This is a genomic window from Streptomyces sp. NPDC056527 (genome assembly GCF_042794475.1).
In the GTDB taxonomy this organism is placed as follows: Bacteria; Actinomycetota; Actinomycetes; order Streptomycetales; family Streptomycetaceae; genus Streptomyces.
The window spans coordinates 1-51,516 of sequence record NZ_JBHTTQ010000047.1; the positions used below are offsets into that span (position 1 = coordinate 1).

At 71.2% G+C, this 51,516-nt stretch carries 43 protein-coding genes, 3 tRNA genes and 1 pseudogene; 29 read left to right on the top strand and 18 right to left on the bottom strand.

Annotated features, from left to right (window positions below; genetic code table 11):
• Positions 1-161: 161 nt before the first annotated feature.
• Entirely contained in the window at positions 162-1,607 is a 1,446-nt protein-coding gene (locus ACFQ7Q_RS22145) for an MFS transporter (RefSeq protein WP_383557895.1), read from the bottom strand.
• A gap of 101 nt (positions 1,608-1,708) precedes the next feature.
• Here ACFQ7Q_RS22145 and ACFQ7Q_RS22150 point away from each other — a divergent pair, with 101 nt between their 5' ends.
• The 4 genes from ACFQ7Q_RS22150 to ACFQ7Q_RS22165 all read left to right on the top strand — a co-directional run bounded on the left by ACFQ7Q_RS22150 (position 1,709) and on the right by ACFQ7Q_RS22165 (position 8,503).
• Positions 1,709-2,611, top strand: a complete 903-nt coding sequence (locus ACFQ7Q_RS22150) for a helix-turn-helix domain-containing protein (RefSeq protein ID WP_383557898.1) — start codon at positions 1,709-1,711, stop codon at positions 2,609-2,611.
• A 30-nt stretch (positions 2,612-2,641) separates the two neighbouring features.
• The gene (gene dusB, locus ACFQ7Q_RS22155; protein WP_383557900.1) at positions 2,642-3,778 is read left to right on the top strand and encodes a tRNA dihydrouridine synthase DusB; all 1,137 of its coding nucleotides are present in this window, start codon (positions 2,642-2,644) and stop codon (positions 3,776-3,778) included.
• 409 nt (positions 3,779-4,187) lie between these two features.
• Positions 4,188-6,899 carry a pyruvate, phosphate dikinase gene (gene ppdK, locus ACFQ7Q_RS22160; protein WP_383557903.1) on the top strand — a complete coding sequence of 904 codons (2,712 nt, stop codon included), beginning with the start codon at positions 4,188-4,190 and terminating at the stop codon, positions 6,897-6,899.
• Positions 6,900-7,462: 563 nt separating this feature from the next.
• A complete protein-coding gene (locus ACFQ7Q_RS22165) occupies positions 7,463-8,503 on the top strand; it encodes an ArsR/SmtB family transcription factor (protein WP_383557905.1) in 1,041 nt (346 codons plus the stop codon).
• Here ACFQ7Q_RS22165 and ACFQ7Q_RS22170 read toward each other — a convergent pair.
• Together ACFQ7Q_RS22170 and ACFQ7Q_RS22175 are read right to left on the bottom strand one after the other, a co-directional pair.
• Positions 8,473-9,633 (bottom strand): alkaline phosphatase PhoX, encoded by a 1,161-nt coding sequence (locus tag ACFQ7Q_RS22170; protein WP_383557908.1) that lies wholly within the window; start codon positions 9,631-9,633, stop codon positions 8,473-8,475. The two genes, ACFQ7Q_RS22165 and ACFQ7Q_RS22170, sit on opposite strands and share 31 nt — an antisense overlap.
• A 185-nt stretch (positions 9,634-9,818) precedes the next feature.
• Positions 9,819-10,397: a hypothetical protein gene (locus ACFQ7Q_RS22175; protein ID WP_383557910.1), complete on the bottom strand. Its 579-nt coding sequence runs from the start codon at positions 10,395-10,397 to the stop codon at positions 9,819-9,821.
• A gap of 192 nt (positions 10,398-10,589) precedes the next feature.
• On the opposite strand from ACFQ7Q_RS22175, the gene ACFQ7Q_RS22180 reads away from it, so the two are divergent.
• Positions 10,590-11,000 carry a VOC family protein gene (locus ACFQ7Q_RS22180; RefSeq protein ID WP_383557913.1) on the top strand — a complete coding sequence of 137 codons (411 nt, stop codon included), beginning with the start codon at positions 10,590-10,592 and terminating at the stop codon, positions 10,998-11,000.
• Between the two features lie 13 nt (positions 11,001-11,013).
• Here the strand turns inward: ACFQ7Q_RS22180 and ACFQ7Q_RS22185 are convergent, their stop codons facing one another.
• The 5 genes from ACFQ7Q_RS22185 to ACFQ7Q_RS22205 all read right to left on the bottom strand — a co-directional run bounded on the left by ACFQ7Q_RS22185 (position 11,014) and on the right by ACFQ7Q_RS22205 (position 16,683).
• A complete protein-coding gene (locus ACFQ7Q_RS22185; RefSeq protein ID WP_383557916.1) occupies positions 11,014-11,775 on the bottom strand; it encodes an SDR family NAD(P)-dependent oxidoreductase in 762 nt (253 codons plus the stop codon).
• Positions 11,776-11,898: 123 nt separating this feature from the next.
• Positions 11,899-12,483, bottom strand: a complete 585-nt coding sequence (locus ACFQ7Q_RS22190) for a TetR/AcrR family transcriptional regulator (RefSeq protein ID WP_383557918.1) — start codon at positions 12,481-12,483, stop codon at positions 11,899-11,901.
• Positions 12,484-12,544: 61 nt separating this feature from the next.
• Complete coding sequence (gene nirD, locus ACFQ7Q_RS22195) at positions 12,545-12,892, bottom strand: nitrite reductase small subunit NirD (protein WP_383557920.1); 348 nt, start codon at positions 12,890-12,892, stop codon at positions 12,545-12,547.
• A gap of 4 nt (positions 12,893-12,896) precedes the next feature.
• Positions 12,897-15,437 (bottom strand): nitrite reductase large subunit NirB, encoded by a 2,541-nt coding sequence (gene nirB / locus ACFQ7Q_RS22200; protein ID WP_383557923.1) that lies wholly within the window; start codon positions 15,435-15,437, stop codon positions 12,897-12,899.
• 1 nt (position 15,438) lies between these two features.
• Entirely contained in the window at positions 15,439-16,683 is a 1,245-nt protein-coding gene (locus tag ACFQ7Q_RS22205; RefSeq protein WP_383557926.1) for an NAD(P)/FAD-dependent oxidoreductase, read from the bottom strand.
• 210 nt (positions 16,684-16,893) lie between these two features.
• Here ACFQ7Q_RS22205 and ACFQ7Q_RS22210 point away from each other — a divergent pair, with 210 nt between their 5' ends.
• From ACFQ7Q_RS22210 to ACFQ7Q_RS22220, 3 genes are read left to right on the top strand one after another with little or no spacing between them, the layout of a single operon-like run.
• Positions 16,894-18,279 (top strand): ferric reductase-like transmembrane domain-containing protein, encoded by a 1,386-nt coding sequence (locus ACFQ7Q_RS22210; RefSeq protein WP_383557929.1) that lies wholly within the window; start codon positions 16,894-16,896, stop codon positions 18,277-18,279.
• Positions 18,272-18,475, top strand: coding sequence for a hypothetical protein (locus ACFQ7Q_RS22215; protein WP_383557931.1), 204 nt, complete (start codon positions 18,272-18,274; stop codon positions 18,473-18,475). The genes ACFQ7Q_RS22210 and ACFQ7Q_RS22215 overlap by 8 nt, the downstream gene beginning before the upstream one ends.
• Positions 18,476-18,512: 37 nt before the next feature.
• Complete coding sequence (locus tag ACFQ7Q_RS22220) at positions 18,513-19,292, top strand: sulfite exporter TauE/SafE family protein (RefSeq protein WP_383557934.1); 780 nt, start codon at positions 18,513-18,515, stop codon at positions 19,290-19,292.
• A 10-nt stretch (positions 19,293-19,302) separates the two neighbouring features.
• Here ACFQ7Q_RS22220 and ACFQ7Q_RS22225 read toward each other — a convergent pair whose 3' ends face one another.
• The 3 genes from ACFQ7Q_RS22225 to ACFQ7Q_RS22235 form a co-directional block, all read right to left on the bottom strand.
• On the bottom strand, positions 19,303-19,920 hold the full coding sequence (locus ACFQ7Q_RS22225) for a class F sortase (RefSeq protein WP_383557936.1): 618 nt from the start codon (positions 19,918-19,920) through the stop codon (positions 19,303-19,305).
• Positions 19,921-20,061: 141 nt separating this feature from the next.
• Complete coding sequence (locus ACFQ7Q_RS22230) at positions 20,062-20,568, bottom strand: hypothetical protein (RefSeq protein WP_383557938.1); 507 nt, start codon at positions 20,566-20,568, stop codon at positions 20,062-20,064.
• Between the two features lie 217 nt (positions 20,569-20,785).
• Positions 20,786-21,556, bottom strand: coding sequence for an aminotransferase class IV (locus ACFQ7Q_RS22235; protein ID WP_383557940.1), 771 nt, complete (start codon positions 21,554-21,556; stop codon positions 20,786-20,788).
• A gap of 78 nt (positions 21,557-21,634) precedes the next feature.
• On the opposite strand from ACFQ7Q_RS22235, the gene ACFQ7Q_RS22240 reads away from it, so the two are divergent.
• From ACFQ7Q_RS22240 to ACFQ7Q_RS22260, 5 genes are read left to right on the top strand one after another with little or no spacing between them, the layout of a single operon-like run.
• Positions 21,635-22,264: an NADPH-dependent FMN reductase gene (locus ACFQ7Q_RS22240; RefSeq protein ID WP_383557942.1), complete on the top strand. Its 630-nt coding sequence runs from the start codon at positions 21,635-21,637 to the stop codon at positions 22,262-22,264.
• Between the two features lie 15 nt (positions 22,265-22,279).
• On the top strand, positions 22,280-24,013 hold the full coding sequence (locus ACFQ7Q_RS22245; protein WP_383557945.1) for an ABC transporter ATP-binding protein: 1,734 nt from the start codon (positions 22,280-22,282) through the stop codon (positions 24,011-24,013).
• Complete coding sequence (locus tag ACFQ7Q_RS22250) at positions 24,010-25,845, top strand: ABC transporter ATP-binding protein (protein WP_383557947.1); 1,836 nt, start codon at positions 24,010-24,012, stop codon at positions 25,843-25,845. Before ACFQ7Q_RS22245 ends, ACFQ7Q_RS22250 begins: the two co-directional genes overlap by 4 nt.
• A 13-nt stretch (positions 25,846-25,858) precedes the next feature.
• Positions 25,859-26,182: a divalent-cation tolerance protein CutA gene (gene cutA / locus ACFQ7Q_RS22255; RefSeq protein WP_383557950.1), complete on the top strand. Its 324-nt coding sequence runs from the start codon at positions 25,859-25,861 to the stop codon at positions 26,180-26,182.
• Positions 26,179-26,574, top strand: coding sequence for a gamma-glutamylcyclotransferase family protein (locus ACFQ7Q_RS22260; protein WP_383557953.1), 396 nt, complete (start codon positions 26,179-26,181; stop codon positions 26,572-26,574). Before cutA ends, ACFQ7Q_RS22260 begins: the two co-directional genes overlap by 4 nt.
• Here ACFQ7Q_RS22260 and ACFQ7Q_RS22265 read toward each other — a convergent pair.
• From ACFQ7Q_RS22265 to ACFQ7Q_RS22275, 3 genes are all read right to left on the bottom strand, one after another.
• The gene (locus ACFQ7Q_RS22265) at positions 26,525-28,768 is read right to left on the bottom strand and encodes a molybdopterin oxidoreductase family protein (protein ID WP_383557955.1); all 2,244 of its coding nucleotides are present in this window, start codon (positions 28,766-28,768) and stop codon (positions 26,525-26,527) included. The two genes, ACFQ7Q_RS22260 and ACFQ7Q_RS22265, sit on opposite strands and share 50 nt — an antisense overlap.
• A 140-nt stretch (positions 28,769-28,908) precedes the next feature.
• Positions 28,909-29,622, bottom strand: coding sequence for a vancomycin high temperature exclusion protein (locus ACFQ7Q_RS22270; RefSeq protein ID WP_383557958.1), 714 nt, complete (start codon positions 29,620-29,622; stop codon positions 28,909-28,911).
• 28 nt (positions 29,623-29,650) lie between these two features.
• Positions 29,651-30,394 (bottom strand): aquaporin, encoded by a 744-nt coding sequence (locus ACFQ7Q_RS22275; RefSeq protein ID WP_383557960.1) that lies wholly within the window; start codon positions 30,392-30,394, stop codon positions 29,651-29,653.
• A gap of 66 nt (positions 30,395-30,460) precedes the next feature.
• On the opposite strand from ACFQ7Q_RS22275, the gene ACFQ7Q_RS22280 reads away from it, so the two are divergent.
• The 6 genes and pseudogenes from ACFQ7Q_RS22280 to ACFQ7Q_RS22305 form a co-directional block, all read left to right on the top strand.
• Positions 30,461-31,165 (top strand): hypothetical protein, encoded by a 705-nt coding sequence (locus ACFQ7Q_RS22280; RefSeq protein WP_383557963.1) that lies wholly within the window; start codon positions 30,461-30,463, stop codon positions 31,163-31,165.
• Positions 31,166-31,254: 89 nt separating this feature from the next.
• Complete coding sequence (locus tag ACFQ7Q_RS22285) at positions 31,255-32,145, top strand: sirohydrochlorin chelatase (protein ID WP_383557965.1); 891 nt, start codon at positions 31,255-31,257, stop codon at positions 32,143-32,145.
• 35 nt (positions 32,146-32,180) lie between these two features.
• A complete protein-coding gene (locus ACFQ7Q_RS22290; protein ID WP_383557968.1) occupies positions 32,181-33,476 on the top strand; it encodes a deoxyguanosinetriphosphate triphosphohydrolase in 1,296 nt (431 codons plus the stop codon).
• Positions 33,477-33,598: 122 nt separating this feature from the next.
• Entirely contained in the window at positions 33,599-34,861 is a 1,263-nt protein-coding gene (locus ACFQ7Q_RS22295) for an NAD(P)/FAD-dependent oxidoreductase (RefSeq protein WP_383557971.1), read from the top strand.
• A 64-nt stretch (positions 34,862-34,925) separates the two neighbouring features.
• Entirely contained in the window at positions 34,926-36,815 is a 1,890-nt protein-coding gene (gene dnaG, locus ACFQ7Q_RS22300) for a DNA primase (protein WP_383557973.1), read from the top strand.
• Between the two features lie 91 nt (positions 36,816-36,906).
• Positions 36,907-38,040, top strand: a pseudogene (locus tag ACFQ7Q_RS22305) (RNA polymerase sigma factor); the annotation flags it as partial.
• A 6-nt stretch (positions 38,041-38,046) separates the two neighbouring features.
• Here ACFQ7Q_RS22305 and ACFQ7Q_RS22310 read toward each other — a convergent pair.
• The 4 genes from ACFQ7Q_RS22310 to ACFQ7Q_RS22325 form a co-directional block, all read right to left on the bottom strand.
• On the bottom strand, positions 38,047-39,999 hold the full coding sequence (locus tag ACFQ7Q_RS22310; RefSeq protein ID WP_383557975.1) for an ABC transporter ATP-binding protein: 1,953 nt from the start codon (positions 39,997-39,999) through the stop codon (positions 38,047-38,049).
• Positions 39,999-41,732 (bottom strand): ABC transporter ATP-binding protein, encoded by a 1,734-nt coding sequence (locus ACFQ7Q_RS22315; protein WP_383557978.1) that lies wholly within the window; start codon positions 41,730-41,732, stop codon positions 39,999-40,001. The genes ACFQ7Q_RS22310 and ACFQ7Q_RS22315 overlap by 1 nt, the downstream gene beginning before the upstream one ends.
• 90 nt (positions 41,733-41,822) lie before the next feature.
• Positions 41,823-43,262 (bottom strand): FGGY family carbohydrate kinase, encoded by a 1,440-nt coding sequence (locus ACFQ7Q_RS22320; RefSeq protein WP_383557981.1) that lies wholly within the window; start codon positions 43,260-43,262, stop codon positions 41,823-41,825.
• Positions 43,263-43,367: 105 nt separating this feature from the next.
• Positions 43,368-43,670, bottom strand: coding sequence for a YtxH domain-containing protein (locus ACFQ7Q_RS22325; RefSeq protein WP_383557984.1), 303 nt, complete (start codon positions 43,668-43,670; stop codon positions 43,368-43,370).
• Between the two features lie 168 nt (positions 43,671-43,838).
• Between ACFQ7Q_RS22325 and ACFQ7Q_RS22330 the strand changes: the two genes are divergently transcribed.
• The 10 genes from ACFQ7Q_RS22330 (at position 43,839) to ACFQ7Q_RS22375 (ending at position 51,360) form a co-directional block, all read left to right on the top strand.
• A tRNA-Asn gene (locus ACFQ7Q_RS22330) sits at positions 43,839-43,911 on the top strand.
• A 5-nt stretch (positions 43,912-43,916) separates the two neighbouring features.
• Positions 43,917-43,989: transfer RNA gene (locus tag ACFQ7Q_RS22335), tRNA-Asn, on the top strand.
• 175 nt (positions 43,990-44,164) lie between these two features.
• Positions 44,165-44,238 (top strand) — tRNA-Ile (locus ACFQ7Q_RS22340).
• A gap of 828 nt (positions 44,239-45,066) precedes the next feature.
• On the top strand, positions 45,067-45,483 hold the full coding sequence (locus ACFQ7Q_RS22345) for a hypothetical protein (protein WP_383557986.1): 417 nt from the start codon (positions 45,067-45,069) through the stop codon (positions 45,481-45,483).
• Between the two features lie 76 nt (positions 45,484-45,559).
• Complete coding sequence (locus ACFQ7Q_RS22350) at positions 45,560-46,462, top strand: hypothetical protein (RefSeq protein ID WP_383557989.1); 903 nt, start codon at positions 45,560-45,562, stop codon at positions 46,460-46,462.
• Positions 46,463-47,986 (top strand): peptidoglycan-binding protein, encoded by a 1,524-nt coding sequence (locus ACFQ7Q_RS22355; protein WP_383557991.1) that lies wholly within the window; start codon positions 46,463-46,465, stop codon positions 47,984-47,986.
• Positions 47,983-48,696: an ABC transporter ATP-binding protein gene (locus tag ACFQ7Q_RS22360; RefSeq protein ID WP_383557994.1), complete on the top strand. Its 714-nt coding sequence runs from the start codon at positions 47,983-47,985 to the stop codon at positions 48,694-48,696. Before ACFQ7Q_RS22355 ends, ACFQ7Q_RS22360 begins: the two co-directional genes overlap by 4 nt.
• Complete coding sequence (locus ACFQ7Q_RS22365) at positions 48,690-49,952, top strand: ABC transporter permease (protein ID WP_383557997.1); 1,263 nt, start codon at positions 48,690-48,692, stop codon at positions 49,950-49,952. The genes ACFQ7Q_RS22360 and ACFQ7Q_RS22365 overlap by 7 nt, the downstream gene beginning before the upstream one ends.
• A 301-nt stretch (positions 49,953-50,253) precedes the next feature.
• A complete protein-coding gene (locus ACFQ7Q_RS22370; protein ID WP_383558000.1) occupies positions 50,254-50,868 on the top strand; it encodes a hypothetical protein in 615 nt (204 codons plus the stop codon).
• 216 nt (positions 50,869-51,084) lie between these two features.
• Complete coding sequence (locus tag ACFQ7Q_RS22375) at positions 51,085-51,360, top strand: SH3 domain-containing protein (protein ID WP_383558002.1); 276 nt, start codon at positions 51,085-51,087, stop codon at positions 51,358-51,360.
• The last annotated feature ends 156 nt before the right edge of the window (positions 51,361-51,516 follow it).

Sequence of the window (51,516 nt, forward strand, 5' to 3'; positions counted from 1 at the left end):
GCGACCCGGGCCCACGTGCGTCCGTCCGGCGCACGGCAGTGCGTCGCCGGTCCGGTGGCCCTCGTCCGGCGTCCGCCGGCCCCGCACCCGCTGGCCCCGCACCCGCTGGCCCCGCACCCGCCGGTCCCGCGCACCCGCCGGTCCCGCACCCGCCGTCCGCCTCAGCGCACGTCGCGTGGCAGGCGCAGGCTCAGCAGGATCGTCAGGGCCACCGCCGCCAGCTGGACCAGGAGGGTCACGGTCAGCGCGGTGCGCATCGAGCCGGAGGCCGCGAGCGACAGGAACAGCGAGCCGAGCGTGGCCACGCCCAGGGCCAGGGCCGACTGCTGGGCGGTCACCATGACGCCGCTGCCGACGCCGGCCCGGTCCGCCGGGACCTCGGAGAGGACGACCCGGAACAGGACCGGAAGCTGGAGGCCCTGTCCGAAGCCCGCGACGGCCATGCCGGGCAGAAGGCTCCAGGCCGACAGGTCCGGCCAGGAGCGCCAGGCCGTCAGGGCGAGCAGGCCGACCCCGAGGGCCTGCAGGAGGCCGCCCGCGGTGACGATCCGGGTGCCCCAGCGGCGTACCAGGCGCGGTCCCGCGAGCGAGGCCCCGAAGAAGGCCACCGCCATCGGGACCAGCGCCAGGCCGGAGACCACCGCGCCCATGCCGAGGCCCTGCTGGAGCGCGACCGCGATCACGAACATGAAGCCGCCGAAGCCGATCGAGAACGGAACGACCAGAGCCAGGCCCCGGCGCAGCGAGACGAGCCCCAGCAGGCTCGGCGGCACCAGCGGCGTACGACCCCGCCGGTCGGCCCGCAGCTCCACCCACCAGAACGTCCCCGCGGCGAACGGGAAGATCCCGAGCGCGACCCAGGTCCACAGCGGCCAGCCGGACGCCCTCCCCTCGGTGAGAGGGGCCAGGAGCGTGAGCAGCGCGAGAGCGAGGAGCAGGGTTCCCGGGACGTCCACCGGTGCCGGGCGCTCCGAGCGGGTCTCCGGGACGGTACGGACGGCGAGGAGCAGACCGGCCACCGCCACGGGCACGTTGACCAGGAAGATCGCCCGCCAGCCGCTGCCCGCGAGGTCGGCCGCGACGAGGATCCCGCCCAGGATCTGGCCGGCGACCATCGCGAGCCCGGCGGTCGCTCCGTAGAGGCTCAGAGCCTTCGCGCGCCGGGCACCTGTCGTCGAGGAGTGAATGGTCGCGAGGACCTGAGGGAGCATGAGCGCGGCCGAGGCACCCTGTGCCACCCGCGCGCCGACCAGGGTCCAGGCGTCCGGCGCGAGCCCACAGGCAAGCGAGGTCAGCCCGAAGGCCGCCATGCCCACGAGGAAGAGCCTGCGGCGGCCGAACAGGTCCCCGAGCCGCCCGCCGAGGACGAGCAGCACGGCGTAACTGAGCCCGTACCCGGCCACGACCAGCTCCAGCATGGCCGGACCCGCCGCCAGGTCGTGGTCGATGGTCGGCAGGGCGACGTTGACGATGAAGAAGTCGATCAGCGGCAGCGCGGCGCCGAGGAGCACGGTGAACAGGCCGAGGGAGCCGAGGGCGGGCGCCGCGTGGTCGACGACGGCGCCGGCCCCGCGGGCGGGGGCGGTGGTGGAGGCTGTAGTACTCACGACATCGAAGATCCGCCTCTGCTCAGCCTGGTACCAGAGTCTCTTTATCCTGGTACAAGCAGTACCTGGCAACGGGCTGAGCGCCCCGGCACCCTGGGAGCATGACGACCATGGCTGTGGAGACGGCGACGAGCGGAACGACCACGGACGTCCGGCGGCACGAGCTCGCCGCGTTCCTGCGCAGCCGCCGCGAGCGCATCACCCCCGAGCAGGTCGGTCTGCCGCGCGGCCGCCGGCGCCGTACCCCCGGGCTGCGCCGCGAGGAGGTCGCGCACCTCTCCGCCGTCGGCGTCACCTGGTACACGTGGCTGGAGCAGGCGCGGGACATCCATGTCTCGCCGCAGGTCCTCGACGCCCTCGCCCGGGCCCTGCTGCTGGACCCGACCGAGCGCACCCATCTCTTCGCCCTCGGCGGCGAGGCCGACCCGAACCCCGAGGCGCCCTGCCCGACCGTCACGCCGGCCCTGCGCGCGATGCTCGACCGTCTTGAGCCGCTGCCCGCCTGCATCCAGAACAGCCGGTACGACATCCTCGCGTACAACCGCACCTACGGCAGGCTGCTCTGCGACCTCGACGCGCTGCCGCGCGAGGACCGCAACTGCATCTGGCTCGCCTTCACCAACGACGAGTGGCGGGCCGCCGTCGCCGAGCTGCCGGACGTCACGCGCGCGATGGCGGGCAAGTTCCGTGCCTCGATGGCCGAGCACCTCGCCGAGCCCGCATGGAAGGCGATGCTGCAGCGCCTGGAGGCGGCCTCGCCGGAGTTCCGGGAGATCTGGGCGCGCCACGAGGTGGTGGCCCAGGGCGGCCGCACCAAGATCATCCGTAACGCCCATGTCGGCCTCCTGCATCTGGAGCACACCAACCTGTGGCTCGGACCGACCTCCGGGCCGCGCCTGGTGACGTACGTCCCGGTGGACGAGGAGTCCCGGGCGGGCCTCGAACGCCTGCGTGACCTGGGCGGACGATCCGGTGGCCGCACCGCGGAAAGTACGGCTGTCTAACAAACCCGCGAGGTGCGCGACAATGGCTGAATGACCGCGTTCTCCCCTCTCGCCATCGGGCCGCACATCGTGCAGCCGCCGGTGGTGCTCGCGCCGATGGCCGGCATCACCAACGCCCCGTTCCGCACCCTCTGCCGTGAGTACAGCGGCGGCAAGGGCCTGTTCGTGAGCGAAATGATCACGACGCGGGCGCTGGTCGAGCGCAACGAGAAGACCATGCAGCTCATCCGCTTCGACGAGAGCGAGAAGCCGCGGTCGATCCAGCTCTACGGCGTCGACCCCGTCACCGTCGGCAAGGCCGTGCGGATGATCGCGGACGAGGACCTGGCCGACCACATCGACCTGAACTTCGGCTGCCCGGTCCCCAAGGTCACCCGCAAGGGCGGCGGCTCGGCCCTGCCGTACAAGAGGCCGCTGCTGCGCGCGATCCTGAACGAGGCCGTGGCCAACGCGGGCGACCTGCCCGTCACGATGAAGATGCGCAAGGGCATCGACGACGACCACATCACCTTCCTGGACGCGGGCCGTATCGCGGTCGAGGAGGGCGTCACGGCGATCGCCCTGCACGGGCGGACCGCGGCGCAGCACTACGGCGGCACGGCGGACTGGGACGCCATCGCGCGCCTCAAGGAGCACGTGCCGGAGATCCCGGTGCTCGGCAACGGCGACATCTGGTCCGCGGACGACGCGCTGCGGATGATGCGCGAGACGGGCTGCGACGGCGTGGTCGTGGGGCGCGGCTGCCTGGGGCGGCCGTGGCTCTTCGCCGACCTGGTGGCCGGCTTCGAGGGCACGGGTTCGTACGCCCAGCCGGGGCTGCGCGAGGTAGCGGACGCGATGGTGAGGCACGCGCGGCTGCTCGGCGAGTGGCTCGGGGACGAGTCGCGCGGTGTCATCGACTTCCGCAAGCACGTGGCCTGGTACCTGAAGGGCTTCTCGGTCGGTTCCGAGATGCGCAAGAAACTGGCGATCACCTCGTCCCTGGACGAGCTGAGCGCTCAGTTGAGCGAGCTGGACCTGGACCAGCCGTGGCCGGTGGGCGCGGACGGCCCGCGGGGCCGTACGTCGGGCAACAACCGGGTGGTGCTGCCGGACGGCTGGCTGAAGGACCCGTACGACTGTGCGGGCATCAGCGAGGAGGCCGAGTTGGACACGTCCGGAGGGTGAAGTTCCGGCGATCCGCCACCGTCCGGAGGGTGACCGCGGACGTCCGGATCGTGGGAAAAACGACGCTCGTACGGAGTGATTCGCGCCACCCTTGATAAGGGTCGTGCTCAGATGAGCGAATTGCGAGGCGTTGCACTTCTGGAGGGGTGGCACTGGGTGCCACCCCTTCTGTGTTCAAGAGTTGAACGCAAATGCTTGGGAAGTCGCTCATGTGAGCGTGTTGACTCTGCTTTGAGTCAAGTGGGCTTCGACGTTTGAAAGCGGAAGCTACTAGTCGGTTACTTTCGATGTGCTGGCGGACGGGTGGTTAAGACCATCTGACCGGTAGGCGTACCTCCCCAGGAGCCTTCGATCTGGGTATGTTCCTCGCCGTCAGGGCAGCCACCGAGTCCTCGAGGAGTCGAGACACGTGTCGGAAAACAAAGATCAGAAGTTCGTGTACGACTTCACCGAGGGCAACAGGGACCTGAAGGACCTGCTCGGTGGCAAGGGTGCGAACCTCGCCGAGATGACCAACCTCGGCCTCCCGGTTCCCCCCGGCTTCACGATCACCACCGAGGCGTGCAAGGTCTACCTCGAGAGCGGCTCCGAGCCGGTCGAGCTCCGTGACGAGGTCAGCGCGCACCTCGACACCCTCGAGCAGCAGATGGGCAAGAAGCTCGGCCAGGCCGACGACCCGCTGCTCGTCTCCGTCCGCTCCGGTGCCAAGTTCTCCATGCCCGGCATGATGGACACGGTCCTGAACATCGGCCTCTCCGACAAGTCCGTCGAGGGCCTCACCGCCCAGGCCGGCGACGAGCGCTTCGCCTGGGACTCGTACCGCCGCCTCATCCAGATGTTCGGCAAGACCGTCCTCGGCGTCGACGGCGAGCTCTTCGAGGAGGCCCTCGACGAGGCCAAGGCCGCCAAGAAGGTCACCGTCGACACCGACCTCGACGCCGCCGACCTGAAGAAGCTGGTCAAGCACTTCAAGAAGATCGTGAAGGCCGAGGCCGGCCGCGACTTCCCGCAGGACCCGCGCGAGCAGATGGACCTCGCCATCGAGGCCGTCTTCAACTCCTGGAACACCGACCGCGCGAAGCTGTACCGCCGCCAGGAGCGCATCCCCGGCGACCTCGGCACCGCGGTCAACGTCTGCTCCATGGTCTTCGGCAACCTCGGCCCCGACTCCGGCACCGGTGTCGCCTTCACCCGCGACCCCGCCTCCGGTCACCAGGGCGTCTACGGCGACTACCTGCAGAACGCGCAGGGCGAGGACGTCGTCGCCGGTATCCGCAACACCGTGCCGCTGGCCGAGCTGGAGTCGATCGACAAGGCGTCGTACGACCAGCTGATGCAGATCATGGAGACGCTGGAGACCCACTACAAGGATCTCTGCGACATCGAGTTCACCATCGAGCGCGGCCAGCTGTGGATGCTGCAGACCCGCGTCGGCAAGCGCACCGCCGGTGCCGCCTTCCGCATCGCCACCCAGCTCGTGGACCAGGGCCTGATCGACGAGGCCGAGGCGCTGCAGCGCGTCAACGGCGCGCAGCTCGCGCAGCTGATGTTCCCCAAGTTCGACGAGGCCGCCAAGGTCGAGCAGGTCGGCCGCGGCATCGCCGCCTCCCCGGGCGCGGCCGTCGGCAAGGCCGTCTTCGACTCGTACACGGCCGTCAAGTGGTCGCGCTCCGGCGAGAAGGTCATCCTGATCCGCCGCGAGACCAACCCGGACGACCTGGACGGCATGATCGCCGCCGAGGGCATCCTGACCTCGCGCGGCGGCAAGACCTCGCACGCCGCCGTCGTCGCCCGCGGCATGGGCAAGACCTGTGTCTGCGGCGCCGAGGAGCTCGAGGTCGACACCAAGCGCCGCCGGATGACCACGGCCTCCGGCGTGGTCGTCGAGGAGGGCGACGTCGTCTCCATCGACGGCTCCACCGGCAAGGTGTACCTCGGTGAGGTACCCGTCGTACCCTCCCCGGTCGTCGAGTACTTCGAGGGCCGGATGCACGCCGGCGCCGACGACGCCGACGAGCTGGTCCAGGCCGTCCACCGGATCATGGCCTACGCGGACCGTGTCCGCCGGCTGCGCGTCCGCGCCAACGCCGACAACGCCGAGGACGCGCTCCGCGCCCGCCGCTTCGGCGCGCAGGGCATCGGCCTGTGCCGCACCGAGCACATGTTCCTCGGCGAGCGTCGCGAGATGGTCGAGAAGCTGATCCTCGCGGACACCGACGAGGAGCGCACGGAGGCCCTGGAGGTCCTGCTCCCGCAGCAGAAGCAGGACTTCGTCGAGCTCTTCGAGGCCATGGACGGTCTGCCCGTCACGGTCCGTCTGCTCGACCCGCCGCTGCACGAGTTCCTGCCCGACATCACCGAGCTGTCGGTGCGCGTCGCCCTCGCCGAGGCCCGCAAGGACCCGAACGAGAACGACCTGCGCCTGCTCCAGGCCGTGCACCGGCTGCACGAGCAGAACCCGATGCTGGGTCTGCGCGGTGTCCGGCTCGGCCTGGTCATCCCCGGTCTGTTCACGATGCAGGTCCGCGCCATCGCCGAGGCTGCGGCCCAGCGCATCGACGCCAAGGGCGACCCGCGCGCCGAGATCATGATCCCGCTCGTCGGCACTGTCCAGGAGCTGGAGATCGTCCGCGACGAGGCCGAGCAGGTCATCGCCGAGGTGCAGGCCAAGACCGGCGTCGAGCTGAAGCTCGCGCTCGGCACCATGATCGAGCTGCCGCGCGCCGCCGTGACCGCCGGTCAGATCGCCGAGGCCGCCGAGTTCTTCTCCTTCGGCACCAACGACCTCACCCAGACCGTGTGGGGCTTCTCCCGGGACGACGTGGAGGCCAGCTTCTTCACCGCGTACCTGGAGAAGGGCATCTTCGGAGTCTCGCCGTTCGAGACCATCGACAAGGACGGCGTCGGCGCGCTGGTCCGCAGCGCTGTCGAGTCCGGCCGCGCCACCCGCCCCGACATCAAGCTCGGTGTCTGCGGCGAGCACGGCGGCGACCCGGAGTCGGTGCACTTCTTCCACGAGGTCGGTCTCGACTACGTCTCCTGCTCGCCGTTCCGGATCCCGGTGGCGCGTCTGGAGGCCGGTCGCGCGGCCGCCGAGTCGAAGGGCTCGGACAGCCGCTGACCCCATCAAGGGGCGCCCACTGACCGGGCGTTCAGTAGCAAAGACCACCGGAACCGCCGCTCGTCCCCGACCCTCAAACCGATGGGCGGCGGTTCCGGTCAGCAAGAGAGACGGGCGGACACCTTGTGCGGAGGTGTCCGCCCCGTCGTATTTCGTCCGCCTCGGGCCCGCCCCGGGATGTTCGGCAAATGTGAGTTCATGTTCAATCGAGGCCGGTTGAATTATTGGCCGTTGAACTTTCCGCTTTGAACTTTCCTCGATTGGTCCCGCAAAGAACGGGACGGGCGCGGCCTCCGGATCCCCACCCGGTGACCGCGCCCATTACCCATGTCGGGCAGGTGAGCCGCAACCCTCGCCGACCGCCGCCGGACGCGTGAAGCCCCCCACGGTCTTCGCCACGCCACCTCGGTCCTGAAGGTTTCCTGCCCGACCCGCACAGCCTTTCGGTTCACCCCCGTTCGCCGCGATGCTTTTCAAGTGTGGCTGAAACACCCTGGTAACGTCCTGTGATGGCGTGCATACTCATCGACGGGGGTGGTTGCGAGTGCACAGGTGGGGGTTCAATGCTGCGGATTCATTTCACCGCAAACGACTTGGCCGGCGTCCGGATGGCCGCCCGGCCCGATGTTCTGTGGGAAACGATTCTCAGTTTTCACCGTTTAAGAGACCGGCGCGGGTCGGTCGTCTACGGGGAATGGCGCTCTGACACCCGCACACGCCTCAACGGGGAGACCCGGCTCCTCGCGGCCCTTGTTCCCAGTCGCGGTTACTTCCCCGACTTCCTGACCCCGTCCCAGGGCGTCCACGGCCTCGACGAGGGCCTCCAGGCGATCCACGCGACCCCCCAGGCCCGGCTCCGGCGCGAGCTGTCCCTGCTGGGCGTCGACCGGGCCGGCGGACGGACCGTGCCCCACTCGCTGCGCGCCCTCGCCGAGGGCGGCGCCGAACCGTTCAGCCGGCTCATCGGGGCGCTGCGCAGCTACCACCGGGCGGCGATCGCGCCGTACTGGCCCCATATCCGCGCCCGGGTCGAGGCCGACCGGGCGGTGCGCGGCCGGGCCCTGCTCGACGGCGGGGCGGACGAACTCCTCGCCTCGCTGCCGCCGATGCTCCGCTGGCGCGCGCCCGTCCTGGAGGCGGACTATCCCGTCGAGCGCGATCTGCACCTCGACGGCAGGGGCCTGCTGCTCCAGCCCTCGTACTTCTGCCGTGGCACCCCGGTCGTCCTGCGGGACTCCTCGCTGCCGCCGGTCCTCGTCTATCCGACGACCCACTGCGAGGCGCCGACCGTACGAGAGCCGGGCGGGTCCTCCCTGGCCAAGCTGGTCGGCAACACGCGCTCCGCGGTCCTGCATGCCATCGGGGACGGGGGGACCACCAGCGAACTGGCCCGCAGGGCGGGGGTGTCGCTCGCCTCGGCCAGCCAGCACGCGGGCGTGCTGCGCGAGGCCGGGCTGGTGGCCACCCTGCGGCACGGCAACGCGGTCCTGCACACGCTCACGCCTTTGGGCGCCGCCCTGCTCGGCGGCGCCCAAAGAGTCGCGGGTCCCTCACGGGCCCCCGCCGAACGTGTCTATGCGCGGAACGGACCCGTCACCTCGTAGGTGATGCCGCCCGAGGAACTGCCGCTCGTGCCGCGCTGGCTGGAGAAGTAGAGCCGGCTGCCGTCGGGGGAGAAGGCCGGTCCGGTGATCTCGGAGCTGGACTGGCCGTTGATCCGCAGGAACGGGGCGACGACGTCGTCCGGGGTGATGATGCAGATCTCCATGTTGCCGCCGTCCTCGGCGATGAACAGGTCGCCGGAGGAGGAACCGGTGACGTTGTCCACGCCGGTCAGCGGGGCGCCGCCGCCGACCACGAGCGAGTCGTCGTAGGCCAGCTCGTAGGTGTTGCTGGCCAGGTTCAGCTGCCAGAGGCGGTTGTCGCCCTTGGTGGTGAACCAGACGGTGTCGTTGGCGTAGTGGCAGCCCTCGCCGCCGTTGAACTTCTTCGAGCCGGACACCTGGCTGCGGGTGGCCGTCGGGGAGCCGTCCGGGTCCGGGACGTTCTGCCAGGTGAAGGAGCCGGAGGTGGCGGTACCGGCCACCATCACCTGGAGCGTGCCGGAGGAGAGGTTGCCCCAGGTGCTCGGGATGAAGCGGTAGAAGCAGCCGCTGGTCTCGTCCTCGGTCAGGTAGATCACCTGGCGGACGGGGTCGGCGGCGGCGGCCTCGTGCTTGAAGCGGCCCATCGCGTCACGGCGTACCGCCGCGTTCACGCCGTACGGGTCGGCCTCGTAGACGTAGCCGAGGCTGACCTCCTCACAGGAGAGCCAGGTGTTCCACGGGGTCTTGCCGCCCGCGCAGTTCTGCCGGGTGTTGGACAGGATGCGGTACGCGCCGGTGATGGCGCCGGTCGAGCTGAACTTGACCGCGCTCGCGCCGCCGCTCGGGTTGATCTCCGAGTTGGAGACGTAGATCCAGCCCGATCCGTTGGCGTAGCAGGCGCCGCCGTCGGGGGCGTTGTGCCAGGTGTACGAGGTGCCGGAGACCGTCTGTCCCGACCGGGCGATGACCCGGCTGCTGAATCCGCTCGGCAGCAGGATGCCGTTGGCGTCGGCCGCGCCGAGGGCCCCGTAGGGGCCGGCGCCGGGCTGGGCGGGCGCCGCGTAGGCGGCCCCGCGCATCAGGGTGCCGCCGAAGGCGGCGGCCGAGGTGCCGATGACCGCTCCGCGCAGGAAACTGCGTCGCTCCACGTCTCACTCCAGAGTGGGTGGTGGTGACCGCCCCGCCGCACCGGTCGGCGGCGGGGTCGCGCGCTTTGGGAACCTAGGAGTACGGAGTTGGTACGGAGTTGACGGTGCGGCAACAGCCGATGAAGGGGAAGCGTCGGTCCGTATGTTCGTGGGTCCGTTCCGGTCGTCGTCACCGCCGGGGAGCCTCAGACGATGGATCCCGGGTCCTCGAGAAGGGTCTTGAGCGCGGTGAGCCGCTCCCGCCGGAACTCCTTGTAGGCCGCCACCGCGTCCGCGTCCGGGAGCTTGGTGTGGCCGAGCCCGATCTGGGTCTTCGCATCGCCCTTCGGGGTCGGATAGACCTCGATCCGGCTCGTCCCGCCGTCCCAGTCGGCGGTGAGGGACTTGCCCGGCCGGTGGGTGCGGACCTCCAGCTCACCGTCCGGGAGCCAGCGGCGGCGCAGCGCCTCGTCGGCGAAGGCGGCCGTGCAGCGGTCGGCCGGGGCGTTCACCGTCCTGCTCGCGCTGACCTGCCAGTCGCCCGTGGAGGACTGACCGACCTCGCGCAGCCCGCGCTCCTGCTCGTAGCCGACGGTGATCGACTGGGCGTGCCAGCCGCTCACCCCCTCGGCCTCCACCAGATGCCGGGCGATCTCGGTGTGCCCGCGCTCGGTCGCGCCCCAGGCGTCGAGGAGGGCGAACCAGTCGGCCCAGCCCTTGCCGGTCGCACCGGCGAGGGCCTCGTCGGAGAGCTTCTCGGTGATCTTCCTGGCTGCGGGGCTCACGCTTCGACGCTAGCGTGGGCTGGAAGGGGGCGCCTCCGAAGCCCTGGGACGAGCATCGAAGGATCTTCGAAAAAAGATCGCCGAGTGGCGATGAGTTCCGCTCGGCCCCACCGTCTTAACTCTCGAAAGCGACGCCACGGAGCGCCGGTGCAGCGAACGGCGCGGACGAACCACAGGAGAGAGTGACCCACCATGACGCAGATGATCTTCGTGAACCTGCCCGTGAAGGACCTCGAGGCCACGAAGGCCTTCTGGACCAAGCTCGGCTACTCCTTCAACCCGCAGTTCAGCGACGAGAACACCGGGTGTCTGGTCATCAGCGACACCATCTTCGCGATGCTGCTGACCGAGCCCAAGTTCAAGGAGTTCACCGCGCCCGGCAAGGAGGTCTCCGACGCGACGAAGACGACCGAGGTGCTGATCACGCTGAGCGCCGAGAGCCGCGAGGCCGTCGACGCGCTGGCCGACGGGGCCCTCGCCGCCGGAGGGTCGGCGGCGAAGGACCCGCTGGACCACGGCTTCATGTACGGGCGCTCCTTCGCGGACCCGGACGGCCACCACTGGGAGGTCTTCTGGATGGACCCGGCGGCCGTCCAGGGCTGATGCCCCGCGGGTGTCAGGCCGAGACGCCGCCGTCGATGACCAGGTCGGTGCCGACGACCGAACCGGCGTCCTCCGAGGCGAGGTACAGCACCGCTGCCGCCACCTCGGAGGCCGCCGAGATGCGGCCGAGCGGCGACTCGTTCTTCATCCGCACCTCCCGCTCGGCCTCGGTCTCGCCGGGCCACAGCGACATGGCGGAATCCGAGGGACCCGGGCTGACGGCGTTGATCCGCACGCCGTCGGCGATGTGGTCACGGGCGGCGGCGCGGGTGAGCGCGGAGACCGCCGCCTTGGAGACCTGGTAGCCGAAGACGCCCGGGATGCGGACGTGCGGGCCGAGGTTGGACGAGATGTTGACGATGGCGCCGCCGCCGTGGGCCCGCATGTGCGCCACCTCGGCCTGGAGCGAGTGCAGGACGCCGGTGACGTTGGTGTCGAGCAGCGCCTGCCAGTCCTCCAGCGGGAAGTCGGCGGCCGAGGCGCCGCCCCGGAAGATGCCGGCGTTGTTCACCGCGACGTCGAGAGCGCCGAAGAGTTCGACCGTCCGGCGGACGAGGTGACGGACGTCGTCGGCCCGGGCCACATCGGCGGTGACGGCGGCCGCGGTACCGCCGGCGGCCTCGATCAGGGACACGGTCTCGTCGAGGGGTGCCGCGCGGCGGCCCGAGACGACGACCTTCGCGCCCTCGGCGGCGAAGGCGAGCGCGATGGCCCGGCCGAGCCCGGTGCCGGCGCCGGTGACGAGGACGGTCTTGTGCGTGAAGCGTGCGGACATGGCTGTGTGAACTCCTTGTAAGAGAAACATCGTTACCTGGTATCGATGGTTATTCTTGACCGTACGTTCCAATATCAAGGCCCAAGAAAAGGGCGCCCGATGGCGCCCTTGTCGATGGGTCCTTCAGTCCAGCAGTGACAACGCCTGCTCCGCCGCGTCGCGGACCCTGGCCGGGTCGCTCGACGCCTTGCCGACCAGCCGGATCCCCTGCATCAGGACGAGCAGCATCCTGGCCAGTGCCTGCGGATCGCGGTCCGCGGGCAGCTCGCCCTGGGCACGGGCCCGGACCAGCGAGGCGTGCAGCAGGGTCTCGATCTGTTCCCAGCTCAGCTCCACCCGACGGGCCACGGCCCCGTCGTGCGGCCCCAGCTCGGCCGCCGAGTTGGTGATGAAACAGCCGCTCAGCCGGACCTCGTCCGTTGCCGCCTCGTCGGCGAAGCGGCGGACCAGGGCACGGACGGGCGGCAGTGCGGGGCCCGGCGCGGACAACTCCTCCATCATGGAGGGGTCGTTCGCCCGGAGGTAGCGGTCCATCGCCTTCATGTACAGCTCGTGCTTGTTGCCGAAGGTGGCGTAGATGCTGGCGCGGCCGATCCCGAGGTGCTCGACGAGGTCCGACATCGTCGTCGCCTCGTAGCCGCGCCGCCAGAACAGCTCGAGCGCTGCCTGCAGCGCGGCCTCCGGATCGAACTCCTTGGTCCTGGCCACGCCTTCACCGTAGATCTATCTGGAACGCATGGTCAAGTAAAATCGACGGACCGCGTCGGGGTCAGACCGCGTGGAGCGCGCCCTCGTGGACCCGGACCGGGTACACCTCCACCGCGACCTCCTCGTCGTCCAGGCAGCGGCCCGTCTCCAGGTCGAAGCGCTGCTTCAGGAGCGGCGAGGCCACGAACGGCCGCCCGTTCGCCGACCCGAGCAGCCCGCGCGACAGCACCTGCGCCCCGGTGAACGGATCCCGGTTGTCGATCGCGTACGCGCGCCCCGACCGGTCCTTGAACAGCGCCACCTGCCGGCCGTCCGGCAGCAGCGCGGCCACGCCACGGCCCGGCGTCAGCCGGGACTCCTCGCAGACCGGCATCCAGGCGTCGGGAGACGGGGACAGTTCGAGCTTCATGGCTTCAGACCCTTTCCAGGCGGGTTCCGATGGTGAGGACGGTCAGGTCCGGCTTGATCTGGTCGCGCTCGGGCACGAACTTCACCGACGGGTCCGGCGCGTCCGGCGCGTTCACGAACGACACGAAGCGACGCAGCCGGTCCGGGTCGTCCAGCGTCTGTGCCCACTCGTCCTGGTAGTCCTCGACATGGGCCGCCATCAGCGCCTCCAGCTCGTCGCAGAGCCCGAGCGAGTCGTGCACGACCACGTCCTTGAGGTGCTCCAGGCCGCCCTCGAGGCGCTCCAGCCAGGTCGACGTGCGCTCCAGGCGGTCGGCGGTACGGATGTAGAACATCAGGAACCGGTCGATCAGCCGCACCAGTTCGGCGTCCGAGAGATCCTGGGCGAGCAGGTCCGCGTGGCGCGGGGTCGCACCGCCGTTGCCGCCCACGTACAGGTTCCAGCCGCTCGCCGTCGCGATGACGCCGAAGTCCTTCGACTGCGCCTCCGCGCACTCGCGGGCGCAACCGGAGACCGCCGACTTGAGCTTGTGCGGGGAGCGCAGGCCCCGGTAGCGCAGCTCCAGCTGGATCGCCATCTTCACCGAGTCCTGCACGCCGTAGCGGCACCAGGTCTGCCCCACGCAGGACTTCACGGTGCGCAGCGACTTCCCGTACGCGTGCCCCGACTCGAAGCCCGCGTCGACGAGACGGGTCCAGATCGCCGGCAGCTGCTCGACGCGGGCACCGAACATGTCGATCCGCTGACCACCCGTGATCTTGGTGTAGAGCCCGAAGTCCCGGGCCACCTCGCCTATCACGATCAGCTTGTCCGGGGTGATCTCACCGCCGGGGATGCGGGGTACGACCGAGTACGAGCCGTTGCGCTGCAGGTTCGCGAGGAAGTGGTCGTTGGTGTCCTGGAGGGAGGCCTGCTCGCCGTCCAGGATGTAGCCGCCCACCCCGATCGTCGGCGCGAGGCTCGCGAGGATCGAGCCGACGGTCGGCTTGCAGATCTCGCAGCCCTCGCCGCCGCGCGCCTCGGGGCGCCCGTGCGAGTCGAGCAGCGCCGCGAACGAGGTCAGCCGCAGCGTGCGGGTGATCTCGTACAGCTCGCTGCGGGTGTACGAGAAGCAGGCGCAGAGCCCCTTGTCCTTCGGCTCCGGCAGCAGCTGCCCGATGAGCTTCACACAACTGCCGCAGCCGGTACCGGCCTTGGTGCACTTCTTCACCTCGGGCAGCGTCTCGCACTGGGTGATGGCGTGCTTGGTGACGTTGTGGCACGAGCAGATGACGGCGTCGTCCGGCAGAGCGGACGGGCCCAGTGCCACCGGCGCGCCGGCGCCCGCCGGCAGGACCAGCTGCTCGGGGGAGACCGGCGGGACGGAGCCGGTGAGCGGCCGCAGCATCCCGTACGAGTCGGCGTCACCGACCAGGACACCGCCGAGCAGCCTGCCCTCTCCGTCGATGACGAGCTTCTTGTAGACCCCGGAGCGGGAGTCGGAGTAGACGACGTCGAGGCAGCCCTCGGCCGTGCCGTGCGCGTCGCCGAAGGAGGCCACGTCGACGCCCAGCAGCTTCAGCTTGGTCGACATGTCGGCTCCGGTGAAGCCGTCCACGGCCTCGTCGGCGATCGTCGCGGCGACCGTCAGCGCCATCTCGTAGCCGGGCGCGACCAGGCCGTACACCCGGCCGTCGGTGGCAAGCGCGCACTCGCCGATCGCGTACACGGCCGGGTCGGACGTCCTGCACCGCTCGTCCACCGCGATGCCGCCGCGCTCGCCGACCGTCAGCCCGCAGTCGCGCGCCAGCTGGTCGCGGGGGCGTACGCCCGCCGAGAACACCACCATGTCCGTGGCCAGCTCGGAGCCGTCCGACAGGCGCATCCCGGTGACCGCGCCGTCCTCGGTCACGACCTCCTGGGTACCGGTGCCCGTGTGGACGCTCAGCCCCATCTGCTCGATCGTGCGCAGCAGCGCCGCGCCACCGCCCTCGTCGACCTGCACCGGCATCAGCCGGGGCGCGAACTCCACGATGTGCGTGTCGAGTCCGAGGCCCTTGAGCGCGCCCGCGGCCTCCAGGCCGAGCAGTCCGCCGCCGACGACCGCACCGGTCGTCGCCGTCTTGGCGTACTCCTCGATGGCCAGCAGGTCCTCGATGGTCCGGTAGACGAAACAGCCGCGCGCGTCCTTGCCGGGGACGGGCGGCACGAAGGGGTACGAGCCGGTGGCCAGGACCAGCGTGTCGTACGGGATGACCTGCCCCGAGCGCGCGGTGACCGTACGGGCCTCGCGGTCGATCGACTCGGCCGGGTCGCCGATGTACAGCTCGATGCCGTGCTTCGCCATGAAGCCGTCCTCGACCATCGAGAGATCGTCGGGGGTGCGGCCGTTGAAGTACGACGTCAGCTGGACCCGGTCGTACGCGGGGCGCGGCTCCTCGCAGAGCACCACGACACGGGCGCGCTCGGTGACGCCACGGTCCGCCAGCGCCTCCAGGAAGCGCTGGCCGACCATGCCGTGGCCGACCAGGACGACGGTGGGGGTGTGCACGGGCGTGGTCGACATCTCAGGAGCCTCCGTCATGGGTGAGCAGGTGAAGCAGGGGAGCGGGCGGAAGGGCTTCGTCGCCCTCCCAGGCCCGGGCGAGCGCCCCGACCGCCGCGAGATCGCCGAGGAGCACGCCACCGACGAGACGGTCGCCGCGGACGACGACCTTGCGGTAGGCGCGCCGGGTGGCGTCGGTCAGCTGCACGACGTCGTCGCCGGGCAGCGGGGTGGCCTCGCCGAAGGCGGCCAGGTCGAGTGCTTCCGGACCGCCCAGCGTGAGGCGGGTCAGGGCGCGGGTGCCGGTGTAGGCGGGCCGGGGCGTCGCCTCCGGCACGGTCGTCTCCGGCGGGGTCGCCGCGGCCTGGAAGGCGGACGTCTCCGACAGGAGGAGGTCCGCCAGGGCGTCCGCCTGTTCCAGGGCCGGGCCGGCCAGGCCGTAGACCCGGCCGTCGTGTTCGGCGCAGTCGCCGATGGCGTGGATGTACGGGTCCGAGGTCCGGAGCTCGTCGTCGACGACGACGCCCCGGCGGACGTCGAGACCGGCGTCCTGGGCGAGCCCGACACGCGGCCTGACCCCGCACGCGAGGACCACGACCTGGGCATCGAGCACGAAGCCGTCGGCGAGTTCCACGGCGGTGACCGCGCCGTCCTCCTGGCGCAGGCCGCTGACCCGGCACTCGGTGTGCACCTCGACGCCGAGGGACTCCACGTGCTCCCGGAGCAGCGCCGAGGCGTGCGCGTCGAGCTGGCGTTCCATGAGCCGCTCGCCCTGCTGGGTGAGCACGACCTCGGCGCCGAGTGCCGCCAGCGCGCGGGCCGCGGAGACCCCGAGCAGCCCGCCGCCGATGACGACCGCGCGGACGCCGGGCCGGACGAGTTCCCGCAACTCCAGGCAGTCGTCGAGCGTGCGGAACGGGTGGACGCCCGACGGCAGCCGCGAGCCGCGCAGGCCGCGCAGCGGCGGCAGCACGGGGTTGGAGCCGGTCGCCAGGACCAGCCGGTCGTAGCCGACCGTCGTCCCGTCCTCGCACTCCACGGTCCTGGCGACCCGGTCGATGCGCACCGCCCGCACTCCGCGCCGCACAGGCTCCTGCGGAGCGGGCAGCGCGATCACCTCGGGCGCGTACCGCCCGGCGAGGACGTCCGCGAGCAGCACCCTGTTGTACGGTGCGTGCGGCTCTTCGCCGAGGAGGGTGACCGGCAGGCGCTGGGCGAGCCGGGCGCCCGCCGTTCCGCCTCCGACCACCACGATCCGTGTACTCATGTCTCGAAGAGTGCGGGGCGGGTGTTACCCGTCGGCACCCCGTTTGTTTCCCCTGCGGAACGCTGATCTCAGACCTGCGGGGTTCGCACTGTGAGGCGGACGGGTGTGAGGCTTAACCGGTGGTCAGAGTCTCCTCAAGGGGACCTTAAGGATCGCGGGAGAGCGGCTGACCTGGGGTTCTCGTATACGGGCGGACCCTAGTGTGCGGGTGTGACGACCGAGGTCAGCGAACCCCTCTTCGACGCGCGCCCGGCGGCGCGTCCGTTCCCGCAAGCCCCCGCGCCCGCGCCGCGCCTCGCCCCCGAGCGGCTGCGCGACGCCGTCGTCGGCGGAGCCGGGGCGGTCGCCCTGCTCTGGGGCCTCCAGGCCGAGCCCTCCGCGCGTCTCGACGCGGTCTTCGCGACCGGCGCGCATCTCACCGGGCTGCTCGCCGGCTACGGCGTCCTCGTCATGCTGTTCCTGATGGCCCGCGTCCCCGCCGTCGAGCACGGAGTCGGCGCCGACCGGCTCGCCCGCTGGCACGCCCTCGGCGGACGGTACGTCCTCGGCCTCGTCGGCGCCCACGCGGTCCTCGCCCTCTGCGGCTACGCCGTGCACACCCGTACCGACCTCGTCACCGCCTGCCTCGGGCTGCTCTCCTACCCGGCGCTCGCCGCCGCCACCGCCGGCACCGTGCTCCTCGTCGCCGTCGGTGTCACCTCCGCCCGGGCGGCCCGGCGGCGGCTGCGGCACGAGACCTGGCGCGCGGTCCATCTGTGCAGCCATCTCGCCGCCGCCCTCGGCTTCGTGCACCAGCTCGCGGGACCCGACCTCGCGGGGAGTCCGCTCGCGGTCTGGGGCTGGTCGATGGCGCATGCGACCGTCGCCGTCCTCCTCGTCTGGTACCGGATCGTCGTCCCCGTCCGGCAGGCGCTGCGCCACACCCTGCGGGTGACCGAGGTACGCGCCGAGGGCCGGGACGTCGTCTCGGTGACCATCCGCGGCACCGGCCTGGAGCGGCTGTGCGCCGAACCGGGCCAGTTCTTCCGCTGGCGGTTCCTCACCCGCAGGCTCTGGCGGACCGCGCTGCCCTTCTCCCTCTCCGCCCCCGTCCACGACGACACCCTGCGCATCACCGTCAAGGCGCTCGGCGACCACACCCGCCGGATCCGGCGCCTGCGCCCCGGCACCCGGGTTCTGGCCACCGGCCCGTTCGGCGCGCTCACCGCCCACCGCCGCACGCGCCGCAAGGTGCTGCTGCTCGCCGGGGGCGTGGGCATCACCCCGATGCGGGCGCTCTTCGAGACCCTGCCCGGCGGGCCCGGTGACGTGACGCTGCTGTACCGGGCCTCGGACGCGGAAGGGCTCGTCCTGCGCGAGGAACTGGAAGGGATCGCCCGCCGACGGCAGGCTGCCCTCCACTACCTCCTCGGCCCCTCCGACGCCTCCTTCGACCCCCTCGCGCCCCAGGCGCTGCGCAACCTCGTGCCCGACCTCGCCGCCCACGACGTCTATCTGTGCGGGCCGCCCGCGATGGCCCGCGCCGCCACCGACGCACTCGTCAGGGCCGGGGTCCCCACCCGCCGCATCCACTCCGAGGACTTCAGCCATGACTAAGCACCGCGCGCCGCGCACCCCTGTCACCGTCCACGCGACCGACCGTGCCCGGCGGCGGCTCGCCGCCGGACTCCTCACCGCCGGCGCCCTCGCCGCGACCTTCCTGACGGTCGCCGTCGACCCGGCCGCGCCGCCCGCGCCGGACCGGGCGCCGACCGGCACAACCTCAGACGTAGCTCAACTCTCCAGAGATTGATGGACGGCACACCGATCTCCTCCCTAGGCTCGCGATCATGCCTGACATATCCCTCACCACCGTCGTCCTGCTCTGCGTCGCCGCACTCGTGGCCGGCTGGATCGACGCCGTCGTCGGCGGGGGAGGGCTCCTTCTGCTGCCCGCGCTGCTGCTCGGGCTCCCGCAGGCCGGGGCCGCGCAGATCCTCGGCACCAACAAGGCCGTCGCGATCGTGGGCACGACCGGCGCCGCGGTCACCTACGTCCGCAAGGCGCCGGTGCAGGTGAAGACGGCGGTACGGATCGGGCTCGCGGCCCTCGCCGGATCCATGGCCGGCGCGTTCTTCGCGGCCGGGATCAGCAGCGAGGTGCTGCGCCCCGTGATCATGGTGGTGCTCGTCGGCGTGGCCGCGTTCGTGATGCTGCGGCCGTCCTTCGGGACCCAACAGGAGGACAAGGCGCCCGTGACCCGGGCCGGGGTCGTCACCGCGATCGTGCTCGTCGGCGGTGGCCTCGGGCTCTACGACGGGCTGTTCGGGCCGGGCACCGGCACCTTCCTGGTCCTCGCGCTCACCGCCGTGCTCCATCTCGACCTGGTGACCGCCTCCGCCACCGCCAAGATCGTCAACGTCTGCACCAACGCGGGCGCGCTCGCGATGTTCGCCTACCAGGGCAGCGTGCTGTGGCAGCTGGCCGCCGTCATGGCGGTCTTCAACCTGGCCGGCGGGATGATCGGGGCGCGGATGGCCCTGAGCAAGGGCGCGGAGTTCGTCCGCGGGGTGCTGCTGTTCGTGGTGTTCTCGCTGGTCGCGAAGCTCGCCTTCGACCAGTGGAGCTGACGGCGGCCGATCAGCGCACGCCGATGAGATGGGCGAAGGCCACCACGTTCCCCTGATAGCCCGACTTCTCGGTGAACCCGCCGCCGCAGGTGATCACCCGTAGTTCGGCCCGGTCCTTCGCCCCGTAGACCCGCTCGTCGGGGAAGTCCTTGTTCTCGTACACCTCGATGGCGTCGATCGTGAAGACGGCGGTACGGCCGTCCTGCCGGTCCACCTCGATCCTGTTGCCCTTCTTGAGCGCGCCGAGCGCGTAGAAGACGGCCGGGCCCCGCGCGTTGTCGACGTGCCCGGCGACGATCGAGGTGCCTTCGGCGCCCGGCGGGGTGCCGTCCTCGTACCAGCCGGCCAGATTGCGGTCGCTCGCCGGCGGCACGTCGAGCGCGCCGTCCGGGCTCAGCCCGAGCCCCGTCATGGGCGCGTCGACGTCGATCTCGGGGATGCGCAGCCGGACGGGGGCGGAGGGCGGCAGCGGGTCGGCCGCGGCGTCGGTGTGCGCGTTCGGCCCCGCGGCGAACGCCTCGGCGGCCGACGGGACCGGCGGGGTGACGTTCTCCGAGCCGTTCTGGACGAGCCAGATGCCGACGCACGCGGCGATGGCTATGCCCCAGCCCTTGGTCCTGCTGCTCACGGTCTGCCCTCTCGGGGTGGTGCGGGGGTGGTGCGGGAGGGGATGTGGCCCTGCCCCCGCCGGGCCTCGTTGGGCGCGCGGCGGGGGCAGGGCACGGGCGGTACGCCCAGGGAGCCCGGGCAGGAAGCCCGGGAGCAATCCCTAGTCGTCCTGCGCGCCGCTCGCCCGGCGGCGCAGGAGCCAGGTACCGCCGACGGCAGCCGCGGCCAGCACCGCCGCGCCCACCGTGATCTGGGCGGTGTCGGGGCCGATGCTGCCCCCGACACCGGTCTGGACATGACCGCTCGGGCTCTTGTGCTTGACGACGAGTTCGCCACGAGCGGTCTTGCCGTTGTCGCACGCGACGCTGATGCCGAACGTGCCGGCCTTGGCGTGGTGCGGAACCGTGAACTGACCGACCACGACCTCCTTGTGCGTGCTCGGATTCAGCTGGAACTCGCCCGCGCCGAGGGAGTTCGCGTCCCCGACGCCGTGCCCGTGCGAACCGCAGGCGAGGGTGTTGACGGTGACGGTGGTGCCGGGGGTGGCGGAGGACGGATAGACCTCCAGGGCCTCGTGGTCCCCTGCGTACGCCGCCGGTGCGGCGAAGGCGCCGATCGCGGCGACCGTCAGCGCGGTACCGGTGAGCAGACGGGCAGTGGTGCGCATGGGGTCCTCCGGGGCACGAGCGGTCTTCCGTAGGACCGACGTAAGCGCCGCCGCGCCCCCCGCGCCTGCTGATGGGGGATCAGAATTACGCCGTCCGATGCGGTGTGTCGCCTGGCGGGCGGACGTTTGTGCAGGTCGGAGCGGGTTGCGAGGCGTCAGTCAGGGCCCCGCGCCGAACGGGTGACGGGCTTTCCCGGTGAAGGCCCTCCGTGCGGGTCTACAGCTCGTCCCACGGCACCGACGCGTAGGCCGTGTACACGCGGTCCATCAGCTTCTCGTCCAGCTCGATGTCCGCGCCGTCGATCCCGCCGACCGGCGAGATCCCCCGGGAGTTCGTCACGAAGGCCGCACGGAAGCCGGGGAGGTCGTCCCGGGCCACCCGGCGTCGTACCGACTCCAGGCGGGACTCCAGCAGGGTCATCGTGATGCCGTGCAGACAGGGGGCCGACGGCCAGACCAGCGACGTGCCGTCCCAGAAGGCGATGTTGGTGACCGCTCCCTCGGCGATCTCGCCGTCCGGGGACGTCAGCAGCGCCTCGTCGAAGCCCTCGCGCCGCACCGCCTCCCCGTAGTACGTCTGGCCGAAGCCGCCCACGTGCTTGATGTGGGGCGCGGGCCGGCCGTACACGACGGACTTCAGCCGCTGCGGGGTCGGGACGTGGGTGTACGGCTCCGTCACGGTCACCACGGTCCGGGTGCCTCCGGCGAGGTCCGGGTAGACGTACACCCGCGCCGCCGCGTCCCGCCGGCCCGCGGATTCCAGGGCGCCGCGCAGCAGCGCCCGTACGCGCTCCCCGTCCACGCCCGCGTCGAACAGCTCCCGATTGGCCCGGTCGAGGCGGGCCAGATGCAGGTCGAGGCCCTGTACGCGCCCGTCGCGCACCTGGGTGGCCGTGAAGTGGCCGTAGCCGGTCAGAACGCTCGCGAGGAGAGCGGGGTCGGTGGCGGGGGCGCCGTCGATCTCGATGTGCGGGGCAGGCGTCGTCATGCCCTCACCGTATTCGGAAACGCATACGGAGAATCGAGGCTTGACCTCAACCAAACTTGAGGTACCAAGATCCTCGGCATGGACATCACGAACTCCGCGAACTCCGCCGTTTCCACCGACTCCGCCGACGTCTCGCCGCTCAGGCTCGCCGTCATCGTCGCCAGCAACCGAGAGGGCCGCTTCGGTCCCGTCGTCGCCGACTGGTTCCTCGGCCGGACCGCCGAGCGCGACGACTTCACCGTCGACGTCGTCGACCTCGCCGAGGTCGACCTGCCGACCTCCCTCTCGTACAACCCCGCCCCCGCCGTCGCCGCCGAACTCGCCAAGGTCTCCCCGGTCCTCGCCGCCGCCGACGCCTTCGTCGTCCTCACCCCCGAGTACAACCACTCCTTCCCCGCCTCCCTCAAGTCCCTCATCGACTGGCACGGCTCCGAATGGCACGCCAAGCCGGTCGGTTTCGTCTCGTACGGCGGGATGTCCGGCGGACTGCGCGCCGTCGAGCAACTGCGCCAGGTCTACGCCGAGATGCACTCCGTGACCGTCCGGGACACCGTCTCCTTCCACAACGCCCACGGCCACTTCGACGAGGACGGGCGCCACAAGGACCCCACCCGCCCCGACGCCGCGGCCAAGTCGATGCTCGACCAGATCGCCTGGTGGGCGCACGCGCTCCGCAACGCCAAGTCCGTCCGTCCGTACGCGGCTTGAGGGGGCACGGAATCCATGCTGTTCCGACTCGTCGTCGGCCGGCTGCGGCCGTACCGACGCTCCCTGGCGCTGGTCGTCCTCCTCCAACTCGTCCAGTCCCTCGCCTCCCTCACCCTGCCCACACTCAACGCCGACGTCATCGACAACGGGGTCCTCCGCGGTGACACGGCCCATGTGCTGTCCGGGGGCGGCCTGATGGCCGCCGTCACCCTCGTCCAGGCCGCCGCTGCCGCCGCAGCCGTCTACTTCGGCGCGAAGATCGCCATGGGGATCGCGCGTGACCTGCGCGCCGTCGCCTTCCGCCGCGTCCAGGACTTCTCCGCCCGCGAGATGAGCCGCTTCGGCACCGCCTCCCTCATCACCCGCACCACCAACGACGTCCAGCAGGTCCAGACGTTCGCCGTGCTCGTTCTGACGATGCTGGTGGCCGCGCCCCTGATGTGCGTCGGCGGCATCGTCATGGCCCTCGACCAGGATGTTCCCCTCGCCCTGCTCCTGCTGCTCTTCGTGCCGCTCATGGCCGGGGCCGTCGGCGCCGTCGTGCTGCGCATGAGGCCGCTGTTCCGCGGGATGCAGGAGCGCGTCGACCGGGTCAACCGCGTGATGCGCGAACAGATCACCGGCATCCGGGTCGTCCGGGCCTTCGTCCGCGACCGGCACGAGCAGCGGCGGTTCGGCGCCGCCAACGACGAGCTGCGCGAGGTCGGACTGCAAGCCGGCCGGCTCCAGTCCGTGATGTTCCCGATCGTGCTGATCGTCTGGGAGCTCGCGACCGTCGCCATCATCTGGGCCGGGGCCCATCGGATCGAGTCCGGCGCCCTGCAGGCCGGTTCGCTGATCGCCTTCCTCGGCTATCTGCTCCAGATCATGATGTCGGTGATGATGGTCCTCTTCCTGATGATGCACATGCCCCGAGCCGAGGTCAGCGCCGAACGCATCCAGGAGATCCTCGCCACCGAGCCGTCCGTCACCCCGCCCGCCGCGCCGGTCCGAGAGCTGCGCGAGGCGGGAGGACTGGAGATCCGTGGCGCCGACTTCAGCTACCCCGGCGCCGAGGAACCCGTCCTCCGCTCGGTGAGCCTCACCGCCCGCCCCGGCCGCACCACGGCCGTCATCGGATCCACCGGCAGCGGCAAGACCACCCTCCTCGGGCTCGTCCCGCGCCTCTTCGACGCGACCGGCGGCGAGGTCAGCGTCGGCGGCGTCGACGTCCGCGACATGGACCGCACCCTGCTCGCCCGTACGGTCGGACTCGTCCCGCAGAAGCCGTACCTCTTCTCCGGCACGGTCGCGAGCAATCTGCGGTACGGAAGGCCGGAGGCCACCGACGAGGAGCTGTGGCACGCCCTCGAAGTCGCCCAGGCCGCCGACTTCGTACGGAACCTCCCCGAGGGACTCGACGCGCCGGTCGCCCAGGGCGGCACCAACCTCTCGGGCGGCCAGCGCCAGCGCCTCGCCATCGCCCGGGTCCTCGTCGCCCGCCCCCGGGTCTACCTCTTCGACGACTCCTTCTCCGCCCTCGACTACCGCACCGACGCACTGCTGAGGGAGGCCCTCGCTCAGGAGACCGCCGACGCGACCGTCGTCATCGTCGCCCAGCGCGTCTCCACCATCCGAGGCGCCGACCGGATCGTCGTCCTCGACCAGGGCCGGGCCGTCGGCAGCGGCACCCACGCGGAACTCATGCGGGACAACGCCACCTACCGGGAGATCGTCCTCTCCCAGATCACCGAGGAGGAAGCAGCGTGAGCGCCCCCCAGCGCCGGGGTCCCGCCGTCCAGCAGCGCGGTCCCGGCATCGGCACCCCCTCCCTCGAACGATCCCTCGACTTCCGCTCCTCCGGCCTGCGGCTGCTGCGCACCATGGCCCCCGAACGCCCGCGACTGCTCGCCGTGTTCGCCGCCGCCGCGGTCGGCGTCACCCTCGCCGTCCTCAGCCCGATGATCCTCGGCCACGCCACCGACCTCGTCGTCTCCGGCGCCGCGAGCCCGGCCGGCGTCGACTTCCCGGCGGTCGCACGGGTCCTGGCCGCCTCCCTCGTCCTGGTCGTCGTCTCCGCCGGACTCAACTGGCTCCAGCAGCGGCTCGCCACGACCGTCGTCCAACGGGCGGGCCACCGGCTGCGCGAGGCGGCGCAGCACAAGCTGGCCCGGCTGCCGCTCTCGTACTTCGACCGGCAGCCGCGCGGTGAGGTCCTCAGCCGCACCACCAACGACATCGACAACATCACCCAGACCCTCCAGCAGGCCTTCAGCCAGATGGTCCGGGCGCTGCTCACCCTCGTGGGCGTGCTGGTGATGATGTTCTGGATCTCCCCGCTGCTCGCCCTGGTCGCGCTGGCGACCGTCCCCGTCTCGCTGCTCGTGGCCGCCAGGATCGGCAAGCGCGCCCAGCCGCAGTTCGTGAAGCAGTGGGCCGTCACCGGGCGCCTCAACAGCCATGTGGAGGAGATGTTCACCGGCCACGCGGAGGTCGTCGCCTTCGGGCGGCGCGACGAAGCGGCGGCTCGCTTCGACGAGCTCGGCGAGGAGCTGCACGCGGCGAGCTTCCGCGCCCAGTTCATGTCCGGCTTCATCCAGCCGGCCCTCACCTTCGTCGGCAACGTCAACTACGTCCTGATCGCCGTGGTCGGCGGACTGAGGGTGGCGAGCGGGACGCTGACCATCGGTGACGTGCAGGCGTTCATCCAGTACTCGTACGAGTTCAACGGCCCGATCACCCAGGTCGCGGCCATGGCCAATCTGCTCCAGTCCGGAGTCGCCTCCGCCGAGCGGGTCTTCGACCTCCTCGACGCGGAGGAGGAGTCCCCGGCGCCCGAAGGAGCGCGGCGCCCCGAGACCGTGACCGGCCGGGTCTCCTTCGACAAGGTGGCGTTCCGCTACGAGCCGGAGAAGCCGCTCATCGAGGACCTGTCTCTGACGGTGGAACCGGGCCAGACGGTCGCCATCGTCGGCCCGACCGGCGCGGGCAAGACCACGCTGGTGAACCTGCTGATGCGGTTCTACGAGGTGACCGGCGGACGGATCACCCTCGACGGCGTGGACATCTCGGCGATGTCGCGGGAGGACCTTCGGTCCGGGATCGGGATGGTGCTCCAGGACACCTGGCTGTTCGGCGGCACCATCGCCGACAACATCGCGTACGGAGCAGGCGGCAAGGTCAGCCGCGGGCGGATCGTCGAGGCCGCCATGGCGACCCACGCCGACCGCTTCATCCGCACCCTGCCCGACGGCTACGACACCGTCCTCGACGAGGACGGCGCCGGTCTCAGCGCCGGTGAGAAGCAGCTGATCACGATCGCCCGGGCGTTCCTGTCCGAGCCGGTGATCCTGGTCCTGGACGAGGCGACCAGCTCGGTCGACACCCGCACCGAGGTCCTCATCCAGCGGGCCATGTCCTCCCTCCGGGAAGGACGCACCTCGTTCGTCATCGCCCACCGGCTCTCCACCGTCAGGGACGCGGACGTGATCCTCGTGATGGAGGACGGCGGGATCGCCGAGCAGGGCACGCACGAGGAACTGCTGGCGGCGGGCGGTGCCTACGCCCGGCTGTACGCGGCCCAGTTCGCGGCGGCGGCCTGAGTACGGTGAGGGGGTGACCCTCGCATTGACCGTACTCACCACCACCGACAGCGCCGCCAAGGCACAGGAGCTCGCGCGCGGGGCGGTCGAGGCCCGCCTCGCCGCCTGCGCGCAGATCTCCGGGCCTGTCACCTCCGTCTACCACTGGCGGAAGGCGATCGAGACCGAGGAGGAGTGGCAGGTCCTCTTCAAGACGACCGAGGCCCGCTACGAGGCCCTGGAGGCCCACCTGCTGGCCGTGCACGACTACGACACCCCGGAGATCGTCGCCACGGCGGTGGTCCGCGCGTCGGCCGCGTACCTGGAGTGGATCGAGACGGAGACCGCGGCGCCGTGAGGGAGTTGCCCTTCTTCGTCTATGGCACCCTCCGCCCCGGCGAGTACAACCACGACCGGTTCCTCCTCGGCCGCACGGCGGCGGAGGAACCGGCCCGGCTGTCGGGGGCGTTGCTGTACGACGGGCCCGGCTATCCGTACGCCGTACCGGGCGAGGGCCTGATCGCGGGCGACCTGGTGACCGCCGCACCCGGTGCGTACGGCGAACTGCTCGCCGCACTCGACCTGGTGGAGGGCGGCGCCGGCTACGAGCGGGCGGAGCGCTCGGTCGTCCGGCTCCGGGACGGGGCGGCCGTCCCCGCCTGGGTCTACTTCGCGGCGCCCGGCACTCCGTACGGCCCGCTCATCGGGGGCGGGGACTGGCGGGCTCGAGGCGGACCGCGCACACCTTGAACTCGGGCATCCGGGAGACCGGGTCGAGGGCGGGGTTGGTGAGCGTGTTCGCCCGGCCCTCGCCGGGCCAGTGGAAGGGCATGAAGACGGTGTCCGGCCGGATCGCGGTGGTCACCCGGGCGGGCGCCACCGACCGTCCGCGCCGCGAGACCACGGCGACCCGCTCGCCGTCGGCCACCCCGAGCCGCTCCGCGAGCCGCGGATGCAGTTCGACGAAGGCGCCTGGTGCCGCCGCGTTCAGCTCCTCGACCCGTCGGGTCTGCGCCCCTGACTGGTACTGCGCGACGACCCGCCCGGTCGTCAGCACGATCGGGTACTCCGCGTCCGTCTCCTCCGCGGCGGCCCGGTGCACGACCGGCACGAACCGCGCCCGCCCGTCACCGGTCGCGAACCGGTCGAGGAAGAGCCGGGGGGTACCGGGGTGGGGCCGGGCTTCCGCGTCCGTCTCCGGGACGGCGGCGGAAGCGTGGGCGCCGGTGTGCGTGGCCCCGGCCCGCGCCGCGCCGCCGGCTTCCGGCGCGTCGCCCGACGTGGCCTCCGTCGGAAGGACGCCCGCGGGCTCGGCCCCCGTCGCCGGCTCCGGGTCCTCCGGGCACGGCCAGAAGACGCCGTTCTCCTCGCGGATGCGGCGGTAGCTGATGCCGGAGTAGTCCGCCGGGCCGCCGGCCGAGGCGCGGCGGAGCTCGTCGAAGACCTCCTCCGGGTCCGTGGGGAAGCCCTTCTCCCAGCCGAGCAGACCGGCCAGCGCATGCAGCACCTCGAGGTCGGTGCGGACCCCCTCCGGCGGGGTCAGGGCCCGCTCCCGGAGCAGCACCCGGCCCTCCAGGTTCGTCGTGGTCCCGGTCTCCTCCGCCCACTGGGTCACCGGCAGCACCACGTCCGCCAGTTCCGCCGTCTCCGACAGGACCACGTCCGCGACGGCCAGGAAGTCCAGCGAGCGGATCCGCTCCTCGATGTGCGCGGCGCGCGGCGCCGAGACGACGGGGTTGGAGCCCATGAGCAGCAGGGACCTCACCTCGCCGCCCAGCGCGTCGAGGAGCTCGTACGCGCTGCGCCCCGGACCCGGCAGCGACTCCGGCGCCACCCCCCACACCTTGGCCACATGCGCCCGCGCCGCCGGGTCGTCGAGCTTGCGGTAGCCGGGGAGCTGGTCGGCCTTCTGGCCGTGCTCCCGGCCGCCCTGGCCGTTGCCCTGGCCGGTGAGGCAGCCGTAGCCGGAGAACGGCCGCCCGGCCCGCCCGGTCGCGAGGCAGAGGTTGATCCACGCGCCGACCGTGTCCGTCCCCTTCGACTGCTGCTCCGGGCCCCGCGCGGTGAGCACCATCCCGCTCTCCGCGTCGCAGAACATCCGCATCGCGTCCCGCAGCAGCGGCACGGGCACACCGGTGATCCGCTCGACCAGCTCGGGCCAGTGCGCCATCGCGCCGGCCCGGGCGGCCTCCCAGCCGTCCGTGCGCTCCCGGACGAACTCCTCGTCGACCCGGCCCTCGGCGACGACCAGGTGCAGCAGCCCGAGGGCGAGCGCGAGGTCGGTGCCCGGGCGGGGCGCGAGATGAAGGTCGGCCTGCTCGGCGGTGCGGGTGCGGCGGGGGTCGACGACGATGAGCTTCCCGCCGTTCTCCTTCAGCTCCGTGAGGTAGCGCAGCGCGGGCGGCATGGTCTCGGCCAGGTTGGAGCCGACGAGGATCACGCAGCCGGTGCGGGGGATGTCCTCCAGCGGGAAGGGAAGCCCCCGGTCGAGCCCGAACGCCCGCTGGTGCGCGGCCGCTGCGGACGACATGCAGAAGCGGCCGTTGTAGTCGATCTGCGAGGTGGCGAGAACGAGCCGGGCGAACTTGCCGAGCGTGTACGCCTTCTCGTTGGTGAGGCCGCCGCCGCCGAAGACCCCCACGGCATCGGGTCCGTGGTCGGCGCGGGTCCGGCGCAGCCCATCGGCGACGGCGGCGAGTGCCTCCTCCCAGGTGGCCGGCACCAAGGCCCCTGTGTCAGGGCATCGGACCAGGGGCCCGGTCAGCCTGACCCGGGAGGAGAGTACGGCCGGGGCGGTGCGGCCCTTGCCGCACAGCGCGCCCCGGTTGACGGGGAAGTCGGTCCGCTCCACCACCTCGACGGAGGCGCCCTTCGGGCTCAGTGACATGCCGCACTGGAGCGCGCAGTAGGGGCAGTGCGTGGGGGTGGTGACAGCCTCGGACATGCGGAAATCATGAGACGGGCGTGTTACGGGAGGCAGCGCGCCGCATTACAAGTCCCGCGCGTTCTGCTCCTCCGCGCACGGCTCCCGAGGTGAGGCCCGGAGGTGTCCGGTGGATCAGCCCCTGATCCACCGGACACCGTCTAGTGCGCCGACGCGAGCGCCTCCGTCACGCCTTCCTCGCGTTCTCCGAGGAAGTGCGGGTCCGGTCGCAGGGCCGCGTCCACGGCCGCCTTGCCGGCGGCGACCAGCTCCCGGACGCCGCCGTAGTAGAAGACGGAGTCGTGCGGTTCGACGACCTTCACTCCGTACGACTCGATCCCTGCCGCACGGCAGAGCGCCACGGCCCGCTTGATGTGGAAGTCCTGGGTGACGAGGACGGCCCGGTCGACGCCGAAGATCTTCTTCGCGCGGACGCAGCTGTCCCAGGTGTCGAAGCCCGCGTAGTCGCTGACGATCCGGCCGTCCGGCACTCCGCGCTCGGTGAGGTACGCGCGCATGGCGTCCGGCTCGTCGTACTCCACGCGGCTGTTGTCGCCGGTGACGAGGACGACCTTGACCTTGCCGGCCCGGTAGAGCTCGGCGGCGGTGTCGAGGCGGTGGGCGAGGTACGGGGTGGGGCGGCCGTTCCAGAGGCCGGCGCCGAAGACGACGGCGACGTCCTGGGCGGGCACGTCGGCGGTGGTCCGGAGCCGGCTGTCGGCGACGGCGTGCGTCCAGGTGGCGGGTGCGAGGGCGAGGACGGCGCCCAGCATGACGGCTTGGACGGTACGGCGGCGGGCACGGGTGGTGCGCGGCAGCGGCGCCCGCCGCCTCAGCCGGGCGGCCGCCCGGGCCGGTACGCGTACGCCTCGCATGGAACCTCCGTCGATCTTGCCTGCCCCGTCACCCCTTTCGACGCGAAACCGAGCTGTTCGGTTCGGTCCCGCCGTGTTCGTTCCCGCCGTACAGCACGGCGGCGAGGGTGATGCCGAGCAGCAGACCGAGGAACTGCGCCCCGATGAATCCGGGCAGCGACGCGGGGGCGATTCCGGTGAACGAGTCGGAGAAGGCGCGGCCGACCGTGCCCGCCGGGTTGGCGAACGAGCCCGAGGAGGTGAACCAGATCGCCGCCAGGAGATACCCGCCGACGGCGACCGGGGCGAGCGCGGAACGGTCGATGCGGCGCAGCCCCTGGACGAGCAGGACGAGTCCGGCGGTGGCGACGGTCTCGCCGACCAGCAGATGGGTGTCGGAGCGCACCTGGGTGGACCAGGTCCCGGGCGTCCGCCCGAACATGGCCTCGGCGAGCAGCGCGCCCACGACGGCACCGGCGAGCTGGGCGGCGAGGTAGACGGCGACCTCGCGGAGGCCCGGGGAGCCCTCCTCGCCCCGCCGGGCCCACCACTCGGAGAGGGTGACGACCGGGTTGAGATGGCCGCCGGAGAGCGGGCCGAGGAGTGCGATGAGCAGTCCGAGCCCGAGGGCGGAGGCGAGTGAGTTGGCCAGCAGGCGCACCCCGACGTCCTGGCTGAGCGCGGCCGCCTGGATGCCGGACCCGACGACGACGGCCACCAGCGCAGCGGTGCCGACGAGTTCGGCGAAGGCTCTTCGGGGGAGCCCGGGGAGAGGAGAGGGAATCATTCGCATGGCGGAAAAGATATTCCGCTAGATAAAAGAATGAGGAGGCGAGGGGGAGAACCGTACGATCCGCGCATGATCATGAATGCCGTCCGCAACAACGCCGAGTGGTGCGAGGCCATGTGCCGCGCCCACGGCCGCCCCGGAGCCTTCGGCCCGCGCGCCTGGACGAACCCCGGCCGCACCCCGCTCTACTACCCGGACGCGGTGACGCTGACCGCCGACGCGTCCGTGCGGGACGTCCTCGACGGCATCGACCGGGACACCCCCGGAGCCTCCGTCAAGGACAGCTTCGCGAGCCTGGACCTGGCCGCGGAGGGCTTCCGGCCGCTCTTCGACGCGCAGTGGATCCACCGCCCCGGCCGGCTGCCCGCCCCCGCCGTCGACGCCTCGGCGGAGACGGACTGGCGGCAGGTCCGCACTCCGGAGGAGCTGGCCGCCTGGGCGACGGCGTGGAGCGGCGGGGACGCGGACGAGTCCGCGCTGTTCCGCCCCGAGCTCCTCGCCGACCCCGCGACGAAGGTCGTCGCCGGGTACGGCGCCGACGGCCGGATCGTCGGCGGCGCGGTGCTCAGTGCCGACGGCCGGGTGACCGGCGTCTCCAACCTCTTCACCGCCGACGGTCTCGACCCGACCGTGACCTGGGCGGGCTGCCTGACCCTGGTGGACGACGGCAGCCCCGTCGTCGGCTACGAGTCCGGCGACGACCTGCCACCCGCCCTCGCCCTCGGCTTCGAGGAGATCGGGACCCTGAGGGTCTGGCTCGACGCAGGCGCCTGACAACGAGGGCGGTCGGACGGTGAGCCGATGGAAAACACTCGTGACCCCCACGCAACGGGGAGGCAACGCGCCGGGGTCAGGATCACTTCATGACGGAGCCGGACACCACGTTCGACAGCACCGCCGAGCTGCTCGGCCGCATCACCGCGCAGCTCGGCGACCAGCTGAGCCAACTCCCCCCGACGAGAACGGGCAGGCGCATGAACAGGCCCATGAGCACGCCCGTGGGCAGGCCCGGGAGCACGCCCACCCTCATCGCCGTCGGCCACGGCAGCCGCGACCCCCGGGCGCGCGCCACGCTCGCCCTGCTGCTCGACCGGGTCCGTGAACTCCGCCCCGGCCTCGACATCCGCCTCGCCCACATCGAGCTGAACGCCCCGCTCCTCACCGACACCCTCGCGCGCCACCCCGGCGGGGACGCCGTCCTCGTCCCCCTGCTCTTCGGCCGCGGCTACCACGTCAAGCACGACCTGCCCGCCGCGGCCGCCGCCGCACCCGCCGTGCGCACCCGGATCGCCGCCCCACTCGGCGCGCACCCCCTGCTCGTCGAGGCCCTCGCCGACCGGCTCGCCGAGGCGGGCTGGACCTCCGCGGACAGCGCCTCGCGCTCCACCGGCGTCGTCCTGGCCGCCGCGGGCTCCCGCGACCCCGAATCCCTCGCCGACATCCGCAGGACCGCGGCCCTCCTCGGCGAACGGCTCGGGGGAGTGCCCGTCGTCCCCGCGTACGCCTCCGCCGCCGCCCCCACCGTGCCCGAGGCCCTGCGCACCCTCGCCGCCCGCGGCCGCCACCGGATCGCCGTCGCCTCCTGCTTCACCGCCCCCGGCCTCTTCGCCACCCGCGCCACCGCCCACGCCCCCTGGATCGCCTCCGCCCCCCTCGGCGCCCACCCCGCCCTCGCCCGCCTGCTCCTGCACCGCTACGACCAAGCCGTCGCCACGCTCCTCACCACTCCCCGGCAGGAACTGATGTCCGCCTAGCCCCGTGTGTCGGTCCCGCCGGTTACCTTCGGTGCATGGAAGGCATCACGGACACCCCCGGCTACGACGACACCGCGACCGACCGTTGGGCCGCCGAGCCAGACAAGAGGCCGGGGCGGACCGCCTTCCAGCGCGATCGCGCGCGCGTGCTGCACTCCAGCGCGCTGCGCAGACTCGCCGGCAAGACCCAGGTCGTCACCCCCGGATCGCGAAGCCACGCCTGGGACGCCAGCCCCCGCACCCGGCTCACCCACTCCCTGGAGTGCGCCCAGGTCGGCCGGGAGCTCGGTGCCGCTCTCGGCTGCGATCCCGATCTCGTCGAAGCCTCCTGCCTCGCCCACGACATGGGCCACCCGCCCTTCGGGCACAACGGCGAGCAGGCCCTCAACGACTTCGCCAAGGACTGCGGCGGCTTCGAGGGGAACGCCCAGTCGCTGCGCCTGCTCACCCGGATCGAGCCCAAGCGGTTCATCGCCGACCCCGTCACCGGCGACCCCGTCAGCGTCGGCCTCAACCTCACCCGCGCCGCCCTCGACGCCGCCACCAAGTACCCCTGGCCACGCGGCGGCCACCCCGAGGACCCGGACTCCCCGAAGTTCGGCGTGTACGAGGACGACGTCCCGGTCTTCCTCTGGGCCCGCCAGGGCGCCCCCGCGCACCGCAAGTGCTTCGAGGCCCAGGTCATGGACTGGTCCGACGACGTGGCGTACTCCGTCCACGACTTCGAGGACGGCCTGCACGCCGGCCACATCGACCCGAACATGCTCTTCTCCGAGGCCGAGCGCGCCGACATCTGGCACGTCGCCGTCGGCCGCTACGTACCGAAGGACACCGACCCGCAGGAGCTCGCCGAGGCGCTCGACCGGCTCGTCGACCAGGAGTGGTGGCCGCACGGGTACGACGGATCCGCCGTCGCCCAGGCCCGGCTCAAGGACGCCACCAGCCAGCTCATCGGCCGGTTCTGCCTCGCCGCCGAGGGCGCCACCCGCCAGGCGTACGGCTCCGGCCGCCTCACCCGGTACGCCGCCGAGCTCGTCGTCCCCCGCGAGACCCGCAACGAATGCGCCGTTCTCAAGGCCGTCGCCGACCGGTACGTCATGCAGCGCGCCGAGCAGGAGGCGCTCCGCGCCGACCAGCGCATCGTCCTCGCCGAACTCGCCGAGGCGCTCACCGCCCGTGCACCCGAGGGCCTCGACCCGCAGTTCCGCGCCCTGTTCGACGCGGCGGGCGACGACCGCTCACGCAAGCGGGTGATCATCGACCAGATCGCCTCCCTCACCGACGCCTCCGCCCGCACCCTCCACGCCCGCCTCCGCCCCCGCCGCGCCTGACCAACCCGCCCCCTTCCGCCATCACGCTCCGTGCGGGACGCTCGGCGGAGGGCCCGAGGCGGTACGGCTCGCCGAACGCCCGGAGGCGTAGCGTAGAAGCGGTCGCAACGAGGAGGCATCAAGTGGTCGACGCAGATCAGACCTTCGTCATCGTCGGCGGGGGCCTGGCCGGGGCCAAGGCGGCGGAGACGCTCCGCTCCGAGGGGTTCACCGGCCGAGTGATCCTCATCGGCGACGAGCGCGACCACCCCTACGAACGCCCACCCCTCTCCAAGGGCTATCTGACCGGCAAGGAGGAGCGCGACAGCGTCTTCGTCCACGAGCCCGCCTGGTACGCCCGCGCCGAGGTCGAGCTCCACCTCGGGCAGCCCGTCACCGTCATCGACCGCGAGGCCCGCACCGTACGCCTCGGAGACGGCACCACCATCCGCTACGACCGGCTCCTGCTCGCCACCGGCTCCGAGCCGCGGCGCCTCGACATCCCCGGCACCGGACTCGCCGGCGTCCACCACCTGCGCCGGCTCGCCCACGCCGACCGGCTGCGCCACGTCCTGGCCTCCCTCGGCCGCGACAACGGCCACCTGGTGATCGCGGGCGGCGGCTGGATCGGCCTGGAGGTCGCCGCCGCGGCCCGCGGCTACGGCGCCGAGGTCACCGTCGTCGAGTCCGAGCCCACCCCGCTCCACCAGGTCCTCGGGCCCGAGCTCGGCCAGCTCTTCGCCGATCTGCACACCGAGCACGGCGTCCGCTTCGTCTTCGGCGCCCGGCTCACCGAGATCGTCGGCCAGGACGGCATGGTCCTCGCCGTCCGTACCGACGACGGCGAGGAGCACCCCGCCCACGCCGTCCTCGCCGCGATCGGCGCGGCCCCGCGCACCGCCCTCGCCGAGGCCGCCGGACTCAACCTGGTGGACCGCTCCCACGGCGGAGGCATCGCCGTCGACGCGTCGCTGCGCACCTCCGACCCCGAGATCTTCGCGGCCGGCGACGTCGCCGCCGCCCATCACCCGCTCCTGCACACCCGGCTGCGCGTCGAGCACTGGGCCAACGCCCTCAACGGCGGCCCGGCCGCGGCCCGCGCCATGCTCGGCCGGTCCGTGTCCTACGACCGCGTCCCGTACTTCTTCTCCGACCAGTACGACCTGGGCATGGAGTACTCCGGCTGGGCGCCGCCCGGCTCCTACGACCAGGTCGTGCTCCGCGGCGACGTCGGCAAGCGGCAGTTCATCGCCTTCTGGCTCAAGGACCGCAAGGTCCTGGCCGGGATGAACGTGAATGTGTGGGACGTCACAGAGCCGATCCAGCGGCTCATCCGCGCCCAGTCCCCGGTGGACACCGAGGCCCTCGGCGATCCCTCCGTCCCGCTGGAGAGCCTCGTCCCCTAGTCCGGACGCCCTCGACGGCGCCTTCGGCGGGGGACGACCCCCCGGACCCCCGTAGAATTCCAGCGTGGCCGGCAGGATCAACGATGACGACGTGAAGGCGGTACGGGACGCGGTCCCGATCGACGCCGTCGTGTCCGAGTACCTCCAGCTCCGCAACGCCGGCGGCGGCAACCTCAAGGGCCTGTGCCCCTTCCACGACGAGAAGTCGCCCTCCTTCCAGGTCAGCCCGAGCAAGGGCCTGTTCCACTGCTTCGGCTGCCAGGAGGGCGGCGACACCATCGCCTTCGTGATGAAGATCGACCACCTCTCCTTCTCGGAGACGGTCGAGCGCCTCGCCGCGAAGGCGGGCATCACGCTGCGGTACGAAGAAGGCGGCTACAACCCCGGCCACCAGCGCGGCGAGCGCATCCGGCTGGTCGAGGCCCACCAGGTCGCCACGCAGTTCTACATCGACCAACTCGGCTCGCCCGAGGCCGAGATCGGCCGCAAGTTCCTCGCCGAGCGCGGCTTCGACCAGGCCGCCGCCGAGCACTTCGGCGTGGGCTACTCCCCGGCCGGCTGGGACCACCTCACCCGCTATCTGCGCGGCAAGGGCTTCTCCGACAAGGAGCTGATCCTCTCCGGGCTCTCCCAGGACGGCCGGCGCGGCCCCATCGACCGCTTCCGCGGCCGGCTCATGTGGCCGATCCGGGACGTCGGCGGCGATGTCGTCGGCTTCGGCGCCCGCAAGCTCCGCGACGACGACAACGGGCCCAAGTACCTGAACACGCCCGAGACGCCGATCTACAAGAAGTCCCAGGTGCTCTACGGCATCGACCTGGCGAAGAAGGACATCGCCAAGGTCAGCCGGGCCGTCGTCGTCGAGGGCTACACCGACGTCATGGCCTGCCACCTCGCCGGCGTCACCACCGCCATCGCCACCTGCGGCACCGCCTTCGGCGGCGACCACATCAAGATCCTCCGCCGGCTCCTCATGGACAACGGATCGGCCCGCGTCATCTTCACCTTCGACGGCGACGCGGCCGGCCAGAAGGCCGCCCTGCGCGCCTTCGAGGACGACCAGAAGTTCGCCGCGGAGACCTACATCGCCATCGCCCCCGACGGCATGGACCCCTGCGAGCTGCGGCTCGCCAAGGGCGACCAGGCCGTCGCCGAACTGGTCGAGCCGCGCACCCCGCTCTTCGAGTTCGCGCTCCGCCAGATCGTGAAGCGGTACGACCTGGAGACCCCGGCCGGCCGGGCCGCCGCCCTCGACGAGGCCGCGCCGATCGTCGCCCGGATCAAGAACATCGCCTCGCAGCACGAGGTCGCCGTCCAGCTCGCGGGGATGCTCGGCATCCTCGACACCCCGTTCGTGGTCAAGCGCGTCGCCCAGATCGCCCGCTGGCAGCGCGACCGGGGCGGCCGCGGCACCCAGGCGCCGGCGCCCCCGCAACGTACGTACGAGACCCAGGCCCCCGCCGCGACCGGCGGCCCGGCGCTCAATCTGCGCAGCCCCGCCCACCGCACCGAGCGCGAGCTGCTCAAGCTCGCCCTCCAGCGCCCCGAGCTGGTCTCCCCGGCCTTCGACGCCTACGGCGTCGACGAGTTCACGGCCCCGCCCTACGCCGCTGTCCGCCAGTGCGTCCAGGACGCGGGCGGCGCCACCGGCGCCCCCGCCGACTATCTGTCCGTCGTCCGCGAGGCGGCGCCCGACGACACGGTCCGCGCGCTCGTCACCGAACTCGCCGTCGAGGCGATCTTCGCCAAGGTCGTCGACGAGGTCTACGCGGGCGCCCAGCTCGTCTCGGTCCGGCTGCGCGCCGTCGAACGCCGCGTCCGCGACATCCAGGGCACTCTGGCCCGTCTCGGCGCGAACGGCGACCCCGCCCAACTGGCCGCCGTGCAGAACGAGTTGTGGGTGCTCACCCAGTACGGACAGTCGCTGCGCACCAACGGGGCGGCCGCGCTCTGACGTTCGGTGACCCACCGGACTCAAAAAGTCACCGCACGCCCCTCGTGGCGGCGATGTGTCGTACCCCACACTGGGGAGCGGTGCCTGAGCCCCCGGAGCACCGGCAGCGATCACCCTGGAGGTCGCCCCCGTGCAGACCCAGACCCTGTCCCCGACGGATGTCGTGCCCGGGCAACGCCCGGCCGTCCACCACCCGGAGGCGCCGGCCTCCGCAGAGCAGGCCGAGGCATCCGAACCGCCCGAGCCCGTCGAGTTCGTGGACGACACGCCCGAACCGGAGCCGGTTCCCCGCCGCCCCGAACCCGGCGGTAGCGGTCCCTCCTCCGATCTGTTCCGCCAGTACCTGCGGGAGATAGGCCGCATCCCGCTGCTCACCGCGGCCGAGGAGGTCGAGCTGGCCCGCCGCGTCGAGGCAGGTCTCTTCGCCGAGGAGAAGCTGGCCAGCACCCCCGATCTGGACTCCCAGCTGGCGCTCGACCTGGACCGGCTCGTCGTGCTGGGCCGGATGGCCAAGCGCCGCCTCATCGAGGCCAATCTGCGGCTCGTCGTCTCCGTCGCCAAGCGGTACGTCGGCCGCGGGCTGACCATGCTCGACCTGGTCCAGGAGGGGAACCTGGGCCTCATCCGGGCGGTGGAGAAGTTCGACTACGCGCGCGGCTACAAGTTCTCGACGTACGCCACCTGGTGGATCCGCCAGGCCATGTCCCGGGCCCTCGCCGACCAGGCCCGGACCATCCGCGTCCCGGTCCATGTCGTCGAACTCATCAACCGGGTCGTCCGCGTCCAGCGCCGGATGCTCCAGGAACGCGGCTACGAACCCACCCCCGAAGAGGTCGCGGCCCAGCTCGACCTGATGCCCGAGCGGGTCAGCGAGGTGCTGCGCCTCGCCCAGGAACCGGTCTCCCTGCACGCCCCCGTCGGCGAGGAGGAGGATGTCGCGCTCGGCGACCTGATCGAGGACGGCGACGCGGCGAGTCCCGTGGAGTCGGCGGCGTTCCTGCTGCTGCGCGAGCACCTGGAGGCCGTCCTCTCCACCCTCGGCGAGCGCGAACGCAAGGTCGTCCAGCTCCGCTACGGCCTGGACGACGGCCGGCCCCGCACCCTGGAGGAGATCGGACGGCTCTTCGGCGTGACGCGCGAACGCATCCGCCAGATCGAGTCGAAGACCCTCAACAAGCTGCGGGACCACGCCTTCGCGGACCAGCTCAGGGGCTACCTGGACTGACGGCGGTCAGTCCACCTCGGCGACCGCCTGCGCGAACTGCGCCTCGTACAGCCGGGCGTACGCGCCGCTCGCCGTCAACAGCTCCTCGTGCGTGCCCTGTTCGACGATCGAGCCGTTCTCCATCACCAGGATGACGTCCGCGTCCCTGATGGTGGAGAGGCGGTGGGCGATCACGAACGACGTGCGCCCGTGGGCCAGGCGTGCCATCGCCTTCTGGATGAGGACCTCGGTGCGGGTGTCGACCGAGCTGGTCGCCTCGTCGAGGACGAGGATCACCGGGTCGGACAGGAACGCCCGCGCGATGGTGATCAGCTGCTTCTCGCCGGCGCTGACGCCCGAGCCCTCGTCGTCGATGACGGTGTCGTAGCCGTCGGGCAGGGTGCGGATGAACCGGTCGGCATGCGCGGCCCGCGCCGCCTCCTCGATCCGCTCGCGGCTGACCTTGCCGCCTGCTCCGTACGCGATGTTGTCGGCGATGGTGCCGCCGAACAGCCAGGTGTCCTGGAGCACCATCCCGATCCCGGACCGAAGGTCCTCCCGCGACATCGCCGAGATGTCCACGCCGTCGAGGGTGATCCGTCCGCCGGTCACCTCGTAGAACCGCATCAGCAGGTTCACCAGCGTGGTCTTGCCCGCGCCGGTCGGGCCGACGATGGCGACCGTCTGGCCCGGTTCCACCGTCAGCGACAGGTCCTCGATGAGCGGCTTCTCCGGCTCGTAGCGGAACGCCACCTGCTCCAGCGCGACCTTGCCGAGCACCGACGTCCCCCAACCTCCGGCCGGGGGTGCCCCCATCGCGCTCTTCGGCGCGTCCGGCTCCTGCTCCTCGGCGTCGAGGAGCTCGAAGATCCGCTCGGCCGACGCGACCCCGGACTGCACCAGGTTCGCCATCGACGCGACCTGCGTCAGCGGCATCGAGAACTGCCGGGAGTACTGGATGAACGCCTGCACGTCACCGATCGACAGCGTGCCGCTCGCGACCCGCAGTCCGCCGACCACGGCCACCAGGACGTAGTTGATGTTCGAGACGAAGAACATCACCGGCTGCATGACACCGCTGTTGAACTGCGCCTTGAACCCGGCCTCGTACAGCGCATCGTTCTGCTCGCGGAAGTCGGCCGCCGACTCGTCCTGCCGTCCGAAGACCTTCACCAGCGCGTGGCCGGTGTACATCTCCTCCACATGGGCGTTCAGCTTGCCCGTGGACTTCCACTGCTGCACGAAGTGCGGCTGCGAACGCTTGCCGATCTTCGTGGCCACGACCACCGACACCGGCACCGTCACCAGCGCGACCAGCGCGAGCAGCGGTGAGATCCAGAACATCATGACCAGCACGCCGACGATGGTGAGCAGCGAGTTGATCAGCTGTCCCATCGACTGCTGGAGCGTCTGGGAGATGTTGTCGATGTCGTTGGTCGCCCGGCTGAGGACCTCGCCGCGCTTGGCCTTGTCGAAGTACGACAGCGGCAGCCGCGCCAGCTTCGCCTGGACGTCCTCGCGCATCCGGTAGATCGTCCGGTTGATCACCTTGATCGACATACGGGTCGAGACCAGCATCAGGAGCCCGGCCGCCACATAGATGACCAGCACCCAGAGCAGCACCTCCCCGACCGCCGTGAAGTCGATGCCCTGCCCGGGGGTGAAGTCGACCCCGGACAGCATGTCGGCCATCCCGTCGTCGCCCTTGGCCCGCAGGCCCTCGATCGCCTGCGCCTTCGTCGTGCCGTCGGGCATCTGCCGCCCGACGACGCCCGCGAAGACCAGGTCGGTCGCCTTGCCGAGGATCTTCGGCCCGACCACCGACGCCGCCACGCTGAGCACACCGGCGATCAGCATCAGCCACAGCGTGCCCCGCTCGGGCGCCAGCTGCTTCACCAGCCGCTTGCCCGAGCCCTTGAAGTCCATCGACCGCTGGTCGGGGCCGCCGCCGGCCATCATTCGTCCGCCAGGACCGGCCATCAGGCTGCCTCCGCCTCGGTCAGCTGGGAGAGCACGATCTCCCGGTACGTCTCATTGCCCGCCATCAGCTCGTGATGGCGCCCGGCGCCCACGACCCGGCCCTCGTCGAGGACCACGATCCGGTCGGCGTCCCGGATGGTCGACACCCGCTGGGCGACGATCACGACGGTCGAGTCCGCCGTCTCCTCCTTGAGCGCTTCCCGCAGCAAGGCGTCGGTCCGGTAGTCCAGCGCCGAGAACGAGTCGTCGAAGAGATAGATCTCCGGCCGCTGCACCAGCGTCCGCGCGATCGCGAGCCGCTGCCGCTGCCCGCCGGACACGTTCGTGCCGCCCTGCGCGATCGGCGCGTTCAGACCGTTCTCCAGCTTCTTCACGAAGTCGGCGGCCTGGGCGACCTCGAGCGCGTGCCACAGCTCGTCGTCGGTCGCCTCGGGCTTGCCGTACCGCAGGTTCGTGGCCACCGTCCCGGAGAAGAGATACGGCTTCTGCGGGACGAGCCCGACCGTCCGCGCCATCAGACCCGCGTCCAGCTTCCGTACGTCCACCCCGTCGACGAGCACCTCGCCGCCGGTCACGTCGAAGAGCCGCGGCACCAGACCCAGCAGGGTCGACTTGCCGCTGCCGGTCGAACCGATGATCGCCGTCGTCTCACCGGGCCGCGCCACCAGCTCCACGTCGCGCAGGACCGATTCCTCGGCGCCCGGGTAACAGAAGTCCGCGCCGCGGACCTCCAGATGGCCGCGCCTCTTCAGCTCGGTCACCGGCTCGGTCGGCGGCACGACACTGCTGTCGGTGGCCAGGATCTCCTCGATGCGCTCGGCACACACCTCGGCCCGCGGCACCATCATGAACATGAAGGTGGCCATCATCACGGCCATCACGATCTGCATCAGATAGGCGAGGAACGCGGTCAGCGCCCCGATCTCCATGCCGCCGCTGTCGATGCGGTGCGCTCCGAACCAGACCACCGCGATGCTGGAGATGTTCACGACCGTCATCACGGTCGGGAACATCAGCGCCATCAGCCGGCCCGTCTCCATCGAGACGTCCGTCAGCTCGGTGTTCGAGCCCTTGAACCGCTCGCGCTCGTAGTCGTCCTTCACGAACGCGCGGATCACGCGGTTGCCGGTGATCTGCTCGCGCAGCACCCGGTTCACGGTGTCGAGCCGCTCCTGCATGGTCCGGAACAGCGGTCGCATCTTCTTCACGATCAGCGAGACCGCGATGCCGAGGACCGGCACGACCGCGATCAGCACCGCGGAGAGCGGTACGTCGAGACTCAGCGCCATGATGATGCCGCCGACGCACATGATCGGCGCGGAGACCATGAGCGTGAACGCCATCAGGACCAGCATCTGGACCTGCTGGACGTCGTTGGTGGTCCGGGTGATCAGCGACGGCGCGCCGAACTGCCCGACCTCACGGGCGGAGAAGGACTGCACCCTCTCGAAGACGGCCGCGCGGACGTCCCGGCCGAGGGCGGAGGCGGTCCGCGCCCCGTAGTACACCGCCCCGATGTTGCAGACGACCTGGACCACGGAGACCGCGATCATCAGGGCGCCGAACCGCAGGATGTAGCCGGTGTCCCCGTTCACGACACCGTTGTCGATGATGTCCGCGTTCAGGGTCGGCAGATAGAGGGAGGCGCAGGTCTGCAGGAGCTGGAGCAGGACGAGCAGGCCTATGGGTTTCTTGTACGGTCGCAGGTGGGTTCGGAGAAGTCGTAGGAGCACGGGTTCTACTATCGCCCGCACCCCCGGGACGTTACGACCGGGTTTTGTCGAGTCTTGAACGGACTCCGCTGTGAGCCGAACGTGCTCCGGTCACGACCCGAAGGCCCCCGGGTGGAGCTGCTCCCGCGTGGCCACGTACTGCTGCCGCACCGCCTGACCGACCGCCAGCTCCTCGCCGGGCTCGAAGATCTGCGCGGCGGCGCCCTGCCAGGCCGGCGGAGCGGCCGGGGAGAGCGTGCCCCGGGCGACGCCGAGCGCCCACGCGGCCTGCCGGGCCGCGCCGAGCGCCGCGTAGTCCGCGGGCTGGGGGACGACGGCCTGCGCACCGAAGATCGCCGGAGCGAGCGCCTGGACGGCGGGCAGCTCGGCCGCCGCGCCGAGCAGGAACACCCGGCGCACCTCGACGCCCCGCCCGCGCAGCACGTCCATCGCGTCGGCGAGGGCGCAGAGCATCCCCTCGAACGCGGCCCGCGCGAGGTGTTCGGGCTTCATCGACTCGCGGCGCAGTCCGCTGAGCGTGCCGGCGGTGTGCGGCAGCTGCGGCGTGCGCTCGCCCTCCAGATACGGCAGCAGGACGAGCCCGGAGGCACCCGGCGTCGATTTCAGCGCGAGCGCCGACAGCTCCTCCAGGCTCTCCACGCCGAGCATCTCGGCCGTGCCGCGCAGCGCGCGCACCGCGTTCGAGGTGTGCACGACGGGCAGGTGCATCCCGGTCGCGTCGGCGAAGGAGGTGATCAGGCCCTGCGGGTCGGCGAGCGCCTCGTGGTGGACGGCCATCACGGAGCCGGAGGCACCGAGGGAGACGACGGCGTCGCCGTGTCCGAGCCCGAGCCCGAGCGCGGCGGCCATGGTCTCGCCCGTGCCCGCGGAGATCAGCAGTCCTTCGGGGGTGGTCCCGGCGGCGTCGGCCGGGCCGAGCACCTCGGGGAGTACGGCCTGGTGTCCCAGGGCCAGCTCGACGAGGTCGGGGCGGTAGGCCCCGGCGCCGGCCGACCAGTATCCGGTGGCGGAGGCGGCGCCGCGGTCGGTGGTGCGGCGCACGGGCCGGCCGAGGAGCTGCCAGACCAGCCAGTCGTGCGGCTGGAGGAGCATGGCGACGCGCTGGGCGTTCTCCGGCTCGGAGCGGGCCAGCCAGCGGAGCTTGGCGACCGGCAGCCCGGACTGCGGCACGGAGCCGACGGCCTCGGCCCAGGCCTGCCGCCCGCCGAACGCCTCGACCAGATCGGCGGCGGCCACCTGCGCCCGCTTGTCGTTGCCTACCAGCGCCGGCCGCACGAGGGCGCCCTGCCGGTCGAGCGGCACGAGCCCGTGCTGCTGGGCGGAGACGCCGATGGCCTGCACGCCTTCGAGCAGCCCGCCGCCCGCGGCCTCGCCGAGCGAGAGCAGCCACGCCTGCGGGTCGACGTCGGTGGCCTTCGGCTCACCGGGGTGCGGGGCATAGCCCTGGCGCAGCACGGCGCCCGTGTCCGCGTCGCAGACGACGATGCGTGTGAACTCAGCAGAGCTGTCCAAGCCGGCGACTATCCCCATGACAGGAGATTCTGCCGCACGCGGGGGAGTAGGTGGAGCGCGTGCGGGGTAGGAGACGCGCTTTCGAGCGGGAAAGTCGCGGCGGAGACGTCGCCCGGACGTCGCTCAGGTGTTGCTCACACCCCAGTCGTCCTCGGTCACCTGGCCGTTGTGGTGACGCAGCGCGTGGATCCGCTCGGTGACCGACGCGGGCAGCTTGTCGCCGACCTTGTCGCTCACCGCGTGGTACGCCTTGCCGGCGACCTGGCGGCCGGTCTGGGCCGCGGACTCGGCCGCGTTGCGCACCGCCGGGTTCTGCGACAACTCCCGGGCGGACTTCTTCATCTGTTCGTAGCGCTCACGTCCGGCCCGCGTGCCGATGACGAAACCGAGGGCCAGTCCCACGACGAACGTCAGCTTGTACCGCACGGCGGCACCACCTTCCCTTGAGCTTCCCTGTTGCTTCACTGGTGCCCACGAGCGCCCACGGCATACCGATTGGCGGAGCACCCCCCTGCTTGCGCTAATGTATGTGTCGCAGCGAGCGCGCGCCGCCCGGGAACACCCGAGGTGGATCCGTTCGGTGCAACGCAGCAATCCCCTGTAGCTCAATTGGCAGAGCAGCCGGCTGTTAACCGGCAGGTTACTGGTTCGAGTCCAGTCGGGGGAGCGCGATCCCCTGTAGCTCAATTGGCAGAGCATTCGGCTGTTAACCGGAGGGTTGCTGGTTCGAGTCCAGCCGGGGGAGCGATCGAAAGAGGACCCTTAGGGGTCCTCTTTCTTGTGTCCGGGAACCATCCGCCACGCCGCGGAGTCCTCCTGGTCGAGGAGCGCGCAGCAGTGCCGAGCATCCGGAGCAGGAGATCGTATGAGCGGCTATGCTGCGGCAGACGGCGCGCACACATGTACGCGCCACACCGTTAGGGGCGGTAGCTCAGCCGGTTAGAGCAGCGGACTCATAATCCGTCGGCCGTGGGTTCGAGTCCCACCCGCCCCACTGCGGCACGGTGCAGCAGAATCGTTCTGACCAGGGACTTTCCCTGGTCGGACGATTCGCCACCGTGACGGCGAGAGCCTCCGCCCACGCGTTTCCCCCAGTGTGTGGACCGTGTGCGGACGCGCGTGGAACGACACGCCCACATCACCCGGATGCCACGGCGCCGGCCCCCGCCCGGCCCCTCTGTGAGCCACCCCACAACATCTGACGCCGTGATCCGTGGGGGCGCGAACCGCAGCACGGTGACGTCCGGCCGGTGATCGTCGGGGATGGCGTCGCTCAGGTTCTCGACCCGCAGGACGGTCGATCCGTTCTCGCCGCGCGACGACATCGTTCCGCAACGACTCACCCGGCGATCCACCCGGCGATGAAGCCACCGCCGTCGTCACGACGGCGAGTTCGTGCGCTCCGGTCGCGACGGCCGGCAGGGAGACGTGCCGCCACTCCCGCGTGACCCATGCTCTGGCCCGGGACCGCCGCAGGAGCCGACCGCCGAGCCACCGGCCCGGCGCGGTGCCCGCTCCCCAGGACAGGGGGTTCCCCCGGGGCCGTGGCCACCCCCTGGACTGGGTGATCCGTCGAAGGGGCTTGTCGGATCGACAGAAGACCGACGGGTAGCACACAAGATCGTTTTCGATGCCGCTGAAGATCGGTTAGCCTTCGACCTCCACACCTGATGTGCACACAACATGCACATCGGCGGGGGGTGTGATGTGGCGCCGCATCGTGGACACCTCTCGCCGTTCATAGGTCGTTGGTCGTTTATTCCGTTTGAATCGCAGACGAGGAATTCTCATGTTTCGACGCATTTTGGCAATGCTGCTTGCCGTGGCATCGCTTTTCGGCGCGGGAGTCGCCATGGCCGCGCCCTCGCAGGCCGCCAGCTGCACCTACAACAACGTCTGTCTCTGGTCGGACTCCGACCTCAACGGAGCCAAGCGGAACGACTTCAACTCCCGTCCTAACTGGTCCACCATCAGCTATGACGGCGGCGCTTTCGTGGCGCTCTACCGGGGTGACGGCGTCGTCGAAAACGTCAGCTCCATCGACAACTGGGACCCGGACACCGGCGTGTCGGTGTACTACAACTCCGGGCATGTCGGTCCCTGCTTCATGGTCATGGCCAACGGTGAAGTGTCCAACATGGCGTGGGTCACCCTCAGCTACGGCGGCAAGAAGGCCAACGACAACATGAACTCGCACAAGTTCAGTTACGACTGTGTCGGGAACTCGTTCGACTTCTGATTTGCCGGCTCATGACCGCGGTGGGGCGGAGTCGATTCCGCCCCACCGTGCTTATCCACTCTATCCAGGGGTTTCCTTGCGTTACGTACGTCTCGTCATCGCCGCCGGGGTCGGCGCGCTGCTGCTCACCGGGTGTGCGGAGGGCGCCGGGGAGGACGTCGGCTCCAGCGGCGGAGGTGGCGGCTCGGCGGTCCGGGACGTCGTCACGGAGGCCGACATCGTCCTCCCGGTGTCCGCCTACATCTTCACCCCCGAGCAGCAGGCGTTGGCCGACACCGCGAGGTTCACCCTGGCTTCCGACTGCATGAAGCGGTTCGGATTCGACTGGCCGGTCAAGAAGCGCGAGCCGGTCAAGGTCGTGAACCGCCGGTACGGCGTGGTCAGCGAGAAGGTCGCCGCCGAGTACGGCTATCACATGATGCCGTCGGCAGGCGACGCCGAGCACGCCGAAGGCGCGGTTTCCGGCGGGGCCGACTTTCCGCCCGAGGCGTACATGGTCTACGGCGGCAAGGGGGGCGCGGGCCGCAGTTACCAGGGCAAGGACATTCCCGAGCGTGGCTGCTTGGGGGAGGCCAGCCGCAAGCTGGGGCTCGACAAAGTACAGGATCCCACGAAGGGCAAGGTCGGGCTGCTCAGCATCGATTTCTCCTCCTTCGGGAAGGCCCAGGAGACGTCGGAATTCAAAAGGGCGCAGGACGATTGGGTGGCCTGCATGAAGAAATCCGGGTATCAGTACACCGCTTTCCTGCAGCCCGCCGCGAAGTATGCGCCTCAGGGGAACTCCGCATCACCGGAGGAGAAGGTCGCGGCCAAGGCCGATGTGAAGTGCAAGCAGGAAACGAAACTTTCCACCGTTCTGCTCCGGCTCGAAACGCAGATCCAGAACGACTACATCGAGCAGAATGCCATCGGTTTCGCCGAGATCAAGAAGGATCGGACCGCGGTCATCAAGGCGGCCAACGAGGCATTGGCGAACTGAATGCAGAACGACGAACAGCCCTCCGTGGGCGCGGCCGAGGCGGTCCGCGGCAACGGTGGTGACGGTGTACGGATCAGGCGCCGCTGGGTTGCCCTGATCGCCATGGGCGCGGTCGCGCTCACCGGGGCGGGCTTCGGGGCCTCCCTGCTCGTCAAGTCGCCTGCCCAGGCGGCGGCGGACTCCCGGCCTCCCGCACCGTCCGTGATCACGGCGCCGGTCGAGTACCGGATGCTGGCCTCCTCGGTGATCCTTCGCGGCACCGTGGTCGCCGGCCAGAGTGTGGAGATCGCCCCCGGCGGCGCGGGCGAGGGAGGCAGCCCCACGGTCTCCAGACTGCCGCTGAAGGCTGGAGACGAGGTACGCGCGGGCCGGCTGCTGGTCGAGATCTCCGGCCGTCCGGTGATCGCGCTCCAGGGCACCGTTCCGCTCTATCGCGACCTCAAGCCCGGCGCCCAGGGCAGTGACGTGGGCCAGCTCCAGGACGCGCTCCAGCGGCTCGGTCATTCCACTTCCCCCGACAGCCGGGGGCGTTTCGGTGAGGGCACCAAGTCGGCGGTCACCGCGCTCTACGACGCGCTCGGCTACGAACCGGTCATGGCCGGCGGCCCCGAGGGCTCGGCCACCGTCACCTCGGCCGAAGCGCAGGTGACCTCGGCCGAACGAGCTCTGGACGACGCCGAGGACACGCTGAAGACCGCCGAGGCCGGTTCCGGCTCCGAGTCCGGTTCGGGCTCGACCGAGACGACGGGATCGACCACGGGAACGGTCGGGAAGGCGGATGGCGGCGGTCGCGATCTGGAGCGCCTGCGCAAGTCGGTCGGCCGTGCCCGGGAGGACCTGGCCACCGCACGCGAGGGCCTCGTCGCCGCGCGGGCGGCCGCGGGCCCCATGGTCCCGTCCGGCGAGGTCGCGTTCCTGGAGAGCTTCCCGGCGCGGGTGCAGGACCTCCCCGTACGGCTCGGCGCGAAGGTGCAGGGAGCCGTGATGACGGTCGCCGCGGGCGCCCTGGTGGTGCACGGTTACGTGCCCGACCACCAGAAGGGCCTGATCAGGGCGGGCCAGAAGGCGGAGATCCTCTCCGAGATCAACGGCACCACCGCCCAGGCATCCGTACGGTCCATCGCCACCACCCGCACGACGCCGCGTCCCGATGGCGACGCGCAGGACGGACAGCCGGCCGGTGGGCAGGCCGACGCGGACGGCTACCTGATGACTCTGGCGCCGGGCCGGCCGCTGGAGGTCGATTGGGCCGGGCAGAACGTCCGACTGACCGTCCTGGCCGCCACGACCGGCGGCAAGGTCCTGGTCGTACCCGTCACGGCGGTGTCGGCCGGCGCCGACGGCTCCACCGCGGTCACCGTGCTCGAGGACGACGGCAGGCAGCGCCGGGTCCGGGTGAAGCCCGGCACCACCGGCGACGGCCATGTCGAGGTCATCCCCCTGGACAGCGGGACCCTCGCCGAGGGCGACCGGGTGGTCACCGGGGTCCGGGCCGACGACGCCGCGCAGGGGGGCGCCGGATGACCGCGTCCCCGACCCCGTCCGAACCGCCCGTCATCGAATTCCGGCAGGTCGGCCTCACCTATCCGGGGCCGCCGCCCGTGGAGGCGTTCCGCCCCGGCGACCTCACGATCCGCAGGGGCGAGTTCGTCACCGTCGTCGGCCCCTCCGGGTCGGGCAAGTCCACGTTCCTGAACATCGCCGGACTCCTCGACACCCCCACGACGGGCAGCTTTCTCCTCGACGGCATCGACACCGGCCGGCTCAGGGACACCGAGCGCACCACGTTGCGCGGCCGCCGTATCGGGTTCGTCTTCCAGGCCTTCCACCTGCTGGCGCACCGCAGCGCCCGTGAGAACGTCGAACTCGCCATGGTCTACAGCGGTGCTCCGCGCCGCGAGCGCCCTCAGCGGGCCCGCGAGGCGCTGGACCGGGTGGGCCTCGGCCATCGGACCGACGCACTGCCCTCGCGGATGTCCGGCGGCGAACGCCAGCGGGTGGCCATCGCCCGGGCCCTGGTCGCCCGGCCCTCGCTGCTCCTGTGCGACGAGCCGACGGGAAACCTCGACACCGGCAACGCCGAGGCGGTGCTCCAACTGCTGGAGGCCCTCAACGCCGAGGGCATCACGGTCGTCCTCATCACGCACGACCTGGCCGTGGCCGCCCGCGGCCGGCGGACGGTCACCATCCGGGACGGCGTATTGAGCGAGAGCGAGCAGGCACCCGCATGCTGAGCCGGAACCGAAAGGCACGGAAGGCCACACCCCTGCCCGGAATCGGGCGCTCGGTATTTGCGCCACGGGATCTGTTGGCCGAGGCGTTGGCCGGGATGCTGCAGCGCCCCGCCCGCTCCGCGCTCACCATGCTCGGCACCGTCCTGGGCGTCGGCGCCTTCGTCGCGGTACTCGGCCTCACCGCCACGGCCTCCTCGCAGATCGACGCCCGCTTCAACGTGCTCTCCGCCACCGAGGTGACCGTCGAGGACATCGCCCGCGAACAGGACGAGTTCGCCGATGCCGCGTTTCCGGACGACGCCTCGGACCGCGTCGAGCGGCTCAACGGGGTGCGGCACGCCGGCGTGCTGTGGACGGTGCGGCCCCGACGCAGCGCCGCCGAACTCGCCGTCACCGCCGCCCCGGTGGGCGACACGGGAGGGGAAGCACTCAACGTGGTGGCCGCCGCCCCTGGTGCCCTGCGCGCGGCCGAGCCCCGGCTCTCCCAGGGCAGGCTGTACGACGACTTCCACACCGACGCCCGCCAGCGCGTCACCGTGATCAGCTCGGGCATCGCCGCGCGGCTGGGGATCACCACGCTGGAGACCAAGCCGGCGATCTTCATCGGGGGGCAGCCGTTCACCGTCATGGGCATCGTCGACGATGTTCAGCGCCAGCCGGACGTGCTGCTCTCGGTTCTCGTGCCCCAGACCACCGCGGTTGAACTGTGGGGGCGGCCCACCGACGGCGCGAGGATGCTCATCGCCACCGATCTGGGTGCTGCCCCTCAGGTGGCCGGGGAGGCCCCCACGGCGCTGCGCCCCGACCACCCGGAGTACTTCAAGGCGGTTCCGCCGCCCGACCCGAAGAGCCTGCGGACCTCGGTGACCTCCGACCTCGAACAGCTGTTTCTGCTGCTCGCCGGGGTGTGCCTGGTCATCGGAGCGGTCGGCATCGCCAACACCACCCTGGTGGCGGTCCTGGAGCGCACCGGGGAGATCGGCCTGCGCCGTGCCCTCGGTGCGCAAGGGCGGCATGTCACCGCCCAGTTCCTCGCCGAGTCGGGGACGCTGGGCGCGTTCGGTGGACTCATCGGTACGGCCATCGGCACGCTGACCGTCCTGGTGGTGGCGCTGATCAGGGACTGGACGCCGGTCATGCACCCGGTGACCCTGGCCACCGCCCCGCTCATCGGTCTGGCGACCGGCGTCGTGGCAGGGATCTATCCCGCCCGGCGTGCGTCTTCCGTGCAACCGGCCGAAGCCCTTCGCGGCTGACCCGCCCCGCCCATGGGAGCCTCGCGACATCCGTGACCGACACCGCAATCGAGACTTCCCGGGTGGGACTCTCGGTGGTCATACCGGCGTTCAATGAACCGGCCTGCGGCGGTTCACTCCGGTGGAAGTCCATCTGACGTGCATCTACCGGCAGTTGCACCTGCGTCGGCAGGCGGACCTGATGCCCGGCTGCCGACGGCGACGGATCTGAGGGATTGAGGGTCGCCGGTGAGCTGATGCTCTGGTGGATTGAGTACGGGTGCTCATGTGGGCGGTGATCAGCAGCCTGCAGGGTACGGACATGCGATCGATATTCCTCCCGAAGTCCTTGCCGGCTGCCGCGCTCGTCGTCGTCCTGGCCGGCGTCGGCGCGCAGAACGCCACCGCCGATCAGATCTCCACGGCCAGCGTCGCCGTGGCGAGTGACGACGGTGCGGAGCTGCGGTTCCTCGAGTTGGCAGACCTCATCTCGCAGAGCTGCGCTCCGGACGTCTCCAGCGGCACCGATGATGTGGCATCGGCTTCCACGGCCGACACCACGGCAGCGGAGCCGACCCCCGACTCCACCATGCCCGTCCTGGTCGATGAGGTGCCGCTGACCGCTGAGGAGGAGTGCGCCGCCGAGAGGCACGCATGGCGCCTGAGCAGGGCGTTCTCGGGCACGGACACGGCCACGTACGAGGAGATGCAGAAGAAGCTGACCAGCCTGAACTACCCGGCGGCGCGGATCTACCGAATGCCGGACTTCTCGGGCGAGCCCGTGGCAAGGCTCGACCTGCGCGTGGGAGCCGACCACTTGGCTCTGGAGGCCACCGGTACCCACCTGGGCGTGATGGTCAGGGCGTTCGGCGCTCCGGAGGGCGTGAGCGTGACCGAGGTGACACTGGAGCCGCAGCTGGACGCGCCCACATCCTGAGGTCCCTGCCGACGCCCCGCCCGGGAGCTTGTCGGGGGCGCCGCGCGCGAGGGGACGGGCCTGGCTGAGGGACGGAACCATCGGAATGACGCCCGGGCGCCGTCCGTGGCGTGCCCCGCACGCCTCCGGCTCCCCGGCGGGAATCGGCCTTACCGTGCAAGCAACCCGTCCGGATACCGGACAGCACCACGCCACTCCGGCGTTCCCCTGGAGGTCATGATGCCCAGTCCACCCCAGCCGTTCGGCACCGTCGTCAGCACCATCGGCGTCAACCTGCGAAAGTATCCGAGCACGGACTCCTCCGTCATCGGCAACCTGAGCCACGGCGTCGAGGTCGGTCTGCGCAGCAAGGTGCACGCCCAGACCGTCGACGGCAACAGCATCTGGTACCTGCTGCGCGACAAGTCCGCGTGGGTCGCCGCCCGGCACGTCGATAACACCGGACAGGTGCCGCTGTCCAAGGACGTCGAACCGGGCGCCCCACAGGGCTGACAACGGACAGGCCCCTTCAGGGCGGCCCAAAGCCGTCCGAATGTTCGGCAGCCGCGACCGGCGCGCGGCGGACTGTGTGGAGGGCCGCTTCGGCCGGCGGGGAGCTTGGAACGCGGCGCACCGAGGGCCCGTACGCGTCGGACGACGCGTACGGGC

Coding starts and splice junctions, on each gene's coding strand:
- ACFQ7Q_RS22150 (WP_383557898.1), top strand. CDS start 1,709: ATGACGACCATGGCTGTGGAGACGGCGACGAGCGGAACGACCACGGAC.
- dusB (WP_383557900.1), top strand. CDS start 2,642: ATGACCGCGTTCTCCCCTCTCGCCATCGGGCCGCACATCGTGCAGCCG.
- ACFQ7Q_RS22165 (WP_383557905.1), top strand. CDS start 7,463: ATGCTGCGGATTCATTTCACCGCAAACGACTTGGCCGGCGTCCGGATG.
- ACFQ7Q_RS22180 (WP_383557913.1), top strand. CDS start 10,590: ATGACGCAGATGATCTTCGTGAACCTGCCCGTGAAGGACCTCGAGGCC.
- ACFQ7Q_RS22185 (WP_383557916.1), bottom strand. CDS start 11,775: ATGTCCGCACGCTTCACGCACAAGACCGTCCTCGTCACCGGCGCCGGC.
- nirD (WP_383557920.1), bottom strand. CDS start 12,892: ATGAAGCTCGAACTGTCCCCGTCTCCCGACGCCTGGATGCCGGTCTGC.
- nirB (WP_383557923.1), bottom strand. CDS start 15,437: ATGTCGACCACGCCCGTGCACACCCCCACCGTCGTCCTGGTCGGCCAC.
- ACFQ7Q_RS22205 (WP_383557926.1), bottom strand. CDS start 16,683: ATGAGTACACGGATCGTGGTGGTCGGAGGCGGAACGGCGGGCGCCCGG.
- ACFQ7Q_RS22215 (WP_383557931.1), top strand. CDS start 18,272: ATGACTAAGCACCGCGCGCCGCGCACCCCTGTCACCGTCCACGCGACC.
- ACFQ7Q_RS22220 (WP_383557934.1), top strand. CDS start 18,513: ATGCCTGACATATCCCTCACCACCGTCGTCCTGCTCTGCGTCGCCGCA.
- ACFQ7Q_RS22230 (WP_383557938.1), bottom strand. CDS start 20,568: ATGCGCACCACTGCCCGTCTGCTCACCGGTACCGCGCTGACGGTCGCC.
- ACFQ7Q_RS22235 (WP_383557940.1), bottom strand. CDS start 21,556: ATGACGACGCCTGCCCCGCACATCGAGATCGACGGCGCCCCCGCCACC.
- ACFQ7Q_RS22240 (WP_383557942.1), top strand. CDS start 21,635: ATGGACATCACGAACTCCGCGAACTCCGCCGTTTCCACCGACTCCGCC.
- ACFQ7Q_RS22245 (WP_383557945.1), top strand. CDS start 22,280: ATGCTGTTCCGACTCGTCGTCGGCCGGCTGCGGCCGTACCGACGCTCC.
- ACFQ7Q_RS22265 (WP_383557955.1), bottom strand. CDS start 28,768: ATGTCCGAGGCTGTCACCACCCCCACGCACTGCCCCTACTGCGCGCTC.
- ACFQ7Q_RS22270 (WP_383557958.1), bottom strand. CDS start 29,622: ATGCGAGGCGTACGCGTACCGGCCCGGGCGGCCGCCCGGCTGAGGCGG.
- ACFQ7Q_RS22275 (WP_383557960.1), bottom strand. CDS start 30,394: ATGCGAATGATTCCCTCTCCTCTCCCCGGGCTCCCCCGAAGAGCCTTC.
- ACFQ7Q_RS22280 (WP_383557963.1), top strand. CDS start 30,461: ATGATCATGAATGCCGTCCGCAACAACGCCGAGTGGTGCGAGGCCATG.
- ACFQ7Q_RS22285 (WP_383557965.1), top strand. CDS start 31,255: ATGACGGAGCCGGACACCACGTTCGACAGCACCGCCGAGCTGCTCGGC.
- ACFQ7Q_RS22290 (WP_383557968.1), top strand. CDS start 32,181: ATGGAAGGCATCACGGACACCCCCGGCTACGACGACACCGCGACCGAC.
- ACFQ7Q_RS22310 (WP_383557975.1), bottom strand. CDS start 39,999: ATGGCCGGTCCTGGCGGACGAATGATGGCCGGCGGCGGCCCCGACCAG.
- ACFQ7Q_RS22320 (WP_383557981.1), bottom strand. CDS start 43,262: ATGGGGATAGTCGCCGGCTTGGACAGCTCTGCTGAGTTCACACGCATC.
- ACFQ7Q_RS22355 (WP_383557991.1), top strand. CDS start 46,463: ATGCAGAACGACGAACAGCCCTCCGTGGGCGCGGCCGAGGCGGTCCGC.
- ACFQ7Q_RS22360 (WP_383557994.1), top strand. CDS start 47,983: ATGACCGCGTCCCCGACCCCGTCCGAACCGCCCGTCATCGAATTCCGG.
- ACFQ7Q_RS22365 (WP_383557997.1), top strand. CDS start 48,690: ATGCTGAGCCGGAACCGAAAGGCACGGAAGGCCACACCCCTGCCCGGA.
- ACFQ7Q_RS22370 (WP_383558000.1), top strand. CDS start 50,254: ATGCGATCGATATTCCTCCCGAAGTCCTTGCCGGCTGCCGCGCTCGTC.
- ACFQ7Q_RS22375 (WP_383558002.1), top strand. CDS start 51,085: ATGATGCCCAGTCCACCCCAGCCGTTCGGCACCGTCGTCAGCACCATC.